The organism is Propionispira raffinosivorans DSM 20765 (assembly GCF_000381065.1).
Taxonomy (GTDB): domain Bacteria; phylum Bacillota; class Negativicutes; order Selenomonadales; family Selenomonadaceae; genus Propionispira; species Propionispira raffinosivorans.
In genome coordinates, this window is record NZ_KB905851.1 from 1 (window position 1) to 57,671 (window position 57,671).

The following is a 57,671-nucleotide window of genomic DNA, read 5'->3' on the forward strand; positions in this document are numbered from 1 at the left end:
AATGTACTGCTCGACCAAAACTACTTTTTGTAGATGCTTTCTTTGTATGAAGGTATGACAAAAACTCGTCAAGCACTGGTTTTGCCAGTTCCTGCCGTTTTTTATAACGTTCTTCTGTTGTACAATCGGCAAGCTGCCGCTCAATCGCAAATAGTTGGGTGCAATACTGTTTACACCGTTGTGCACCAGACCCTTCACGGTCTTTTTCAGGAAGGCATTTCAGTGCTTCATCAAATTTTCTTCGGGCATGCGCCCAACAGCCAACAACGACAATTTTGTCTGGTAGGCTGTGATATCCAGCATAACCATCCGTATTATTCCGATATCGGAATAATACAGACGCCTATGCGGGCTACAATAAAGTAGCCGATGTCACGAGATGTTTATGCTGGTCACATGTACGTAGAGATTTTGTTGATGCTTTGCCACAAGGCTTGAATGATGAAGAAACGACTCTAACAAAAGCAGGTATTGAACAAATCAATCAACTCTTTTATATGGAAAAAGAATTCGCATCTCTCGAAGCCGAAGAACGGAAAAAACAGCGTCTTTTACAGGAAAAGCCTGCATTAGAGGCTTTTTGGTTATGGATTGAAACGAATAAAGGCAAGATCATGCCAAAATCGAAATTGTGCAAAGCCATGAACTATGCCGAAAACAATAAAAAGGGTCTAGAAGCTTTTCTAGAAGATGGGAATTGCAACCTTTCAAATAATTGGGCAGAAAACAGTATCCGACCTTTTACAATTGGACGCAAAAATTGGCTGTTTAGTGGCAGTCCAAAAGGCGCCGCAGCAAGTGCAGCCATCTATAGCCTTATAGAAACGTGCAAGGCTAATAAAATAAACGAGTACAAATATTTGAAGTATCTGTTTGAAATGCTTCCGAATATCCTGTTTCTAAGAGAGCCACAACTTTTAGAAGATCATCTTCCATGGAGTGAAAAAATACAGCAAATTTGCAAATAAGCATAGCAGTCGTTCGATATATATTCATATTCTGAGTATACATCGACGGCTGCTATTTTTATATACACTGTTTTGTTGTACGCTTACAAAATACTGTTACCAAATGAGATTCTGTCATAAGGCAATGGTATTTTTGCTATTTACTGTTAAGGCGCAAATAAGGCGCATTTCCTTATTTTTAGACAACAAAAAAGCCTCCGAAAACCTCGGAGGCATTGATAACACTGGAGCTGATGATAGGAATTGAACCTACGACCTGCTCATTACGAATGAGCTGCTCTACCAACTGAGCTACATCAGCGCGATCACACAACATATTTTAACGTAGTATTGAAAAAATGTCAAGAAATTGTAAAAAATAATACAGAAAATCAGTTTCATTTCAGTTTAAGAGTTTTGGTATGTATTATTAGCAGTGGCGAAACAATCTTTGCCGCTGCTTTTTATTTGATATAAAGCATGATCGGCAGCGTCGAGCAGTTCTTTGTACGTAGCTCCGTTTTGCGGAGAAATGGCGATACCGATGCTGGCGGATACCATGCAGTCTTTATTTCCAGCATATTGATTTTGGCGGAGTGTGTGTGAAATAGCGTTGGCTTTACGAAATACCGTTTTTGTGGAGCGGATATCATGCATAAAAGCAACAAACTCATCACCGCCGATTCGACCGATGACATCATTGGGACCGAAAAGGGATTGGAGCTGCAGGGAAAATGTTTTGAGCACTTCATCACCAATCAAATGACCGAACGTGTCATTGATATCTTTGAAATCATCAATATCAATAATCATCAAGGCATGGATTGCTTTCGATTTTGGTGTTTTTTTTAGGAAACTATTGATCATAGTTTCTGTGACGGCTTTGTTATATAAATCAGTTAAAGGGTCTTTACAGGCTTTTTTTTCGAGCGATAATAAGGTTTTTTTCTGTGTATCGATATTGACGATTTTACCAATGACTTTAATCGGTTCATGTCGTATATTATAGATTGTTTGACTGTTGATATGAAACCATGCATAGGATCCTTCAATGTTACGAAGTTTGAGCTCAGTGGAAAATTTAGGTTCACCTGAACGAAATGAATTGATTAATTTTTTGATGGTATCGATATCTTTACGATAGACAAAATTGTCTTTATATATGTTTTTCGAAAAATTTATACAGCGAGCCTGACGGCCGAATAATTCAGTATATTTGGCACTGTGTTCAATTATATCAGTCTCAATATCATATTCGAATATGACATCATTTGTCATTTCTGTAGCAATATGATAACGTTCTTTTTCTAATAATAGTTTTTGTTGATACATTTTTGATTTTGTAATATCTAGCAATAAGTAAGATACCGTATCGTATCGATTGTTGGATCGATGGTAGCGGTAACAGTTTGCTCGCAACCATACGAATGTGCCATCCGTTCTTTTTAGCGTGAAATCAAATGTCAAATTATCAATATTAGGTGTAATTGTATCGGAAACAATAATTTTGCTGAGAAGTTTTTCTGCACCGATAAAATTACGACCGCTATTGTTGAATTTTTGTTTGACTTGTGCAGGGGAATAACCGATTAATTTATAATAACCTGCATTTGCATATAAAATCGTTAAGTTATCATCCAAAGCATATGTAACGATACCACAAGATACGGTGTCCATTAGTGAATCAAATTCAAGATTTTGTTGATCGTATGCTCGAACATTTTCTTGCAATTTTAAACAATAATAAAGTGCAGTGAAAAGTAGGATGACTATAAGTGCTTTTCCGGCAATATAATCTTGGATAAAAGGCATTTCAACACAAATCGTTAAAACAATAGAAAAAGATAATAACACAGAAATATGTTTCAAATAATGCTTTTTCATTTTTGTTCGGTTCATAGGAATCACGACCTTATCTTATCGAATGAAATGATCATGTAAATAAGAAAACAATTATCCTATTGTGCATTCATAAATCCAAGTTAAATTTTCTAAAAAAACCATTAATGCTAAGTTCCAGCAATGAAAAATAATCGCCAACACATGGTTACAATTAATAATTGTAACATAGTTTGGTGAACATTTAAACAGATTATTATACTATCATTAATGGTTATTATAGTAGTATGAATAGACAAATTATTCATACTAAATAAGTAAGGATTTGTTAGTGATCATCTTGAAAAATGCGGATTTTATTGTGGCGATAACTGCCTTAATTTATTTATGTATGAAATAATTTTAAACTCAATCCGTTGCTTGAAATGATTGCAAAAATAAACTTTTTTCATCGTACCATCTACTCCATATAATATAGGACAATTATACTATTTAAATGGGAAATAATCAATTGCACCTATATTGCAAGATGTGGCGGGTTTATTTGAATTTAAAGGAGTTATGCGGGATGAGATATTTGATTTTTCTATGAGAAAAGGATTCATTTTCATTTGTTTTGTGGTAAAATGAGAGGGTATTCAATGCATATGCTTAACTTTTGTTAAGAGGAAAGGATGTGTTTTTATGCATGAAGTTGTTATTAAGGCTCGACTTAGTCTCGAGGAAATTTTAAATGCGGTGACGCATGGTGTTGGTACAGCTATGGCGGTTGTTGCACTTGTTGGAATGCTGGTGCTCTATTATGATGAAGGCACGTGGCATGTTACGAGTTGTATAATTTATGGGATTTCGCTTATCTTATTGTATCTTGCGTCTACGTTATACCATAGTTTTACGAATGAGAAGCTCAAGTCAATTTTTAAATTTATTGATCATGCTGCAATTTATGTTTTGATTGCAGGCAACTATACGCCCTTTACATTAATTCCTTTACATGGTGAAGTTGGGTGGACAATCTTTGGAATTGTTTGGTCACTAGCTGCAGCGGGGATTGTTTTCCAGATATTTTGTGTTGAAAAATTTAAGGTTTTGGGTACACTATGTTATTTGGCGATGGGCTGGTTTGCGGTGGTGATGATTCGTCCGCTTTTGGGTCTGCTGCCAATTGAAGCGATTTATTGGATGATTGCCGGGGGTGTTTTTTATACGGTAGGTGCAGTTTTTTATCTTGTAAAAAAAATTCCTTATAATCATGCGATTTGGCATTTGTTTGTGTTAGCTGGAAGTATTGCTCATTTTGTAGCGATTTTTAAATTCGTTTTACCTCTGCCAGAAGTAGTCATTCATATGACTTCATTAGGAATTATGTAAAATGGAATTTTATTGACACTTGTAAAGTTGTTATGTTAGAATTAATCATTGATTTATGACGTTAAAATTTCATATTACTCTTATCAAGAGTGGTCGAGGGACTGGCCCGATGACACCCGGCAACCGGCGCATGCGCAAGGTGCTAAATCCAGCAGGAAAATTCCTGGAAGATGAGAGGGAACACGCTTAAAAAGGTCCCTTTCATTTGAATGGGATCTTTTTCTTGCTTAGAGTAAGAGAAATCTTTCGTTTTTAAAGGGAGGATAAACGAATATGCCAATCAAAATACCAAATAATTTACCAGCAACCAATATTTTAGAAAGTGAAAATATTTTTGTCATGGATACCGATCGGGCTTATAAACAGGATATTAGACCGCTTAAGATCTTGATTGTGAATCTCATGCCGGTGAAATCAATTACGGAGACGCAGCTGCTGCGGCTGTTAGGCAATTCACCAATTCAGGTTGAAGTCGATTTTATTTATACGGAATCCTATGTGCCGCAACATACATCACAAGATTATTTGACGGAATTTTATGGTACATTTGCCGAGGTACGGCATAAAAAATATGATGGACTGATTATTACAGGTGCTCCAGTTGAACAGATGGATTTTGAAGATGTTGCGTATTGGGATGAAATCTGTGAAATTATGGAATGGAGTAAATCACATGCATATTCAACATTCCATATTTGTTGGGGAGCACAAGCCGGTCTTTATTATCATTATGGAATCAAAAAGCATGCAGTTTCACCGAAAATTTTCGGTGTATATAAACATCATTTGAGTGTGGAACATGAAAAATTATTTCGCGGCTTTGATGATGAATTTTATGTTCCACATTCACGTCATACGGAAGTCCGCAAAGAGGATATTGAAAAAGTGGAAGCGCTGACTATTTTATCAGAAGCTGAAGGAGCGGCAGGCGTTTATGCCATCGCGAATCTAGCGAAACGACAATTTTTTATTACGGGACATGCTGAATATGATCCACTTACATTAAAAGGTGAATATGATCGCGATGTAAAAGCGGGGATGAAAATAGAAATTCCACAAAACTATTATCCAAATGATGATCCGACGAAGCAGCCAGTTATGAAATGGCGAAGTGTTGCCAACTTACTTTTTGCTAATTGGCTCAATTATTATGTATACCAGGAAACGCCATATAATTTAGATGAACTTTATGCAGCGAATGACTATATGTATTATATTTAAGCGTATGGCAAGGTTTGTGGCTGGACTTTAGACTCATTTTAGCGAAATCGTGAAAAATCTAAGAGAAATCAAAGAATAGCTGTATAAAATTAACAATATAAAGTATAGATATCAGTAAAATACAGCTATGAATAGGGGATTTATAATGAAAAAACAGGTTATTCTTTTAATGAGTACGATTTTAGTTCTTTTGGTGATGATGCCAGCAGCTTTGGCGCAGGAGCAGTCCAATGGAATAAAAGGCTACCAGTGGGCATTTTCTTCCGATCAGACCAATTATTATTTTGGTAGTGATAAAATGTCGTATGCTGTTGATAAACATGGCAAAATTGATAAAAGCAGGTTGTTGTTTTCGTCTATTATGACATATGAAGAACCGAAACCACAGGCGGTTATTACGCAGCGTGAAGCGCGTGGTCAAAAATTGACGGGTTATGAAAATTTCCATGGAATTATTGAAGTCAGAGAAATTGATTTAGATAAAAAAACGGTTTGGATACGAAGTCATCAAGATATTGATACGGCATTTAAAGTATTGACTGCCGAAAGTTCGGATCAGCTTTATGATCTCAAAGTTTTACCAAAAGATCAGCCGGAATATATTTTTGCTCAGCAGGTCATTGATTATGCGGCAAAACATGCAGATGATCTCAATCATAATACAAAAACGATGCAGCGCGAGTTGAAAAAAGCTCAAAAGACAGCAGAAAAACAAAATAATAAAGAATGACAACCAAATTGGTTTGATAAAAAAGTTTGAATTAAAATTTTAATTTTAATTCAAACTTTTTTAGTAGCAGAGAATTGACAGACGTACTAAAATAATATTATGATTAATAGGGAGTAGTAATCATTTGAAAATGTTTGGATGGTTTAGGCTGCTGTTTTGCGATGGAAAGCGGAAAATACCAGCCTAAGTTATTCAGATGTGAGCAGGTTTAAGTTTAATCGATAGGAGAATGCTGATGCGGAAAAATTTTTTTTTGTATTTTGTAGTACTAGTGTGTATAGGGTTGATTTTACCTCGGACAGCTTTCGCAGAATTGGCCATTTCGGACAGTTCTTATAAATGGGTACAGTCCTCAGCACGAATTAACTATTATTTTAACACCAGCGAAATACGTTTTTTTGTAGACGATACGGGACGTGTCGATCGTAATATTTTGCTGGTGAAAACGGTTAAAAGTTTTGACTGGCTTCAAATCCAGGATATTGTAGAAAAACGTAACTGGAAAGGGTTAGATACAGTGGGGTATGAGAACCTGGCTGGATCAGCGGAAGATCTGATTATTGATTTACAGCATCAAACTGTATTCGTGAAAACATATACAGAGCTGGATACAAACTGGAATGCGCTGGATAGCAGCGAACCAAATCGTCTATGCGATTTGACTAAATTATCCACTAAAAGTTTCGATCATATTTTTTATGAGGAAATCATAAAGTATGCTGCTTTGCATCAGGCAGAATTACAGGATCGTAGTATAGCGTATGCTGCCAAATTGTATACAAAGTAGTCTAAAAAACGTGGATGAGGCCTTGGCTTTAGTCCACGTTTTTGTGTAAATGTTTTGTTTGCGAAGTTCTCGCTAAATGATATATACTAATATGGATTATTATAACGAAAAGGTGTTACTTATGGATTATCATAAATTGATTAACAAAGCGGAACAGACACATAAATTAACAGGCAGTGAGATTGTTGCATTATTAAAAAACGAAGAATATCAAGAAGAGCTTGCTCAGGCAGCGGATCGAGTTCGCCATATTTTTGTGGGGGATGAAGTTCACTTGCGTGGATTGATTGAATTTTCTAATATATGTAAACAAAATTGCCTCTATTGCGGCCTGCGGCGCGATAATGAAAAGGTTGAACGGTATCGACTTTCTGAAGATGAAATTCTTGATTTTGCGGCAAAGGCGAAATCGTATGGCTATAAAACTGTCGTGATGCAATCGGGTGAAGATATGCATTTTAGCGTTGACATTCTTAGCCGTGTTTTACGGAAAATAAAAAAAATGGACCTTGCGATTACACTCAGTATTGGTGAGAAAACATATGAAGAATATAAGGCTTATAAGGAAGCTGGTGCCGATCGTTATTTGATTCGTATTGAAACAACCGATAGGGAGTTATATGAAGCTTTAAATCCAGGCATGAGCTTTGAAAATCGTCTTCGCTGCCTGTCTGATCTTAAGCAGTTGGGCTATGAAGTTGGTACAGGGTCTCTAGTTGGACTACCAAATCAGACCATTGAATCATTGGCCCAGGATCTTTTATTTTTTCAGGAAATCGATGCTGATATGGTTGGTATAGGTCCTTTTATTCCCAATGGTGATACGCCTTTACATAATGCAAAAGGCGGTTCGTTTCTACTGGCGAGATCTTTTGTTGCGTTATTGAGGCTTTTGCTGCCAGAGGCTAATATTCCTGCAACGACTGCGATGGAAACACTGGATCGTAATGCGAGAATCATTGCTCTGCAGTCGGGAGCCAATGTTGTGATGCCAAATGTAACCGAGGGAGATTATCGGCGCAAATATGCATTGTATCCGGGGAAAATATGTATTTCTGATACACCTGCGCATTGTCGTGGCTGTATTGGCGGGAAAATTATGGCAATTGGACGGAAAATTTCAGAACATAAGGGATTTCGTTGTCATGCAAATAGTCATAAAGTGTAGATTGTTAAACGGGGCTGGCAACAGCTCTTTTTTGGGAAAAGTGGGATAGAAATCCTATAAAATCATTTCCAAATGAATTGATATAATGTATAATTAAATCTAAGTAAGAATAGTTCTAGAAATTTATGGGGTGATTAAAATAAAAGGGACAGTTGTAGCAACGTGGATTAGTACAGCAAAAAAGCTCTGGGGCGAAGCTGTAGTCGCTGAAATCATGGGGAATCTTGGTTGGGAGTCGACAAGAATTTTTTTGCCAACCGAAGATGTAGAAGATAATAAACCAAAACAGATGGTAGAAATGCTGTCAAAAAAAACAGGGCAATCAGTCAAACAAATTTGGCATGCCATCGGGAAAGATAACGTTACCGCATTTTTTAACGTTTATCCCGCATTTTTTCAAAATAAGACATTATATTCTTTTTTAGCATCACTGTATGATATACATGTGGAAGTGGTGAAACGTATCGCTGGTGCAAAACCGCCGGAGGTTATCATGACTCCGATCAGTGAATATGAAGCAATTTTCTCTTACCGTTCAGAACGAGCCATGTTCGATTATTTTCTTGGCTTATTGGATGGGTCCGCTGAACATTACCATGAAGCATTGGGAATAGAAGTGTTGGAACAAACTTCAAATTCTTTAAAATTGAAGCTGAAATTTGCTCAATCGATTACCCATACGCAAACTTTTGGTCTTAATAAATGGCTGGGGTTTGTCGGCGGTCTTGCAGCTAAAATCGGCTTACTGGTAACGGTTGCTGTGTTCGTAGCACTGCTTATTGTTCGAACCTTTACGGAAGTATCCTTGTGGACTTCATTGGTAGCGGGTTTTGTATCCTATATTTCCGCAGCGGTTCTATTGCGTCCAATGCAGTCTATAAAATTGCAGATGGATCGACTTTTAGAACATCGCTATATTGAGACCTTTACTTTACATACAAAAGATGAATTTGAGCGCCTCAACTGTAAGATTGAAGAATATAAGAAACGGATCAAAGCAGATTTTACTGGCTTTAAAGGAACGACAGATGAATTGAACCGCTATGGTGGAACCTTTAATACGCTCGCGGGCAATATGGGTTCGGCTTCCGATCATATTACAAATATTATGGATGAAGTAGCCGTGTCAGTACTTCATGAAGCAACTTCGACTACGGATGCAGTCGGAATTTTAAACGGTAATATTGTAACGCTCAAAACGGTTGTGGATCAACAAATTGAAAATAACCAGCATTTGCAAAATGCTGTTGATAAAATTGATCGCGGCTTTGGGGATGTTCACAGTTCAAGCGATAAGATCCATGATAGTATGGTTAATTTTGCTAAGGTCAAAAAAGATGTAGGGAAATTAAGTGTGCAGACACAGAAAATTACCGAAATCACGGGTATGGTGGCAGCGATTGCTGGACAGACGAATATGCTTGCGCTTAATGCAGCGATTGAAGCAGCCAGAGCAGGTGAACAAGGTCGTGGCTTTGCAGTTGTAGCGCAGGAAGTTGGACGACTCGCCGAAGAGTCGCAGCAGCATTCCGAAATTATTTCGGCAGATGTTTTGGTCATTACCCATACAATTCAGGATGTTGTGAAATCTGTTGATGAAGAATACGCTCTTTTGTCAACGGAAAGCAAACAGCTTATCGGTGTCGTAAATGAGAATGCGGAACATGTTGCTAATATTAGAGCTGTTTCAGCAGGAATTGTGGATATGATATCTAAGCTGGAACATGAAATGGAAGATATCAATTCCGTCTATGGAAATATTGAATCGATTGCGGCAATTTCTGAAGAAAATTCAGCGGCAACACAGGAAGTTAATTCAGCAGTTCGTATTTATAATGATAAATTGCAAGATATGATTGGTAAGATTGGTGAATTTAAGAAGATGACGCAGAATTTTGCGGTGGATATCAATCAGTATAAAATTTAATAAGATAATAAAAAAAACAGACGATTTCAAATCGTCTGTTTTTTTTATTATTTATTTGTTTTGTTCTGTGACCAGCCATTTTACTAAAATATGAGCACTGCGACGGTTGGTAGCCAAAGGGATATTATGTACATCGCAAATTCGCAGCAAGGCTGTAATGTCTGGCTCGTGAGGTTGTGATGTCAGCGGATCACGCAGGAAAATAACAAGATCAACTTTTTCTGTTGCGACGAGTGCGCCAATTTGCTGATCGCCGCCAAGCGGACCGGACATCAGAGTTTTTACATTTAAATGAAATTTTTCATTGATCAGTGTCCCGGTTGTTCTGGTAGCAATGAGGTCGTATTGCGAAAGTACGTCTTTATGATGGTCGACAAATTCTAACATTTCAGTTTTTTTCTTGTCATGGGCAATTAAAGCGATTGTTTTCATGAATACACCTGCTTTGATAGATTTTATTTAGTATGAATTACTATTTCAGTATAGCGTATTTGTGAAAACAGGTAAATAGCAGAATTCTGAGAAAAAAATTTGATTTCACTAGGATTTTGTTTCGGTAATTTTTATCGTTGTTCTTATTGTGCAACAATTGTGAAAATCGATAACTTTAGGGACAGATATTGCATCACGCATAGGACTTATGATAAAATATCTCCGAATGGAGTGAATGTAAGTGGCAAGAAAAGCAAGAGTGAAAAGTAGTACCGGAATTTATCATATTATTATACGCGGTCTGGATATGCAAACAGTATTTGAAGAGGACGAGGACAAAACAGCTTTTTTAAAGTTGGTGCATGATTATAAAGCAATCTGCGGCTACGCTGTGTTTGGCTATGTGGTGATGGATCATCATGTCCATCTTGTGATTCGTGAAGGGCAGAATACCGTCAGTAATATTATGAAGCGTATCGGGGTTAAGTATGTTGCACGCTATAACGCAAAATATGCGCGTGAAGGGCAGTTGTTTCATGATCGTTTTAAAAGTGAGCCAATTGAGTCGGACGATTATTTAAAAACAGTTTTACGTTATATTCATCAAGAACCTGTTCGTACTGGTGCGGTAACTGAAATTAGCAGATATCCCTGGAGCAGTTTTAAAGAATACATAGATGCGGATTCGCTTGTTGATACACAAAAAGTTTTAGCTATTTTTGGTAAAGAAGAAGCAGCGCAGCGCATTGCTTTTCGCAAGTATATGAATGAACCTTCCGAGGATAAATGTTTAGAAGCTTGTCGGGAAAAGATTGCTGATGCAGATTTGCTGGCCCTTTTACTTCGTTTAGCCCGAGTAAAAACGGTGGAGGAATTAAAACGTTTATCGAAACCAGACCGCAATGAAATGTTGAGAGAAGTGAAATCACTGGATACAACGTCTACATGGCAAATTGCTAAAGTGAGTGGTTTTAGCCAAAGTGTTGTCGCAAAAATATAAAAAACAATAAAATTTAAAGAGCTCCTATAGTTAATCGGCTGAAAAAGCTTGTTATATACAGGGGCTCTTCTTGTTTGAAAAATTTTTTTAATAAAACGTGTAACTCCATTCTTGACGATTGCCGTATAGGATATTTAATGTACCTTATAATAGCATTTATATATTTTTTTTATCTTTTGTGCAGCAATCGCTTGTGTATTTAATTGATATGTAGTATATTCAAATAATCAGATATTCAGTAGTATAGATATTGGAGGTAGTATGTTTTTGTTAACACAGGATTTATTTAACAATTTATTTGAGCTGGGTGTGCTCTTTTTTATTTTGGGCGGTATATTTCCGTTGCTTTTGCATAAATGGCAGCACTTTGCGACTGCTTTTGCCAATGGTTGTTCTTTTGCCGGCGGTGTTTTGATGACAATTGTGGCGGGGCGGTTGCTTTTGTTTCAGGAAACCTTAAACTTGATGGCGTGGACGATTATGGACCCAATCATATTGAAAGTTCATTTTGATATGCTATCGTCCTTCTTTTTATTGATTATTGGCAGTATGGTTTTAATTTGTGCTATTTACGCACAGGGAGATGTTGGTTCTAATAAACAACTGGATGGTAGAAACTATCTCGGGGCTATTATGAATTTTTTTATCCTTTCCCTTATTGGCGTTGTTGGTGTTGATACTTCCGTGACCTTTTTGATCTTTTGGGAGTTCATGGCGTTGACGTCTTTTGCGCTGGTGATGTTTGAACATGAAAAAAAGAAAGTTCGTTCCGCGGGCTATATTTATTTGACGATGACACATGTAATCGGCGTTTGTTTGAGTATCGCTTTTTTATTGTTGTATTGGTATACGGGCAGTTTAGAGTTTGCTGCTTACAAGAATGTTGGGTCACAGGTATCAGAATTAGCAGGATCCATAATCTTTTTTTTGTTTTTTATTGGTTTTGCTGCAAAAATGGGATTGTTTCCAATTAATGTATGGCTGCCACGGGCTTATCCGGCGGCACCATCGAGCGCAACGACGCTGATGGCTTCAGCAATGATCAAAATGCCTGTGTATGCATTACTACGTGTATCTTTTGATTTTTTTGGCACAGGCCCGCTCTGGTGGGGGCTGTGCGTTATTGGAATAGGAACGGTTTCTATGTTTGCGGGCAGTTTGTTAGGTGCTTTGCAAAATGATACGAAACGGTTTCTTGCTTATAGTAGTGTGGAGAACATGGGACTTATTTGTGTGGGAATTGGTGCAAGTTTGTATTTTAATGCAGTGGGCGCATTTACGTTGGCGGCACTGGCTTTTTCGGGTACATTGTACCATGTTTTCAGTCACTGCATCTTTAAATCTCTACTGTTTATGGGAGCTGGAGTTATGCTGAGGGCAACGGGAACATGCAATATAAGTCGTCTCGGCGGTCTTATTCATCGGATGCCTTGGATGGCGGGCGCTTTTTTGATTGGCGGGATGACCTTGGCTTCTTTACCGCCATTTACTGGATTTATGAGTGAGTGGCTTTTGCTGCAATCGATGCTGCATATGGCTTTTGAACCATCAACGCCATTTATTAAACTTTTTGCTGCCATGGTTGTGGCGGCCATGGGACTGTCTGGAGCGCTGGCGGCGGCAGCTGTGGTTAAACACTTTGGCATCGCTTTTTTAGGCAAGGCACGCACTCCAGAGGCGGCTGAGATGCAAGATGTTAATGGAAGTATGCGCGTTGGAATGATGGTGCTTTGTTTTTTGTCGCTCGTATTGGGAATATATCCTGGCGGAGCATTCTTGTTTATTAATGCGGTGACGAGTGGGTATTTTTCCGTGGTGTTTAAGAGTGATTTTATTGTCCTTGTTCCGTTTGTTGGAGCTGCCGAAAAACTGACAATCTCCACGGGCATTGTGACAGGTTTGATTTTTGTCATTTTACTGTTTACGTATCTTTTGATTCGCCGTCTGTATGGACGGAGTCGTTATGAACTAGAATCTGTCTGGACTTGCGGAGGGGAACATCTTCCTATTATGGAATATACAGCAGCATCCTATTCACAGCCGTTGCTGCGTATTTTCAAGAGAATTCTTGGAGCACATAACAAGATTGTGACACAAGCTGAATATCAATATTATCCAAAGCGAATCGAGCATCGTATCAATATCGATGCTCGTGTTGGTGATAATGTTTATAAACCTTGTATTGGACTTATGGTAAAACTATTTAAGCAAGTTAAAATCATTCAAAATGGTAATTTGCAAGCTTATGTGGCTTATATGGTTGCAGCTTTAATTATTACTTTGTTATGGATTAGGTAGGTGGAATGGATGATAGAAAAAATAGTATATATGGTCTGTCAGGTTTTGTTGGTTTTATTTGCAGCACCATTGGTAGAGGGGATCATAAAAAAAGTGAAGGCTCGGCTGCAAAATCGTATTGGTGCTGATCTTATACAGCCATATCGTGATTTATTTAAATATCTGCGTAAAGATGCAGTGCTTGCTAAAGAGGCTTCTTGGCTCACGCGGACAACACCTTATCTTGTTTTTGCCATTGTCCTGGGTTCAGTAAGTTTGCTGCCCATGGCGGCATTGTATTCATCGCTGACCTTTACCGGTGATATCATTTTACTGGTTTATCTTTTTGCCGTCGTGCGTTTTTTTCTAGCGATTACGGCTTTGGATTCCGGCAGTGCTTTTGGCGGGATGGGATCGAGCCGGGAGATGATCATGTCTGCTATTTGTGAAGCGGCGCTGCTGCTTGCGGTGATTGCTGTACTTATGCAGGTTGGCACAACCAATCTGAGGGTGATTGTCGAATCTTTGCTTACGGGGGGCCGGGATTTATTTAATTACGCGTATTGGCTCTCCTTTGTGGCATTTTTGCTTGTGGTCATTGTTGAAACAGGGCGGATACCTTATGATAACCCGGATACACATCTGGAACTTACCATGATTCATGAAGCTATGCTGCTTGAATATTCGGGCCGTTATTGGGGCCTTTTGCATTGGGCTCTTTTGGTGAAGCAAATTCTTGTTTTTACTTTATTTATCGATCTTTTTATCCCATGGGGGATTGCCAAAGAATTTACCGGTTTGGCAATTTTTGAGGGCAGTATTTTTTATTTGCTTAAAGTTATTCTGCTTGGTATATTGCTGGCGGTGATTGAAACGGTTTATGCAAAAATGAGGTTGTTTAAAGTACCAAAATTGTTGGCAGTTTCAATGGCGTTATCGGTTTTGGCGATTGTTTTGCAAATTGCTGTATAAAGGGGGAAGAAAAATACAAATGGATAGTTTTATTACGGTGATTTTACTCGTAAGTACGCTGCTTTTATTTAGGACGAAAAAGACGATGGATGCTGTATTTATTATAACAATCCAATCAGCTGGTCTGGCTGTAATCGGATTTATTATGTGGTATCGCACGGGACTGGTGCATCTTTTAATTGGGGCCATTTTAACCCTGGTGGTTAAAACGTTTCTGATACCCTATATATTGTATTATACGGTGCGTAAAACGAAAGAACACCGAAACATTGTACGGAGCATGGGGCAGTTTTCTACGATGCTGATAGCCCTTTTGCTAACGGTGTTGGGGCAGTATGTAGCATCTCATTTGATGCTTCCGGGAGCGGAACATGGGATGCGTTATCTGTCAGCAGCGATAAGTTTAGTGTTTTTAGGAACATTTACGATTATCAATAATAAGCAAGTTTTGATGGAAGGAATTGGTGTCATTGTGATTGAAAACGGTTTATTTTTGATTACACAGTCGTTAAGCTATGGAATGCCTCTAGCCGTTGAACTAGGGATTTTCTTTGATTTATTTGTAGCGGTTGTAATTATTGCGAGTTTGACATTTAAGATTCATTCTGTTTTCCATAGTTTGAATACAGAAAAAATGCAGGATTTAAGGGGATAAGTTATGTTGGCAATAGGATTATTTGTAGTTACGCTTTTGAGTGGTGTTTTGGGCGGGCTGTTTAGCAGACATAAATTTGCCGATTTCTTGCAGGCCACAGGGTCCTTTGTTTCATTGCTGCTGGCAGGCTGGATTGCAAAAATTGTAATTTTTGATGGGAACATACTTATCTATTCAGATCATTTGATTTATATTGATGCCCTAGGTGCTTTTAATATTATGTTGATCGCGATGGTCGGGTTTGCGGCAGCGGTTTATTCGGTTGGTTATATGCGTTATGAAGTGGCAGAAGGATTCATAACACGAGTGCAGTTAGGTAGATATTATTTCTTTTTTCATTGTTTTATTTTATCGATGCTGTGGGTGAGTTCAGTTGATAATTTGGGCATGTTATGGGTTGGAATAGAGCTTACTACATTGATTTCAGCCTTATTAGTATCCTTTTATGGAACACAACATGCATTGGAGGCAGCTTGGAAATACCTTATTATGGGGGTGGTAGGGATTGGTTTTGCCCTTTTAGGTATTGTATTTCTCTATATGTCAGGGCTCAACACCATGAATCCGGCAGCGGCACTGCAGTGGTCTTCACTTATGGTGGTGGCGGATCAACTGAATCCACAATGGGTTGAAATCGGTTTTATTTTTATTTTGATTGGTTTTGGCACAAAGGCAGGGCTGGCACCTATGCATTTTTGGCTGCCGGATGCACACAGTCAGGCTCCAGCACCGGTTAGTGCGGTTTTATCCGGGGTACTTTTGAATACCGCCCTTTATGGTATTTTTCGCATTTTTGCGATTGCAAATCTTACGCTGCATGGACAGGCCGCTAAATATTTAATTGGGTTTGGACTGTTTTCAATTGCGGTGACAGTACCATTTATCATGGTGCAGAAGGATTTAAAGCGTATGCTGGCATTTTCGAGTGTTGAGCATATGGGGATTATTACATTAGCTGTTGGTTTTGGTGGACCGTTGGGGTTATATGGAGCGTTTTTGCATATGTTTAATCATTCCATGACCAAATCTTTACTGTTTTTTGCTGCGGGTGATGTGGCGCAAAAGTACCATACGAAATTTATGGATCGTATTTTTGGGGTACTTAAGGCGCTTCCTTTTACCGGAATTGTCATGCTTATTGCAGCTTTTGGTGTTGCCGGGGCACCACCGTTTAGCATCTTTTTGAGTGAGTTTACAATCATGTTAGCGGGTGCAGCTTCTGGTCATATTTTTGCCGCAGGTATTTTTGCTTTGTTGATTGTACTGATTTTTGCGGGAATGTCTTATTATGTGTTGAAGATGATTTTTGGGAAAATGCCGGTTCGAACCGTGCATCAAACGGATTTTTGGATGAAAACTGCCATGAGTATGCTGCTTGTGTTTGTTATAGTCGGGGGTCTATATGTACCAGAGCCCCTTGTTTATGCAATCCATGCAGCAGTCGCCATATTCCAAGGGGGGATTAAATAATGGAGCGAAGAAGACGGATTTTAAAAGAAATAGAACAACATATTCAGCCGTTATTGCTTGCTAAGATAGAAAAAAAACAGGAAGTCCTGTTTGAGGTGCATAAAGAACATTTGCTGCCAGCTTGTCAATACATTCATGGTGAACGCAAAGCGCGCCTTTTCACAATGGTTGGTAATGATGAACGGCAGATTAATGGAAGCTTTAGCTTGTATTATGTATTTGCGATTGATGAAATACATTTTTTTGTTACCATTAAAATTGCCCTGTCACAGGTCGATCCGACATTTCCTTCGCTGGCCGCGTATATACCGACACTGGATTGGTATGAACGAGAAGTCAATGACTTATTGGGGCTTCGGGCGATTGGTCATCCCAATCGTGTACCGTTAATTTTACATGGAGACTCTCTGGGGATACATCCGCTTTGTAAAGATTATGTTGATACAGGTTTAGTCGCGCAGACACCGGATATGACGGATACGGTAGAGTATATGGGAGAAGACGTGACGCAGATTCCCGTCGGCCCGATTCATGCCGGTATTATAGAACCTGGACATTTTCGTTTTGGTGCGGTTGGTGATACGATTTTACATCTGGATGCTAAACTTTTTTATACACATCGTGGGATTGAAAAAACACTGGAAGGCAAGACCGTGCAAGAAGCCAGATTTTTAATTGAACGTATTTGCTGTGTTTGCAATGTTTCTCATTCAGCTTCTTTTGCGCAAGCGGTGGAATCGGCAGCTGGAATTGAAATTTCGCAGCGAGCTAAATTTTTGCGGTGTCTATATTTAGAATTAGAGCGGCTTTACAATCATGTGGGAGATGTTGGGAATGTTTGTTCGGGTTATGGTTTTGCAGTTGGAAGCAGTCAAGGTGCCAGGCTTAAAGAGGCGCTTTTGCAACTGAATGAACGGCTTACAGGGCATCGCTATTTGCGCGGAATCATCGTGCCGGGTGGGGTGAACTGTGATCTGGATGAAGCGGAACTTGTCTTACTGATGGAATCTATTAATGAAATTGATGTTGATTTTCAGGAATTTGTTGATATTTTATTGGGTCATGAAATTGCTATGGATCGTATGGAGACAACGGGGAAACTGTCGCTTCAGCAGGTTGATGATTTTGAGGCAGTTGGTATAGCCGCCAGAGCATCGGGGCGTGATGTTGACTGCCGACGTGATTTTCCCTATGCTGCCTATGAACAACTTGATTTTGCGGTTGTTTTGCAAACAGAAGGCGATGTTTTAGCACGGATAAAGGTACGCATCGTTGAAGCTTTTAATTCGATGCTTTTGATCCGGCAAATTTTAAGCCGTTTGCCGAAGGGGGCTATCCAAACCGACATTCCTTTGATTGAACCTTATACAAGTTCTTTGGGGTGGTCGGAATCAGCGCGCGGTGAAAATGTCCATTGGATTATGTTCGATAAAAACAATACGATTTACCGTTATCGGGTACGATCCGCGGCTTATAGCAATTGGCCGGTTGTACCTCTCGCGGTAGCAGGAAATATCATTCCAGATTTTCCGCTTATAAATAAGAGTTTTGAATTATGTTATGCGTGTTGTGATCGGTAATATTTGGAAGGGGAAATAGGTATGTTTGATATGATTCGCAAGATATGGAAGGTTGGTACGGTGACTCGAAGGCAGCCATTTTCTGCGGCACCATTAAAATATAAAGGTAAAATTAAAATAAAATTTGTGCCGAAGACCAATTGGGCCGAATGTGCGGCGGCTTGTCCAAGTAGAGCGCTGATCATAGATGCTGGGCAGGTACGGTTATTCTATGGCAATTGTATTATGTGTGGAAATTGTGTACGAATATGCAATACGGATGCAATTATACAAACGAATGATTGCTATTTAGCAGCTATGGATAAAAACAAACTTTGGGCGGCTGTGACGATATAATGGCAAAAAAGGAGAAATTCTGATGAATGAAGAACTAGGAAAAGACATGAAAGCACGAATTACGAAAGTCTTAGGCGGCTCTTTACATATTCGTCATGTAGATACGGGGTCTTGTAATGGCTGTGATTTTGAAATGGGAGCTTTGTCTAATCCCATTTATGATATTTCTCGTTTTGGTGTGAGTTTTTCAGCATCGCCTCGTCAGGCGGATATGCTGATGGTAACGGGCGGTGTGACGAGAGCCTTACAAAAAGCACTGCTTAGAACATATGCTGCGGTGCCCAATCCTAAAATTGTTTTGGCAGTGGGAGCTTGTGCGATCGGTGGGGGGGTTTTTGGCGAAACGTATGCCAATGCGGGCGGCATTGATCAATTTGTGCCGGTTTATGTCTATATACCAGGCTGTCCGCCAAGACCGGAAGCTTTGATGCAGGGGATCTTGAGCGCAATTGATAAATATGAAGAAGTTTTAAAGCGGGGGAACTAATATGGATTTAACAGTGCAACAATTTAAAGCAGATTTTTTCAAAGCTCTGGCGCATCCACTGCGTATTCGAATTTTAGAAGTATTGAGTCAGGGAGATAAAAATGTCAATGAACTGCAAAGTATTATCGGTAGTGAAGGGTCGGCCGTATCACAGCAACTATCTGTTTTACGCAGTCGAAATATCGTTAAGGGGACAAAAGACGGTAATAAGGTAACCTATTCACTTTGTGATCCAGCTATTCCGGAACTTTTGAATGTAGCAAAACAAATTTTTAATCATCATTTGATCGATACGATTTCCATGCTGGACAAAGTGAATGATGATAATATGAAGGCTATGTCCTGATAAAAATTTAGAAAGCAGCTAGTGGTGTTCTGGTTTTTAGAAATTTTCCGCCTCGCAGGCAGGACAAATTGCTCGTTTACAACTCTTATGGTTTATTTGAAAGTGACTTTGTGTTAAGCTAAGAATAGAGTAATAATGGTTTTATTATAGGAGGGACATCATGGCAGTTGGTAATATTTATACAGCAAAGAAAATTTGCCCAGTATGCGGCGAAGAAATTTCAGTAACGAAAGTGAGATCAAGACTCATCTCGGTAAAGACAGATGATGATTTTTGTGTACATTATAAAGATTTTAATCCTTATTATTATGCGATTTGGGTTTGTGAAAAATGCGGCTATGCAGCAGATGAAAATCATTTTACGGGACATATGCATCCCAAACATCAAGAACTGATCCGAAAATTTTTAAATGAACGAAAAATAGGTTTGGAACATCATGAAGTGAGAACGCTTGCTGAAACGGTTACATCCTACAAATTAGCGATTTTTTTCGCAGAACTTATTAGTGCATCTGCAGGTCATATTGCAGGGCTGTATTTAAAGTTGGCTTGGATCTATCGGGATGCCAAAGACAAAGAAAAAGAAGATGAAGCTTTGGCAAAAGCAGTTGAATATTATGATAAGTCTTTGGCGACAGAACGTTATCCAATGGGAACGATGACCGATAATGCGGTTATTTATCTGATCGGGGCTATCCATAAACGTATGGGCAATTATGAATCAGCTACACAATATTTGAGTCGTGTCATTGGTGATCAGCGGGCTCGCTCGGAAACGACGATTTTTAATAAAGCCCGTGATCTTTGGCAGGATATCCGTTCCGATAAAGAAACACCAGAACACACCTGATATTTTGTTTTATAATGACTGACAGGCGATTTTTTTATGACATACCAGGTGAATTGCTGTATAATAAAAATGCTATTGCAGGCACTTTTGCCGGTGTATGCAATAACATAAATTTTATGATGAAGCAGGGATTGTTATGGATATGCCTACAGTTATTTCAGCTCAGGCACTGAACTCAATTAATTTTAATGACATAAGCAGTACAATAGAAAACTATAGTCCGGTTATTGATGTGGTAAAAAAGACTTGGACAAAAGAATCTCTGCTGGATATTTTAGCCGGGAAAATTTCGATACCGGATGATGTGATCAATGCATCCATTGCCGATCAAATTGATGAGACCTCTAAAGTGAAGTCTCTTATTGTTACTTCTCAAGCGAATGGAAAACTGAAAATTAACGCCGATACCAAAGCAATGGGACGTTTGGAGCTTACGGGAACAATTGATGAATTTGTTCACAGGGGGGATACGTCCTATGTGAAATTTACAGTTAAAGAACGAGAACTTCCAGATCATCAAGTCATGTCTTGGATTTTTTCCCGGATTTCGTTGTCGATGGCGCAAAAAATAGTGGGGAAGATTGACCTTGCTGATGATTTGAAAACGGATATCAACCATAATACAATTACCGTGGATTATCAAGACATGTTATTGAAATCAGATTTTGGACAAGTTTCATTTCAAGGTTATAATCTTCTGGATGCACTTGTGATTGAGAAGGCCGAGCCCAAAGATGGCTATATTGAATTTACAACAGGATTAAATCTTCCTGAGCCTGTCAAAACGATGTTATTGAATATACTTTTATAGAGGGGGTTGTATTTTTGAAAAAAATAGTTTGCTTGCTGCTTATGTGTTTTTGTATTGTGGTGCTAACACTGCCAGTTTTGGCATCACCGCTTAAACCAAAAATTTTATTTGTACCTCATGATGATCGACCTGTTTCGTTTGCACAGACAGCCGATACCGTGCGTAATTTAGACTATGACCTAGTATTGCCACCGCAAAATCTCTTGGGGAATCGTACGGATCTTGGCCATCCTGATGAACTTTGGCAATGGGTATTTGCTCAGGCAAAGAATGCAGATGCACTGGTGTTATCTTCGGATTCTCTACTCTACGGAAGTCTGGTAGGGTCTAGAAAACATGCCTATACACAAGCAGATATCATCAAACGTGTTGAACAGTTTGCGCAGCTTAAAGCTCAAAATCCCCGTTTGAAAATCTATGTTTTTGGTTCGATTATGCGTACCCCTCGCGATGGTGCAGCTTCAGGGACGGAAGAACCAAGTTATTATGCTAAATATGGTGCTTCGATATTTCGCTTAACAGAACTGCAAGATAAAGGCGAAACGGAAGGGTTATCAGGCAGTGAAAAAAAAGAACAGGCTAAATTAGAAACGGTGATTCCAACAAAGGCAATCGGCGATTGGATGAAACGCCGCCAGACTAATTTTGCTGCGAGCAGTCGTCTAATTGAATTATCTCGGGCGGGAACTTTTAATTATCTTGCTTTAGGACGCGATGATAATGCACCATATTCGCAGACGCACAAAGAAAGCAGGCTGCTGTCAAAACAGGGTGAGGATTTAGGCGTTACGAAATTTCAAGCTTTAGCGGGAATTGATGAAATCGGTATGGTCTTGATGACGCGGGCCGTAAATGATTTGAGTTCTTATATTCCCTTTGTGACAGTTCGCTATGCAGATGGGATAGGCGCTGCTACGGTACCGTCTTATTCCGATGAAGCAATTAGTCAATCGATTCGTTCTCATCTTCTGGCTGCCGGGGCAATTCAGATTCCGGGCCTTAAACGAGCGGATCTGGTACTTTTGGTGAATACGAATAAAGATGGGAAAACCTTAGAGGCAAATTGGCCGCAAAATACGATAGTGCCAAGAGATAATACGCTTTCATTTGCCAAAATGGTGGACTTATATGTGTCACAAGGTTATCATGTTGGTGTCGGTGATATTGCTTTTTCCAATGGGGCTGACAATGCATTGATGGCTGAGTTGGCAAAACGTAATCTTTTGCCGAAACTCACAGCTTATTCGGGATGGAATACGGCGACAAATAGTACAGGCTTTGTGTTAGGACAGGGGATTATGGCTCCCAAAATGACGCTGCAAGCAAAAAACAATTTATTGGCAGTTCGGTATTTGGATGATTGGGCTTATCAAGCTAATATTCGGCAGAGTGTTGCTGGAGAGCTATCAAAAATACCCGGAACTGGCAGTTATGGACAGTTGGATCAAAAAAAAGCGGCTGTTATAAAAGCTACAGTCGAAAAAATGAATATATTTGTCAAGCATAACTTGTCAGATATGGAGATTGATAAAATTTTGATTGATTTTCCTTGGAATAGAATGTTTGAAACTGCGGTTACAATACAATCTCGATAAATATAAAACCTGCTAATTTTTTAGCAGGTTTTTTTATTGAAAGCACGAATACTAAATGAGTAGTGTTTCCCTCGAAATAAAGCAAAATCTGAAGGAAGTTCACGTGCAGTACCGGAGTTTGGCAGTTTGCATAGCTTAAGATTGTATAAATTGAAAATGGAAGAGGGCGGAAATTTTGTTTGACTTTTTTAAGAAAAAAACAGATCGGCCGTTTCAAAATGAAGATTTATCGAACAGACAGCAGAACGTAACAGAACAGATGGATTCCGTAAGTCAAAAAGATCATGCCGCGGAATTGCACTGCAAGGTAAACTACTTTTCAGAACAGGATATAAATGCACAGAGTTTAACGGAATTTTTGGCTGTGGCGGGCGGTCCGGCACTTGTTTTGGGGTATGTTTCCCCGGATGCTTCAATGAAAGATATTTCCAGTAAACTCAGGAGTTTACTGCCGCAAACGGCAAAATTGCTCTTGATTTCAACAGCGGGGGAGCTTTGCAATGTAAATGTACAAGCTCCTTTATACCAGAACGATGATGCTGGTCGAAAAAAAGTTTTATTACAAGTTTTTTCCAATCAAATGATTCGGAATTGTCAGATCATATCGATTCCATTGCCAAATGATGATATTTTGGCGGGGAAAGATGTATTTTCAATGAAAAAACGGATTGATACGATTAAAGCGGAGCTGGCGCAGCAACCAATTAAATTTAAGATATCTTCGCCCGATACGATAGTGCTTACCTATATCGATGGTGTTTCAAATTGTGAGACATTTTTTATGGAGGCAGTTTATGCGAGCCATAAGTATCCTTGTACTTTTATTGGCGGTTCGGCTGGCGGGAAATTTGATTTTGTAAGCACGGATATTTTTGATGGCACGAAAGTACTGCATCATCATGCGGTCATGTGTTTTGTTCAGGTAAATAAAGATTTCCGTTTTGGAATTTTGAAAACGCAGGGGTTCAGTAAAACGGATACGAAATATATTGTCAGCAGTTCAAATTCAGCTTTGCGTTATGTAAGTGAAGTCCTCGATGAAACTGGTAATAGTATCAGCTTGATTGATATACTGAAACGTAAATTTAGCTGCCAGAGTATCGAGCAGCTGGAGAAGGTTTTAAATGGCTATAGTTTTGCGATTGAGATCAATGATGAGATCTTTATTCGCAGCATTGCCAAGATAGCAGCGGCTGAAAATCGGATTTATTTTTTCTGCGATTTAGCACCAGGTGAATATCTGCATTTGGTCAAGCGGGAAGGTTTTGTGAAGAATATGCGCGACGATTGGCAGAAATTTTGCTTGAATAAACCAAAACCTTTTGGAGGCATCTTAAATGATTGCGTGATTCGACGTTTAATGAATCCGCAAGAATTGAAAGATGTTCCTAAATTTGAAGGAATTCCAGTCGCGGGCTTTTCGAGCTTTGGTGAGATTCTTGGCATTCATATGAATGAAACATTGACGGCATTGTTTTTTTACTACGTACCAAACAATGAAGATTTTTATGATGAATACTATAATAATCTTCCGATCCAATATGGTTTATTTCAAAGCTTTTTTATGCAAAGACGTTTAGCGCGACTGCAAGTATTGAGTGAACTAAATGGCAAGGCTTTGGATTTGTTTGATCATTATCGCAGTGCAATTCCTGAAATTATTGCATCGGTAAGTAATATCCATGAACGGACCGCGAATATTGATGAATCAGCTAAAGCACTAACAGAAGTTATGGGGACAAATAAAGATAATATTAAGCAGCTAATGGATCATAATACAAAGATTATTCCTAAAATAGAACAGCTTACAGAAAATACGAAAGAAATCCAAAATGTTATGGCAATGATTTTGGAGATTGCTTCACAAACAAATTTACTTTCACTAAATGCAGCGATCGAAGCGGCACGAGCTGGCGAAGCGGGGCGTGGTTTTGCCGTGGTTGCAGAAGAAGTACGCAAACTTTCACAAAATACGGAAACAAGCCTTGATACAAGCAATCGAGCAATCAATAAACTGTTGGTGAGTGTAAATGAAATCAATGACATTCTCCAGAGGAATAAGGCTTTTGAAGGTAATATTGAAGGGCATATGAATATGTTCCAGCAGCGACTGGAGACAGTTACACATGATATTTTTAATTCGATTGATTCAATTTCTACTTCAATGCAGGGTGTACAACGTTTAGAATTGCTCAATGAATCCACGCAGCGTGAACTTGAAATAATTCAGCAGATTACCCAGCATATGGAATTTTGAAAAATAAAAATTTTCAAAAAAAAGAAGCGACTCCGGTTGGTAGGAGAGTCGCTTTTTTCATGCTCAGGGGGAGCATGAAATTGGGGAGGGACAGGAGAATAGCCCCTCTGCCCGCATTTTTTAGAAGATTATATATAGTATTTGATAAAAACATGCTTTCTTTACCAAATATTATAATTCAGTTCAAGTAAAAGAATATGTTATTACATCATGTCTAATATAATAACATATTGTATTAGTATAACTCAAGTAATTTGTGTAAACTTTACAAACAAAATTTTAAAATACTAAAAGCTTTATAAATTTTGTTCCGTTCGGTCAATAATATCATCTTGTGTTTGTTTCGAAAGAATATTGAAAAAAGCACTATATCCGGCAACTCGAACAATGAGGTCGCGGTGTTTGTCTGGATTTTTTTGTGCTTCGACCAGTGTGGCACGTGAGACAACATTGTATTGAACGTGAAACCCTTGAAGTCGATTGAAAAAAGTACGCAGCAGTGCAATCAATTTGACTTGATTTTCTTCTTTATCCAGAATTTGCGGAGTTGTCTTTTGATTTAATAAGACACCACCGGTAATTTTTGTTGTAGGTAGTTTCGCAACGCTTTTAAATACAGCGGTAGGACCGTTTTTGTCCATGCCATGTGATGGTGAACAACCTTCGGCTAATGGGCTTGAGGCATTGCGCCCATCTGGTGTTGCCATGGTACAAGCACCTTGTGGAACGTTGGCAGAAATTGAAGATGTACCGGCATAATATGTGCCGCCTATAGGACCACGTCCGTGGCGTGTATTATGATAGTGAGACAGCTCATCAATATATATATCATAAGCTTGGCGAATGAGTAAATCGACATAGTCTTCGTCGTTACCATATTTGGGTGGAATATTGATCAGCTGCTGTTGGATTTTTTGGTTTTTTGTTCCTGTAAAATCATGAATTAAGGCATCCCACAGCTCAGCGGGGGTAAATAATTTATCTTCAAATACACATTTTCTTATGGCAGCTAAGGAGTCCCCAAGGTTGGCGATTCCAACTTGCAGATCACTGATGAAATCATAAATAGCACCACCTTCTTTGATGGTTAGACCGCGTTCAATGCAGTCATCAGTAAGAGCGGAACAAAGAATATCAGCGGTATCTTCCTCAAGAACCATATCGCAGCAGGTGTCGATGATAACACAGTGACGGGTGAACTGCCGGATTATTTTATCCCAGGCAGCCATGACTTCATCAAAGGATACCATATGGGAAAAGTGTCCGTTCCCTTCACAAAGTTTGCAGCCGGAGTCGGTATCGACGCCATTATTTAGAGCAATCATAAGTGATTTCGGAAAGTTCAAAAAGCTCATACCAGTACAGCGATAACCCCATTTTCCCGGAACGGCCACTTCCACGCAGCCGATGGCACTGTAATTATAAGCATCTTTTTCAAGGACACCTTTTTCGATAAAAGACGGGATAATGACTTCATCATTGTTAAAAGCTGGCATGCCAGTGCCGAGACGAACTACTTCGATACATTCTTTCATAAAAGCATCATCCAGTCCTTTGTGATAGCGAACGGTCAGATTGGGCTGTGGCAGCTTTGTTTGCGCAACACTGCGTAAAATAAGATAAGACAGGGGATTGACAGCATCTTTTTTTTCAGTTGTTTGCCCGCCTATTGTGACATTTTGATATAGTGGACTACCGGCACTGAATTTTGTATGGGACCAGCTGCGAATTTTATTTATAGTGAAGGTTTTTAGCCAAAGATTGGTGAGCAGCTCGCAAGCACTTTTGTCGGTAATGCTGCCCAATTCAAGATCTTTTTTATAATATGGGTAAAGAAATTGATCCAGCCGTCCATAAGAAAGTGAGTGTCCGTTGGATTCGATTTGGAGAACAAGATGAACCAGCCATATGGATTGAACTGCCTCATGAAATGTCTCAGCCGGAGCATAAGGGACTTTTTTCAAAATACGGCTCATTTGGGTCAGTTCTGCTTGCCGCTGCGGATTTTTTTCTGCTTTTGCCAGTGTTTGAGCTAAAATGGCATAACGTTCGGCGAAGGCTTGGACAGCTTCAATTGTGATAAGAATTGCACGATAAAAATAAGATTTTTTAAGATTCTGATAATTTGTGAGGTCGAGCGCGGCTAATTTTTCTGCAGATCGTTGTTTGACATCACGGAGACCTTTCTGCAATAATCGTTCATAATTCACTGCGATATGAGCATCACCAGAGGTGATGTTGCCTTCGGCTTTAATAATACCAAGATCATAAAAAAGTTTACTATCTGCTGGCATGGCGGCAAGTCCGCGATCTTTTAATGTATTGTTATGCCAAAATGGAGCAATTTTTCGTAATTTATTTTTTGTTTCTTCCGTGATAAAAAATACGTCTCCATCGCGCTTTTCAAAGTCATCGAGTTCATCGATGACCCAGTCCATTGCATATTCGGGGAAAATTGGTGCGGAGCGATTGGAACTAGCCTGGTTGCCAGCGAGTATGGATTCAGGTTCAATAAATATCGTCATATGCTTAAGGCTGTTTTGCAGCATGTAGGCACGGCGCAAGGTTAGTGGATCCTGAAAATGCTCTTGATAAGATTGTGTCGTTAACAAAGCTCTTTCGGCACAAACTTGCGGTTTAGCAGTAATGAGTTTTTCTCGAAAAACTTGCATCCTGTTTGTCAGTTGACCAAAATGATTCATAATCAAATACCTCCACAATAGAAAATTTTATTCGAAAGGAACCGTGTAGATTATTGTATTTAGTTTTTGTAAAAATTGTTTTTTTTCTTCAGGAATATGGTCATCCGTGAAAATAGCAGCGATTTCTTCGGACTTGAATTGTGTAACGACACCTTGTTGGGAGAATTTTATAGATTCTGTTAAAATGATAATTTTATTGGCTCTTTCTGCCATCGCGCGAATCGCCTCGGTTCGTAGAAGATTATTGCCAGTAAAACCATGCTTTTCCGTAAATCCATCGGTACCAATAAAAACTTTATCAACAAAAAAATCTTGAACACATTTTTTGAGCATCGGTCCAACCATAACCTGTGATTCATTTTGATAATCACCACCAAGCAAGACAATTCGCGCTGCTGGTGATTTGCGGATGAAGGCAGCTATGAAGGCTGAGTTGGTAATGATGGTGATGCCACGTCGTTTGGTGGCAAGCTCTTCCGCAAGCAGCGCACAGCAAGAACCGGATTCAATCATAACGGTTTCTCCGTTTTTGACACTGGCAGCAGCTTTTTGAGCTATGCGCCGTTTGTTGTCATAATTAAAAGACAGGTGGTGTCCGATGTCATCACTGGCAATCATTACGGCAAATCCATGTTCTCGCCGTAACAAGCCTCTCTTTTCCAAAATATCCAAATCTTTGCGAATTGTGACTTCTGAAACTTGAAGCTTTTGTGCCAGCAGCGCTACACTGATGCGATTTTCATTATTTACAAAATCCAATAATTGGGTGTGCCGAGTATGCATGTTTTTTTCATTCCTTTATTAAAAATTAAGTCTTTATTCTAAATTAGCTAAAATATATAGTTTCAAATGAAACAATAATTGTTTCATTTGATTTTAATTATACTATAGAAAATCCATAAGTCAATTCGATATGTGCTTCATTTGAAACTAATATTGGTTGCGTTTATTTTGTGATATGATATTATAAAAATATGGATATGCTGCATGAATGATATCAGGAGGGTTTTTATGGAAAAAAATACAGCCTGCATTTTTAATATACAAAAATTTAGTTTACAGGATGGACCCGGAATTCGAACGGTTGTGTTTTTTAAAGGTTGTCCGCTGCGGTGTGGGTGGTGTTCCAATCCTGAATCACAATATAGTAAACAGGAAATTATGTTTGATGATACAAAATGTGTTAGCTGTTTAGCCTGTGCTGCTGAATGTCCCACTGGAGCTATTACTGTTCAGAACAATAAGCCGGTTTTTCATCATGATGTTTGCCAGGTTTGCCTGGGCTGCATTGAGATTTGTCCAGCTGGAGCTTTGAGCATGCAGGGGCAAAACATGAGCTTGCAAAAAGTTAAACTGGAAGTTATGAAAGATTTGCCTTTTTATGAAGAATCAGGTGGTGGGGTAACGCTTTCGGGCGGCGAGGTTTTGCAACAGGCAAAATTTGCTACAGTGCTATTAAAAGAACTCAAGCAAGCGGGGATTCATACAGCCTGTGAGACAAGTGGTTATGCTGAGAAACATGTTTTTAGCGATTTTATTGAAACAGTGGATTTACTTTTGTTTGATCTCAAACACTATGATCGTGTAAAACATTTACAGGCAACGCATGTCGATCCGGATCAGATTTGGTCTAATTTGCAGATTGCGATTGCAGCGGAAAAGGAAATTTTGCTGCGGATACCAGTCATTCCTGGTATCAATGATGCAATTGCCGATGCACAAGGTTTTTGTGATTTAATAAAAACATTTGGTTTGAAAAAAGTGCAATTGCTGCCGTTTCATCAATTTGGACAAAATAAATATTCTTTGTTGCAGCGAATGTATACGTTTGAACATAAGCACGGGCTGTACGAAGACGATCTTTTACCATATTGTGATGTATTTTTAAAAAATGGACTTTCTTGTACGTTTTAAACAAAAAAGATCCCGATTCAATACGAACCGGGATTTTTTGCTAGCGATATTTATTTTTCAACGTAAGCACTTACGATTTCACCGTAATAGAGTACATGCCAGTCCTGATCGCCATACCATTTATCACAAAGTTCTTGACTGAATTTATCGGCACTAAGTGTTTGTTGATAACGTACTTTGCACTCGATATGCAGACCAGCTCCTTTGATTACAGGTGGTGTTACTTTTTGTCCAGCCAAAATTTCAAGATTGGCTTCTTGGAATTTATCGAGGCTGCGACCGGATTTTGAACCGCAGACACCGAGGGCTTTTTTAAAATCATCGTGGATTGGGATGCTGACGGTAAATTCAGGGTTTTTCTCGATCAGCTCATAACTATAACGGGATTTTCGAATCATGACCGTGAGGACCGGTTTACCCCACATAAAACCAATGCTACCCCAGCCAATTGTCATTGTATTATTTTTTCCATCGGCACAGGTACTTAAAAAGACTCCACCGTGGCTTTCTTTTTCGATAAATAAATCGGCATAATCGGCATATGGTATTTCTGTAATTGCCATAAACTTAAACAACTCCTTCATAGAACTAAATAAGATCTTTCACTTAAGTATACCTTATTTTGTGTTGTCTGGAAAATGATATGTAAAAAAGCCGAGCATAAACTCGGCTTTTTTACATATATTAAGCATTGTTTTTTTTGAATTTTTCCATGAAATCGGCTAGGGCTTCGCAGCCGGCCAATGGCATAGCGTTATAAAGAGAGGTGCGTAATCCGCCGACAGATCGATGCCCTTTAACGCCGCTCAAGTTATGTTCAAGGGCTTCTTTGACGAATTTCGCTTCAAGATCTTCGGTTGGCAGACGAAAGGTGACATTCATATAAGAACGACTGTCTGGCTCGGCATGACCGCGGTAGAATCCAGTGCTGGCATCTATGATGTCATAAATAAGTTTCGCTTTATGGATATTGCGCTTTTCCATGGCTGCTAAGCCGCCTTGTCTTTTGATCCAGGCTGCAACTTTACCAACCATATAGATTCCGAAAGCAGGTGGGGTATTGTAAAGTGAATTGTTTTTTGCATACGTATCATAGCGCAGCATTGTTGGTACCGATTTTGGACTATTTTCGATGAAAGATTTCTTAGCAACAACCAAACAGACACCAGCTGGCCCCAGGTTTTTTTGGACTCCGGCATAGATTAAATCAAATTTAGAAAAATCTAATGGACGAGACAGCATATCAGATGACATATCGGCAACGAGCGGGATACCGTTGGTTTCAGGTATATAGTTGTATTCCGTGCCAAAGATGGTATTGTTATAACAAACATGAAGATACGCTGCATCCTTGCTTAACTTGATTTCGTTTTGTTTCGGAATATATTTAAAGTTCGAGTCTTTGCTGGACGCGGCAATGTGAGCATCGCCAAGCAAAGCTGCCTCTTGGTAGGCTTTTGTAGCAAAACTGCCTGAGAGTATGTAATTGCCAATTTTACCATCGCGAGCGAAATTTTGTGGAACCATTGTAAACTGCATACTGGCACCACCTTGTATGAAGAGAACTTCATAGTCATCACCAAGCCCCATAAGTTCTTTGATGTCGAATTTTGCTTGATTGTGAACGGCTTCGTATGGTTTCGAACGGTGGCTGATTTCCATGACTGACATACCACTACTTTTGAAATTGAGCATTTCACTTTGTGCTTCTTTCAAAACTTCCAAAGGGAGTACGGCTGGACCTGGGTTAAAGTTATAAATACGATTTTCCAAGATGATGACCTCCTAAATTTTGCGTGTTTATGTTTTGCAGTAGTCGATATCTGCGAGAATATTAAGTGATTGTGTTATATTCTAACGCTGATTTTCAGTAAACGTCAAGATAAAATTTTAAAATGTTTTTTTGTGAAATACACTTGACGTTTGAAGGGAGATAAAATATAATTGCATATAAGCATATAGACAAATGTATAGAAAACGCGATGATGAGAAATCAAAGGTGATTGTTCTTTTAGAGAGTCGACGGATGGTGCAAGTCGGTAGATAATCAATTTTGTTCCAGCTCGAAGCGGCTAATGATGAATTATGACGGGAACGCCCGATACAGCGAACTAGAGTTGGCGCGATAAGCGCATAAACTTGGGTGGTACCGTGGAGATAAAAGCTTCGCCCCAAATATTGTATTGGGGTGAGGCTTTTTTTATTTAAAAATGTTTTGCGTGTGAATTTAAGTTAGGCTATATGCGTCGGGCAAAGATTATTTTAGGGTATATATTTTAAATGCAAAATAAAGGGAGCGAATGAATTGATGAGAGTTTTAATTGCGGATGGAGTTTCACCTAAAGGCATTGATATTTTAGCAAAAGATTATGAAGTGGTGGTAAAAGACAAGTTGCCAGCAGAAGAATTACTGGAGATCATTCCACAGTTTGATGGTTTGATTGTTCGCAGTGCTTCTAAAGTTACGCAAGCCGTTATTGCAGCAGCGACGAACCTTAAAGTTATTGGTCGGGCAGGGGTCGGCGTGGATAATATCGATATTCCAGCGGCTACGGCTCGTGGGATTATTGTTCTCAATGCTCCAGAGGGAAATACCATTGCGGCTACTGAACATACGATGGCTATGATGCTTTCTATGGCGAGAAATATTCCTGTTGCCAATGAAACAATGCAAAAAGGTGAATGGAATCGTAAGAAATATGTAGGTGTAGAACTTAGAGGCAAGACACTTGGCGTCATTGGGATGGGGCGTATCGGTAGTGGCGTTGCGAAACGCGCGTTGGCTTTTGATATGGATGTGATTGGTTATGATCCATATATCAATGAAGAGCGGGCGCAGGCTTTGGGGATTGAGATTGGCTCATTAGATGATGTTATTGCTAAATCAGATTTTATTACCGTACATATGCCATTAACGGCGCAAACCAAAGGTATGCTGAATAAAGATAATATGAAAAATATGAAAAAAGGTGTACGTTTAGTTAATTGTGCCCGTGGCGGGATTATTAATGAAGCCGATCTTGCTGCAGCGGTGAAAACGGGAATTGTAGCTGGTGCGGCCATTGATGTGTTTGAAAGCGAACCTGTTCCGGTTGATCATCCGTTGGTTGGTTTGCCTGGGGTTGTACTTACGCCGCATCTTGGTGCATCAACCGTAGAAGCTCAAGTGGGTGTTTCGATTGATGTTGCTCGTGGTGTCGGGGCGGCACTGCGCGGTGAACCTGTTTCAACGGCTGTGAATATGGCACCAGTATCGGCGCAGGTTATGAAGGTGATCAAACCGTATTTCGATTTAGCAGAGCGTTTAGGCTGCACGGCTTGTTCATTGGCAGAGGGGCCAATTGAAAAAATTGAAGTGGAATATAATGGTGAAATTACCGAAGTTGACACAAAAATGATTACAACGGCTGTTATTAAAGGTGTACTTAATCCAATCCTTGAATTTGCTGTGAATTATGTGAATGCACCGAGTATGGCTAAGCAGCGCAATATTAAAGTGAAAGAAATGAAAAATAAAGAGGCTGAGAATTTTGCAAATCTTATTACAGTCCGTGTAACAACAGCAGCTTCTAAAATAAGAGTACAAGGTACATTGTTTGGTGATGAAGGTCGTATTGTTATGATCAATGACTATCGAGTTGATGTCGATCCACATGCAAGAATACTTATTTGTCCGCATATTAATCGCCCGGGAATTATTGGTAAAGTAGGGTCTGTTATGGGGGGCGCCGATATCAATATTTCAGGAATGCAGGTTGGTAAAACAGATGTTTCTGGTACGAATATTATGGTTGTTACGGTTGATAACGATATACCGCCGCATATCCTTAAGTCGGTCATTGGAATTGATGGAATTTTCGGAGCGAAACTTGTAAATTTCTATGTTGTATAAATAAAATGAAGTAAGTTTCTTCTATAATATAATAAATAAGAAATATATAAGCAAAAAAGGCATCCTTGATAGGAGCCTTTTTTGTGTTTTACGTGATAAAATAAATTTATAGAAATTTTTCTTAAGGAGTGACTGCTGCGTGGATGCACGAATTTTATTGGTAGCCCCGTTTCAGGATTTGTATGAAGTCGCAGGAAAAGTTGTGATGGAGCAGTTTGCTGACGCACATGCTTGTGTTAAAGTTATCCAAGGCAACCTGCAAGAATGCATGGAGGCAGTTAAACAGGAAATTGAATCTGGTACTGAAGTTATTATTAGTCGTGGCGGTACGGCGACGCTTATTGAACAAAATGTAGATATACCAGTATTGCCGATTGAGGTTGGCGTACTTGATATTTTACGTGCCATGATGACAAACGGAAAATATCCTGACAAGGTTGGAATTGCTGGTTTTGAGAATGTTATTTATGGTTGCGAAGAGATGGAGTCATTACTGGGAATTCATTTTTATGAGATTTATTTGCATGAAGAAGCTGAGGCAGAAACTAAGATTAAGGAAGCGCTGGCGCATGGTGTTGAGCTTATTGTTGGTGATGCAATATCAGTCAAGCTGGCAGCTAAACTTGGTGTGCCGGCAATTATGATCCACTCAGGACGCGAAGCTGTTTATAAGGTTATTCGAGAAGCACAAATTATAGGTAATATTCGACGGCAGGAAAAAGAAAAATCTGTACTGGTGAGAACGATGATCGATCAGTCAGCAGAGGCTATTATTGCTACTGATACAGACAATCGGATTACGTTATTTAATTCTATGGCCGAAAAACTATTTTGTATTTCTCATTTTGAGGCTTTAGGAAAATCCTTGTTTGAAGTGATACCGGCTTTACAACTGTGCGAAACCGATACGATTCATGATGTAATTGAAGATATACAGCAGTTTGGTGATAAAACAATTGCCGTGAAAAAAGCTATTTTACAACTTGCCGATGAAACAATCGGTCGAATTTATACATTGCAAAATGTTTCACAAATTCAAAAACTAGAGCAAAATGTACGGAAAAAATTACATAAAAAAGGGCTGGTTGCTAAAATGCAGATGCAAGATATTATAGGTACATCTTCCATCTGCATAGCGATGAAAAAGAAGGCTGTCAAATATGCTTTAACGCAATCGACAATATTGGTTACAGGTGACTCGGGAACGGGTAAAGAAGTGTTGGTTCAGAGCATACATAATCTTAGCACTCGCGCGAATGGTCCTTTTGTGGCGATTAATTGTGCCGCGCTGCCGGAACATTTATTGGAATCGGAGTTGTTTGGTTATGAGGAAGGTTCTTTTACTGGTGCAAAACGTGGTGGACGGCAAGGGCTTTTTGAGTTAGCACATGGTGGAACGCTTTTTCTTGATGAGATAGGGGAAATGCCAATATCCCTACAATCACGGCTATTGCGAGTTTTACAGGAGAAAGAAATTATGCATATTGGCGGTGATAGTGTTATTCCAGTTGATGTTAGAATCATAGCAGCAACGAATCAAAATTTGGCTCAAATGATAGAAGAAAAGGTGTTTCGTGCAGATCTTTATTATCGGCTGAATATATTGCGTATTCATATACCGACATTGCAAGAGCGTAGGGAGGATATACCTTTGCTTGCTAAAGAATTGGTAAAAAAGCTGGGCAAGGTAAATTTGAATGTTCAAAGACTTGATTCAGGGGCAATGGAATATCTTAAACAATGCAGCTGGCAGGGAAATATTCGTCAGCTTGCTAATATAATAGAACGGGTTATGCTGCTGAGTGATGGACCTGTGATTACGAAACAAGATATTATGGAAGCGCGAGATGAAGTCAATACTGATATAGAGCAGGGGATAGATGAGGAAAGAGATTTTTCAACCGATAATCTTGGGCGGATGGAAAAAGACACTTTGCTGCGAGTTTTAAGCGAAGAAAAATTTAATTATAGTCGGGCTGCGATTCGTCTGGGTATACATCGAACGACTTTGTGGCGCAAACTTAATAAAAAATAATGATATAGTTGCTATATTCATCAAATACGTTGCATTTTGCAACGTATTTTTTTATGGAGATAAAAAAAGTCGTTATTTATATTGCTTTGAATGTTGGCATGCCATTTGCATTATAGTATAGATGAGAAACAACACGAAGAGGGTGATGGAACATGACTCAACTGGCTGTGATTGCCGATGATTTGACCGGCGCAAATGATACGGCTGTACAATTTGCCAAACGTAATATTAGCAGCTGTGTAAGAATCAATTTTGATCAGCCACAATTAGCTCATGAAATGGCGGATGTTGTTGTTATTGATACAAATAGTCGTGATATAAACGCGATCGAAGCCTATCAGAAAGTGAAACAAACCTGTAAAAAACTGCAAGATAGTGGAATTGTGCATATTTATAAAAAAATAGATTCAACACTTCGCGGCAATCTTGGCGCGGAGATTGAAGCAGCAGCAAGCGTGTTTTTGCCAACGGTCGTGATTATTGCACCGGCTTTTCCGGGGAATCAGCGGATTACGATCGGTGGCTGTCATTTTTTAGATGGCGTACCGATTGCTTTAACGGAGATGGCACATGCCCCGAAGTCACCAATCAATGAATCGCAAATTATAGACGTACTTAGAGAGCAGACGGATGTTTTAATAGGGTTAATATCGCTGGAAACAGTAAAACAAGGTGCTGCTCAAATTTCGGCAGCGATTCGTCAATGTCTCAAGCGTGACGAAAAATGGATTGTGTTTGATGCTGCAGAAGATAAACATCTTGGGTATATTGTTGAGGCTGCTAAAGCATATAAGCAGTTGCTTTGGGTTGGATCGGCTGGACTTGCTGAATATTTGCCGAGTATTTATCAGTGGAAACCGAGCAAAAGAGTTGTGGGCATTAAAACAAGTGGTCCGATATTGATTGTAGCGGGAAGTGTGAGTAAGACAACACAAACACAAATTCAAGAGGTATTAACGCATACAAAAATCAATTTGATAAAATTGAATGCAGCTGGTTTATTAGAAAATCAATCTGAGGAAATTAAGCGTTGTGTAAAATCTGTCAATAGTCTGCTGGAAAAAGGCAGTGATGTTTTACTGGCAAGTGCAACATTGGATGCAGATGTTAAACAAGCCATTGAAGCAGGCATAAAATATAAGCTGGTAGGCAGTGAAGTAAGTGAATATACGGCTCGTGCACTGGGGGAAGTTGCTAAAACTGTAGTAGGCAGCCATTTAGCGGGAGTTATTCTTACGGGTGGTGATACGGCAATTCACGTTTGCAAGGCTTTAGGTGCAGAAGGTATCGAAATTTTAGAGGAAGTTGCCATGGGAATTCCCTTGGGAAGATTGGTTGGAGGACCATGCAGTGGTCTGCAAGTTATTACTAAGGCCGGGGCTTTTGGCGGGAGCAATTCTTTTATTCAAGCAATGGACGCGATTCGAAAAGTAAAAGAACACGAAGACATAAAGGAGTCGATGTAAGATGAAACCAATTTTGGGAATTACAATGGGAGATGCTGCAGGTGTCGGACCGGAAATCATTATAAAGGCACTTACAGATACACATATTTATGATATTGCCAGACCAATTGTTTTTGGCGATAAAAAAATTATGGAACGTGCTATTGGTCTTTTGCACAGTAAATTAACCTGCAATTCGGTGCAGAATCCGCAACAGGGCTATTTTCGGTATGGCACAATTGATATTGTAGATCTTGATAATCTGCCAGCTGATCTGCCATTTGCTAAAGTGGATGCCAGAGCCGGTAAAGCAGCTTATGAATATATAGAAAAAGCGATGCAGTTTGCCCTGAAGCAAGATATTCATGCCATTGTAACGGCACCACTTAATAAAGAAGCATTGAATTTAAGTGGCTGCAATTATCCAGGTCATACAGAAATATTAGGAGCCCTTTCGGGAGAAAAGGACTATTCAATGATGCTTGTGAGTGGTTCGCTTAAAGTAATTCATGTGACGACGCATGTAGCACTTAGAGAGGCCTGTGATCTTGTCAAAAAAGAACGGGTTCTTAAGGTTATTAAACTTGCTGATGAAACATTAAAACTTATGGGAATTGAGAAACCACGTATTGCAGTAGCAGGACTCAACCCTCATTGTGGTGAACATGGTCTTTTTGGTACAGAGGATGAGCTGGAAATTGTACCAGCGATTAAGCTGGCACAGCAAGCTGGAATCAATGCAATAGGACCGATGCCGCCAGACAGCGTATTTCATCGCGCCGCCAATTTAGGGGAATTTGATATTGTCGTTGTTATGTATCATGATCAAGGGCATATACCAATAAAGGTTCTTGGTTTTGAATCAGGTGTTAATGTTACGGTTGGTCTGCCAATTATTCGTACATCCGTTGACCACGGAACAGCATTTCCGGTTGCCGGAGAAGGTATTGCAGATAGTAAAAGTATGACAGAATCTTTGATTTTGGGTGCCAAGATGGCAAATGTAAAGTTTGCTGATTTTTTAAATAAAGAATGAAATGCTATAAATTGAAGGGATGATTTTTATGTTACAGCCAAAAGGTATTATTACACCAATTCTCACACCATTAACGGATGATGAAAAATTTAATGAAAAAGAATATCGCAGCCAAATTAATCGTTTGATAAAAGCTGGTGTCAGCGGTATTTTTCCGTTAGGAACAAATGGTGAATTCTATGCTTTTTCTAAAGAAGAAAAAATAGAAATCATGAAAGTTGCAGTCGATGAAGTCAAAGCTAGAGTTCCTGTATATGCAGGTACTGGCTGCACGACTACGAAGGAGACCATTGAGTTATCTAAAATTGCCAAAGACTTAGGTGTAGATGTAGTATCTATTATTTCACCGTATTTTGTTGGTATTTCACAAGATGATCTTTATCGTCACTATAGTGCTATTGCGGAAAGTCTTGATTTACCAATTTTGCTTTATAACATTCCTGCGAGAACTGGGAATAATATAGACTATAAAACAGTGGAAAAATTAGCAAAATATGAAAATATTATTGGTATTAAAGACAGCAGCGGAAATTTTGATAACACATTGAAATATATAGAAAATACCAATGAAAGATTAGCGGTGCTGGCTGGCAGTGATTCTTTAATTTTATGGACGTTGATGGCAGGTGGAGCGGGAGCAATCAGTGGTTGTTCTAATGTATTTCCTGAACTTATGGTTAGTATTTATAAATTATGGTCAGAAGGTAAAATTGCTGAAGCAAATGAAGCGCAGAAGAAGATCCGACCTTTCCGCAATGTCATGCAGATGGGCAATCCTAACTCTGTTGTTAAACGTGCCGTGAATTTACTTGGTTATCCCGTTGGTCCGGCTCGCGAACCATCTAACTGCATAGATCCAAAAATTGATCAGGCACTAAAAGCCGTGTTTGAACTATACAAATAAAAGAATCATAAATGATGAGTTAAGATAGTTTTATAAAATAACAAAGAAACGTTTTAGATATTTTTAGAAGTTAGAAAGAGGGTCACAGCATGAGAAAGGTAGTTATTTCACATAGGCTGCATGAAGCTGGCATGGCTGTTTTGGCGAAGGGGAATGTAAAAATTTCAATTACTGATAGTGGAAATCCCAAGACTATGCTGCCAGAACTTATTGATGCCGAAGGCTTGATTATTCGCATTGGGTCAATTGACCGGGAAACAATGCTTCAAGCAAAAAATTTAAAAGTAATTGGGCGTCCCGGTGTCGGTGTAGATGATGTCGATGTAGAAACAGCAACGGAACTTGGCATTCCCGTCGTAATTGCCCCAGGAGCAAATACTCGTTCTGTGGCGGAGCATGCTTTTGCTTTGATGCTTAGCTGTGCAAAAGATATTGTTCATAGTGACAAAGAACTTCGTAAGGGGAATTTTGCAGTAAGAAGCAATTATAAAGCATATGAAATTTTTGGCAAAACACTAGGTCTGGTTGGGTATGGTCATATTGGCAGTATTTTAGCGGAAATGGCTGCAGGAATTGGCATGAAAGTAAATGTATATGATCCTTTTGTAAAACCGGAGGTTATTGCTGCTAAAGGATATACGTATGAGGCTGACTTAAATCACATTATGCAAGTTGCAGATGTAATTTCCTTGCATGTTCCTTTAACGCTTAAAACAAAAAATCTTATTGGTACAGCAGAGCTTAAATTAATGAAAGCTACGGGGATTATTATTAATTGTTCACGTGGTGGCATTATTGATGAAAAAGCACTAGCGGCTGCTTTGAAACAAAATGAAATCCACAGCGCAGCAACGGATGTATTTACGAATGAACCGGTAACAATGGACGAAGCTTTATTTCAGTATGACAATATAATCGTGACACCCCACATGGCTGGGCAAACACAAGAAGCAGCAGCAGGTGTGGCAACAATGGCCGCTGAGGGCGTTTTAGCTGTTATGGATGGAGAGCGCTGGCCATATGTCTGCAATCCTAAAGCCTATGAACACCCACGGTGGAATAAATAAAACATTTAAGCCAATATAAAAACAGATTGGAGCAATCAAAAATGAGTGAAATATATTCATTATTAAATATAGGAAAAATTATTGCGGGACCAGGTAGTATAAAACAAATTAAAGATGTTGTAAGTGATTTTGGAGCGGAAAATATTGTTATTATTACGGACCAAGGCGTATGGAAAACAGGTTTGGTAGATAAACCAAAACAAATTCTGGAGTCAGCAGGAATTCATGTACATGTAATCAATGACACGCCGCCGGAGCCCTCGGTGGAACAAGTCAATGCAATTTTTACACAGGCGAATAAACTTGCTTGCCAAATGATTATCGGGATTGGCGGCGGAAGTTCGATGGACACAGCGAAATTAGTTTCTTTGCTATTGACAAATAAAATTAACTTAGATGATTTAGTAAAAGGAAAAGCAAAAATAACATATCGCGGTGTACCGACTTTAATGATTCCTACGACAGCTGGAACCGGCTCTGAAGCGACGCCAAATGCAATTGTTTTGGTACCGGAAGACGACTTAAAAGTTGGTATTGTAAGTGATAAAATGGTTTCTGATTGTGTTATTTTAGATCCTGAAATGACGACTGGTCTGCCGAAACATATTACTGCCAATACAGGAATGGATGCACTTTGTCATGCAATTGAATGTTATATTTCAAAAAAAGCAAATCCGTTCAGTGATACTTTTGCACTAAAAGCCGTAAGTTTGATTTCACGCAGCATTCGTACGGCATATAATGATGGGGGGGATTTAGCAGCACGTGAAGATATGCTCTTGGGGGCAACTTTTGGTGGAATTTCGATTGCAACATCCAGCACTACAGCGGTACATGCACTTTCTTATCCACTTGGCGGTAAGTATCATATTCCTCATGGTTTATCGAATGCTATTTTGCTGCCAAGTGTCATGGAGTTTAATTTGGATGTCTGTGAGGATAAATTTAAAGATATTGCTGTTGCTATGGGGATTGATGTGACGAATTGTACAACTCGTCAGGCGGCAGAGAAGATGATTGCTAATTTATATTCTATGATAAAAGATATGAATGTGACATGTGATTTAAGAGAAAAGGGCATTAATGAAAAAGTACTTGATGAACTTATTGATGCTGCATCTAAAGTAACGCGTCTTTTAGATAACAATCCTAAAATTGTAACGAAAGATGATATGCGGAAGATTTATAAGAAGTTATTGTAAAGAGGACAATAACGATGTTGTGTATATAAGTTAAATACAATCTGCAAGTTTTCTTCTTTTGACCTGCAGATTGTATATCATATCGGAAAAATGGATGAATGGTATATATGATTATTCAAAGTTGTGTAAATATTGAGTAAACTCTATTGATTTACGTAAACATAGAGAGGAGAATAGTATGATGAGTGAATTAAATGTTGAAACGAAAGTAAATGCTACTATGCTTACGATGCAAGAAAAGACTGGATTTCGTTGGAAAGTTGCAATTATGATGTGGGGAGCCATTGCGATTAATTATTTTGATCGCACAAATTTATCAGCAGCAGCGCCGATGATTATGAAAGAATTTGATTTTACAGCTACGGAAATGGGTTTTATTATGTCGGCTTTCTTTTTTAGCTATACCTTATGCCAAATCCCATCAGGGTGGCTTGCAGATAAATTTGGACAAAAAACGTTGCTTGGAGGATCAGTTGCATCGTGGTCTTGTGCAACGATGTTAATGGCAGCTGGACAAGGATTGATATCATTTATTGCAATCCGTATTCTGCTTGGAATCGGTGAAGCTGGTGCATACCCTTGTAATGCAGGAATTGTTTCAAAGTGGTTTCCAGATCGTGAACGGGCAAGGGCAACAGTCATTTTTGATAGCGGGAATAAATGTGGGACAGCTTTTGCTATGCCGATTATTGTTTGGATGATGATTACATTTGGCTGGAAAGTACCATTTATTATTTCGGGCGCACTAGGAATAGTTTGGGTGTTAATTTGGCTAAAATATTATACAGATCCAGAAAAAAGTCAGTATGCAAATCAAGCGGAAATCGAGTATATTCGTGACGGGCAAGCAGTTAAAGATGGGTTAGATAATAAAATGCCTTTAAAATGGTATCAATTATTACGGTATAGAAATATTCGGGCCATGTGTATAGGCTTTTTTATGTCAAATTATGCTATTTATTTCTATATTACTTGGTTCCCAACTTATTTAGTGCAATCACGCGGCATGAGTCTGATGAAAATGGGATTTGTAGCCATGATACCACCACTTGTCGGTTTGTTAGTGGGGTTTATTACAGCTTTTTTAGCAGATTATTTATACAGTAAAGGATATTCTAAAACGAAAGTAAGAAAAAACAATTTAGTGTGTGGGATGCTTTTGGCATCATCAATTGTTTTTGTGAACTTTATTCAAAGTGATGTGGCGGCTGTGGCATTATTGACGTTATCGTATTGCGGAATTGCCTGTGCAGGCCCTGCGTTGTGGACCTTACCAGGAGATGTTGCTCCTAAAAATATGACGTCAACGGTAGGTGCATTGCAAAATTGTGTTTCAAATGTTGGTGGAATATTAGGACCGATTATCACAGGCTGGATTGTTACAACAACAGGATCCTTTGAGATGGCGATGGTGGTAACAGCTGGAGCTACGCTAATTGGTGCTATAAATTATGCTTTTTACTTAGGTGAGGTAAAACGTATCGAAGTTTAGTCAGGATATGAATTGTATTCATTTGAATAGTAAATTTTAAATCAATTTTGTAAAAACGCGCTTTCCTATAGGAAGGGCGTTTTTATGAAGTTGAATATAGTTTAGGAGAAGTTGTAAAATGAGTGTAAAAAAGAAATTATTAATCATTATGACGTTGATGAGTTTTATACCATTAATTGTGCTATCTGTTGTTTCGGTACGGTATTTGAGTACGAAGCTGGAGGAGGAAACGATTAATCAGTGTGAAGATTTAGCCGAGAACATTAATTTACAAATTAATGGATACCTTGATAAATCTTTTATTGCTATTAAATCAATTGCGGCAAATCCAACGGTGCAAGCTTTTGATTTACCAAACGTAAAAACTTATCTCCTGCAAGTGCAAAAAGTTTATACAGAAAATTCATTTTCTTTGGATGATACAAAGGGCAATCAGGTTGTAAGAGGTGATGCTATTCCTCTTGCGAATATTTGGGAACGTCCTTTTTACCAAACAGCACTTAATGGGCAGGATGAGGTGATATCTGGTGTTGTTTTTAGTAAAAATTCCAATCGTTTTGTTGTAAACATTGTCACACCGGTTCGTAATCCCGATAATAACAGCGTGATTGGTATTATGCAAGGTTCAATTACGCTTACGAAAATTAGTGAGTTTGTAACAAATTTATCTAAAAATGGAACAGTGGCTTATGTTATTGATAGTGAAGGTAAAATATTAGCTCACCCTGACCAGACGATGGTGAAAGATCGAACGGATATGAATGATGTAGATTTTGTAAAACAAGCATTAGCGGATAAAAAAAGTGGATTTGTTAAATTAGAAGACAACAATTCAGGTGCAAAACTAGTTACGTATGTTTATGATGATAGGACTGGCTGGCTGATCTGCTTAGAAACGCCTTATAGTATTATTACGGCAAAAACACAATCTTTATTGCTTATAATAGGTTTAGTCACTATAGGCGCTTTGCTCTGCACGGGAGTATTGGCATTTTTCATTGCCAACAGCTTTTCAAAGCCAATTTTGAAAATGCAGCAGATCGCAAGTAAAATAGCAGAAGGTGACCTTAAGCAAACAATAGATATCCAATCAAACGATGAAATTGGTTTATTAGCAAGTGCTTTTACGGCTATGGTAACGAATTTGAAAAAACTAATTGGGCAAGTGCAGGAAAATTCGCAACAGTTAGCAGCTTCATCTGAGGAATTGACAGCAACTACTGAACAATCAGCAACGGCAGTTAATCAAGTTGCAACATCTATTGCCAAAGTGGTGCAAGATACAGAGAAGCAGTCTACCATAGTAAATGCGACAACGAATACTGTAAAAAAAATGTCGCAGGACATTCATCATGCTGCGGACAATGCTGAGCAGGTTAATGCAAATTCTATGAATGCCGTTAATGCAGCTCAGGATGGCGGGGCATTTGTTGAATCCGCGATAAAAAAAATGGTGGATATTGAACAAACCGTAGGGAGTTCTGCTGCGGCTATTGAAAAGCTTGGTGATCGGTCAAAAGAAATCGGACAGATTATAGATACTATTTCTGGGATTGCGGGACAAACCAATCTGTTGGCATTAAATGCAGCAATTGAAGCTGCACGAGCCGGAGAACAAGGTCGTGGCTTTGCTGTTGTGGCTGAAGAAGTGCGCAAATTGGCGGAGCAGTCTCAAGATGCTGCAAAGCAAATTGCTGTTTTGATTGAAAAAATTCAATCTGAAACAAATCTGGCAGTAGCGTCAATGCAAAATGGTACAGAGGCAGTACAGTCTGGCACAGGGGTTATTAATATGGTCGGACAAAGTTTTACAACCATTATTCAAGCGATAAGAGACTTGGCAGAGCAAGTTGGCGATACGTCTAAGGTTATTGGAGAGTTAGATAAGGATAGTCAAAATGTTGTTATCTCAATGAAGCAGATCAATGAATTGACTCAGCATACAACGAATGAAATGCAAACGGTTTCAGCCGCAACCGAAGAACAGTCTGCATCTATGGAGGAAATTGCTTCCGCCAGTGAGAGCTTGTCACAAATGGCTCAAAAATTACAAGAGGCAGTTAGTAAATTTCATATTTAAATCCATATAGGAAATAAAAGGTGATAGCTGTAATGCATCCTTATAGTTAGATGAAAATCCATCTGTAGGGGTGCATTTTATTATGAAAATAGAATAAGTTTACGTTATAGGGACATTTTGTTATAATTGTATTACGATGAATAAACTATAGCCTTTTTCCATGTTGTGAAATTGTATGGAGTGATTCTTAGTTTAAGCAAATAATACAAATAGGACAGGTGAATAATGGGAATTAAACAGAAATTTTTTCTTTTGACAGGTATCGTTGGTGTAGTATTAGCCATTGTGTCAGGAATTGGGTATTATACGGCCCAGCGACATTTGACAGCAAGTATTGAACAAGGAATGGCAGCAACGGTCGACTTTAAAGCAGCGGAAATCGATGGATGGCTCAATTCAAAAGCTCAGGTAGCCGTTGCATCGGCTAAAATTTTACATAATCTTGATGATACCATCGGCTCGATGCGTGAAATAATGAGTTCAATGGATGGTGATAGTGAAATCGATGAACTTACGAACGGGAACGAGAACGGGCTTTTTATGACGTGGAAGAGTGGGAATGTTACGACAGTCGATCCACGTGCCAGAGGGTGGTATAAAGATGCAAAGACAGCGGGAAAACTCATCTTTACAGACGCATATCAAGGGGCAAGCAATAATAAAGTTGTTGTTTCCGCCGCCGTTCCTTATAATGATAAAACAGGTGTTTTTCGTGGGGCGATTTGCGAAGATATATCTTTGGAAGTTTTGACGCAGCAAGTTGCGACGATTCAATATAAAGGTGAAGGCAGTGGAATCATCCTTGAAAAGACAGGTAAAATCCTTGCTTCGTCGGATGCGAATGAAACATTTAAAGATATTCAAAGCAATGCAACGTTGAAAGATCATTTTCAAGAAATGTTAAAAAATAATACAGGCAGTTTTAAAGTTGAACAAAATGGTGTTCCGGCAGTTTTTGCTTATTCTAAAGTAAAAAGTACTGGCTGGATCGTGGGAATGACAATTCCGGAGAGTGTTATTTATAGCGAATTAAATTCCTTGAAAATCACGTATACTGTTTTAACGATTATTGGTATTATTTTAATGGTATTCTTAAGTTTGAAGTTTTCAGGGACTATTACAAAATCGATTATTAATTTAACGAAACATGCCGATGAACTGGCAAAAGGAAATCTGCGTGTTAAAGATTTGACAATTGATTCGAATGATGAAATTGGTCATTTGATGAATGCTTTCAACGTAATGAGTAAAAATGTGCGGAATCTTATTGCGAAAATGGCGACGACGTCCGAGCAGGTTGCAGCTGCTTCTGAGGAACTTACAGCGGGCGCAGGTCAATCGGCAGAAGCGGCAAATCACGTGGCAGCTACGATTGAACATGTTTCTGATGGCATGAATAGTCAAATGCAAACAATCGAGCAGGCAACGGTTCATATTGAATCGATGGTGATGGAGATTGCCGAAGCGGCTGATAAGACTGAGTCGGTAAATCAAATTTCTGTTCAGACAGCGGATGCGGCGCAGAATGGGGAAAATCTTTTGAATGAAGCGATTACCCAAATGGATCAGATTGAAACATCGGTGACGCAGTCAGCTGTGGTTGTTGAGAATTTAGGCGAAAATTCACAGCAGATTGGAAAAATTGTTGAGGTTATTTCAAGCATTGCCGCCCAGACTAATTTGCTGGCATTAAATGCAGCAATTGAAGCAGCTCGAGCTGGAGAAGCCGGACGTGGCTTTTCTGTGGTAGCTGAAGAGGTTCGAAAACTCGCGGAACAATCACAAAAAGCAACAGAAGAAATTAAAAATTTAATCCTCAAAATTCAAGGTGATACAAGACAAGCGGTCTCAACGATGGGGATTGGAACGAGCAACGTGAAAACGGGGGCCGCAGCAATTCGTAATGTTGGTACACAGTTTGCCAATATTTTTTCAATGGTTAATGATATTCGTGATCGCATGACAGAAATTGCCGGTTCGGTGCAAGGGGTGTCTATCGGCAGCCAGAAAATTGTTGAAGCTATTATGAATGTAGATAGTGTGAGTCGTGATACGGCAGGGCAGACGCAGTCTATTTCTGCGGCGACACAAGAGCAATCCGCTTCAATGGAAGAAATTGCATCGTCATCGCAGGCATTGGCACAAATGGCAGAAGCAATGCAGGAAACAATTCATAAATTTAAAATATAAAAATAAAAAAGCAGCATTTATGCTGCTTTTTTGTTTTCATAACCTGGTTTTGCTGGACTTCGTGAAAGAAAAGTTACAGTTATACAATGGATTGTGGTAATATAATAAAGTGTAATTGAAATAGAGAAATGAGGGAGATCTTATAGATGGAACAAGAGATTAGGCAAATGAAACGAGGTTTGAAAAATCGCCATATGCAAATGATCGCCTTGGGTGGAGCAATTGGTACGGGTCTTTTTTATGGATCGGCACCAACGATTGCCATGGCAGGGCCGGCTATTACATTATCCTATCTTATCGGTGGGGTAATTATATTTTTTATTATGCGGATGCTTGGTGAAATGGCAGTGGAAGAACCTGTATCTGGTTCTTTTAGTTATTATGCAACGAAATATTGGGGTGAGTTTCCTGGATTTTTATCGGGTTGGAATTATTGGTTTAATTATGTGATTGTAAGCATGGCGGAACTTACGGCTGTTGGTATTTATATGAATTATTGGTTTCCTGATTTGCCGCAATGGACTTCGGCATTGACATGTCTTATTGTGATTACAATTGTCAATTTGATCAATGTTCGTATGTATGGTGAATTTGAATTCTGGGCAGCCATTGTTAAAGTGGTGGCCATTGTTTGTATGATTATTTTTGGACTTTATATTATTTTTACACAAATGGGGCCTTTCCCTAATAATTTGAGTAATTTATGGCAATATGGCGGATACATGCCACATGGTATCGGGGGTATTGCCATGTCATTGGTTATTGTCATGTTTTCTTTTGGTGGGATTGAACTGATTGGTATCACGGCTGGTGAAGCAGCGGAACCGACAAAGACGATTCCAAAGGCCATCAATCAGGTAATTTGGCGTATTCTGATTTTTTATATTGGTACACTTGCAGTACTTATGACACTGTATCCATGGAATAAAATCGGCATGGAAGCCAGTCCCTTTGTTCAGATTTTTTCTAATATTGGCATTCCGGCAGCGGCTAATCTTTTAAATATTGTTGTCCTCACCGCCGCTGTGTCAGTATACAATAGTGCAATTTACAGCAACTCACGCATGTTGTTTGGTTTGGCATCACAGTCCAATGCCCCAGAATCATTCAAATCCTTATCGAAAAATGGTGTTCCGGTGCGGGGAATTTTTGTTTCTTCAGGGGTTACCTTGGTTGTAGTCGTGATGAATTATTTCTTTCCTGGTAAAGTTTTTATGTATTTGATTTCCATTGCGGTTGCTGCGGTTGTGGTCAGTTGGTTTGTCATTGTTGTAACGCATATGAAATATCGTAGGCTTCGGGAAAAACAAAATACGGTCAAGCAGATTCGTTTTAAATCATTAGGCTATCCTTTCATCAATTATCTTTGCCTGGCTTTTTTAGCAATGATCGTTGTACTTATGACCCAGGTTGAGGATATGCAGCTTGCAGTTGGCTTACTTCCTGTATGGATCTTATTATTATGGGGCGGTTTTAAACTGAAACATCGCAATAAATAAAAACAAAAATAAAACGAGATATACTCATTTGAGTTTTTCTCGTTTTATTTTTGTTATTTTTTTTTCGCTAAGATGAAAACAGTGCTTAAAATACATAAACCGCCAATATAATCCATAAACCCAAACGGAATATTCAGCAATATAATCGATAAAAAGACAGCGGAGAATGGTTCTAAGGAGGCAATGGTGCTAGTTTCTGTTGGCAGGATATATTTAATACTCTCTAAGTAAGCCCAGAAAGCAATGACTGTGCCAAAGATAATGACAAAAGCAAGTCCCAGGCCAGCACCCAGGTCAAATTGACCGACAAATTTCCAAGGCGGCGCGATTGGGCTCATGGCAACCCCCCCGATGAGCATGCCCCAGCCAATAACCAAGGGGGACCGCCAGCGACTGAGCAGGCCTTTTGGCTGAATGGTATAAAAAGCAGCACTGAAAGCGGAGGTGATACCCCAAAATAGCGCCAGTGGTGAGATCGCCAGTGAACGGAAATCTCCTTTTGTTACCAAAAGAAGTGTACCTAGCATTGCTAGAAAAATAGAAATAATTTCAAGAAATTGTGGACATCTTTTGTAGCGTATGGCGATATAACCTACGATGATTACCGGCATGAGGTATTGTAGAATCGTTGCTGTAGCAGCATTGCCGTGCTGAATTGCAGCATAATAGGTGTATTGTACGCTGAGCATGCCAGCGACACCAAATAAAAGCAGCTGATGTCGATCCAAACGATTTTGCCATATGGTAAAAATATCCCCAAAGTGCGTGACAGAATCGATGCTCAGCAAGATAAGCCCCGAGCAAAGCAGGCGCACTACGACTAACCATTCGGCACTGAACTGCTTATCATGGAGCAAATATTGACCGGCGACACCAGAAGCTCCCCAAAAAATAGCACCTAATGCTACTAAACAATATCCTTTTGTACGATCCGTCATAAAAAAAAGCCCTTTCATTCTAAAACATAAAAATAATTCGTTGATCTGTTGAGTGGAAGCAATACTAAAAGCATTTTATTCGTTAATCATCACAGCAAAACTGCAAGTGAATTTGTTGTTTGGTGGAAGCACCAAGATGCCTTCTTTCGTTTTTAAATCACCAGTGAAGTCATCATAATCAGCATGTCCATGCCAAGGTTCTAAGCAAAGAAATGGTGCACCGTTTTTGGGAGCCCAAATGCCGAAAAACGGAAATTCATGAAAGTCCATTGTTAAAGATTTTTTAGAGTGTTTGGATTTTAATGAAACAGTTGCTGATTTTAAGGTATCAAAAATCAAAGCATCTTTTTCAAACAAGTCTTTGTGCAGCGGGAGTTTTTTTGCATCTATTAAATAAGGTGTATGTTGATGTGTCAAAAAGCCTTTATCGCTTAAAGGAATGATAGAAGCAGTTTCTTTTTCACTAAATTCTAGAAAGCAATCATCCAGATCATCTGCCGGATCAATGGGGCACATAAAAGCGGGATGTGCTCCTACAGAAAAGAGCAGTTTCTCAGAAGCTGGATTTTGGACATTTAATGTCGTTTTGAGACCATGCTCTAGCAGCGTATATGTAATTTGAAAGATGAATTCAAAGGGATATACCGTGAGTGACTGGGGGGATGATTTTAACTCAAAGGTTAGCATTTGTGGTCCTTGTTTAATTAAGTTGAATTCAGATGTTCTTGCCAGTCCGTGTTGCGGCAGTTCATATATTTTTTCATTGACACGGTATTTGTTATTGATGCAGCGTCCCACAATTGGAAAAAGAAGCGGCGCATGATATTTCCAATAGTTTGGATTGCCTTGCCAAAGATATTCGGTACCCGTTTTTTTGCTGTATAAAGAATGGAGCTCACCACCATGTTCAGAGGCGGTTAATTGGAAGGTATCATTTTCCAAAGTATAAAGCATGAATCATCATCTCCATTAAAATTTAGTGAAATCAATTTGAGTGAGTGTAGGGACAACAATATCGGCAGCACTTAAATCCTGATCTCCGCTGTTTAGGTTTTTGAAGCCAATACAAGTCATTCCGGCGGCTTTTGCTGATAATGTGCCATTTTTGGAATCTTCGATAACGACACAGTCTTTTGGCTGTACTTGCAGTGTTTTTGCAGCTGCCAAATAAATTTCTGGATCAGGTTTACCATGCTGAACTTCTTCGCCGCTTAGTAAAAACTCGAAAGAATCCGTGATGTTCAGTCGGTCGACTACGGTTTTTACTAAATTTTTTGGTGAGGAGGATGCGACTGCCGCTGGAATTTTATGTTGTTCTAAATAGGCTAATATTTCACGAATTCCAGCGATGGGGGTTTGTGGATCTTCAAGCGTGTGTTTTAACATCCCTGATTCTTGGCGGGCTAAAATATTTTCAATGAGATCTGGAATATTATTTTCAATTTTTAATGTTGAAAATATCGAATGCATTGTCATACCGGCAAACCGGTCCATATCCTTTTCATCTATGGTTACTCCATAATAGGCCATTGTTTCAATACTAACTGCTGTGTGCATTGGTTCACTGTCGACGAGGACACCATCCATATCAAAAATAACTGCTTTCATATCAATACCTCATTTTTCATAAAATCAAATTTAATCATAGCGTAGATAGGCGAGTTTTGCAATATCGACAAATGTGATGATGGAATTTTAGTGCCGGGAAAACTTCAATAGTTTATCGAGATTTGCAATTAATATAGCGGATAAAATCATGGTACCGCCCAGCAGTTGAATGGGTAATATTCGTTCGTCAAGGACAAGATATCCAGTAATGATACCTGTTATAGGTACTAGATTGAGATAAATCGTGGTCAAAGTTACATCTAAAATCTTCAGTGCATAGATATAAAGAAAATAGCAGGCAGCTGAACAGACAACGGCAAGATAAATAATTTGCAGCAAAGCGGAAAATGAAAATAGGTGCCACTGTTGATATTCGGTTACGGCAAAAGGAAACAAAAATAAAGTACCGAAGAGTGTCTGATAGGTGACGATTGCCAAATCAGAATTATTAGATTGTTGTTTTTTACTGAAAATTGTATAAAAAGACCAAGAAATCATGGATCCGATAACAAATATATTTCCCAGGAAATGGTCTGAAGCTGTATCGAGAGCGCCGTTGGCTGTGATAGTCAAATAAGATCCGCCGATACCTAATAAAACCCCTAGTAGTTCACACAGCGAAAGCCTTGCTTTAAAAAATAGCATATTCAGCGTAATGGAAAGTATTGGTGTAACTGAGGTTATGAGTGATGCATTAGAGGCTGTGGTAAGTTTAATGCCAATGTTTTCGAAGCAAAAATAAATAGTTATACCCAGCAGGCCCGTTATGGCGAAACGACGTGTTCCTGCTTTATCAAGATGGGTTGTTGGTTCATATTTTCGGAAAATCGGCCATAAAATACAGGATGTAATTGCCAAACGAATGAAGGCAATTGTAAAAGGTGGAACTTCGGCGATGACAATTTTTGTACTAATAAAGGATGTGCCCCAGGCAATCATTGTAAAAAAAATTAGGATATTCGCAATGAGTGTAGGAGAGTACTTGGCTTGCATGTTTTGTAAAATTTTTGTCATGGGAAATCTCCTTATTTTAAAAAGAAAAGGCATAAAGTTCTTTATTTATAAATGTATTATCTTATGCAGGCTAAATAAGAATACCCCGTACAACAGATGCTGTACGGGGTATTGTTTATTTACTTTCTTTTACAGACTTTTCTTTTGCTTTCGCTTTGTCTTTAATTTTTTTCTCTTGTTGATGTTTGGCATAATCAATCCCCATACTCTTGAGTTTATGCTTTATGGTCATGATCGGATGCTTAAAGAACATTTTTCGCTGGGTGCTTTTCATGATTTCGCGAAATTCTTTGGTTTGCTTGTCGCCAAAACAAGGACGTTCGCAGCGTTCACAAATTGGTTTTGTAATTCCATAAGGACAGCGATTGATTTTTAGCATAGCTGTTGCGAGCAGGGCAGTACATTTTGGACATAACGTTTTATCACCATTTGTTTTATGATGGCTATGACAATAAACACCAAATGTTTTTTTGATATTTTCTTTTTCTTTAGGAACCGTGTTTTTTATTTCTATTGGTTTTTTCTTTGGTAAAAATCTTGATAAAATCCCCATAATAAAATCACCCTTAATTATTAAATTTATATCAGTCCAACTTAAATTGTAAATTGAAATGCGGATAAAAGCAAGTTTTTCGCATAAATTAATCTAAATAACGTTTTTGCTCGATCATGAGTAGCAGTTTGCAGCTTAACAATGTTATAATTGAAAACGTTATAAGTAGTTGAGGCTTGAATTTTGCAGGTATTGGTTTTTGCCATAGTTTAAAGACATATTGACAGGATATGTTTTCTATGTTAACATTCTAAACATAGTTGAAAACGAGGACTTATTTTAGCGAAGAATGAGGTGTTTTATAGTGTCAAAAATATCAAATAAAGGACTTTTTGTCGTTTTAATGGTGTTTAGTATGCTTGTGTTCAGTGGTTGTGGTATTGATGCCAGCAAGAACAGTGACTCGGAAAAATCAGCGATCACGATAGGAGTTACACCAGGACCGCATGCCGAAATCATGGAAGAGGTGAAGAAAGTTGCGGCAAAAGAAGGATTAGATATAAAAATTGTTGAATTTAGCGATTATATCCAGCCTAATGTAGCGTTGAGCAATGGTGAAATTGATGCCAATAGTTATCAACATCAGCCGTTTCTTGATTCCCAGATAGCCGATCGTGGCTATAAGATCGAATCCATTGCAAAAACGGTTATTTTTCCCATGGCCGTGTATTCCAAAAAACTTAAATCGTTGAGTGAGATCCCCGATGGTGCTATTGTATCCATTCCAAATGATCCGACAAATGGTGGGCGGGCTCTATTGATTTTAGAAAAAGCGGGTCTGCTAAAACTGAAGGAGAATGTTGGACTTAGTGCAACCGTTGCTGATATTATGGAAAATCCGCAGCATTTACAGATTAAAGAATTGGAAGCGGCACAGGTAGCTCTTTCTTTAATGGATGTTGATTTTGCTGTAATTAATACGAACTATGCTGCGCAAGCAGGGCTTGTACCCAATCGGGATGCTTTATTTATTGAAGATGGAAAATCACCTTATGCAAATGTTCTTGTAGTGCGCAGTGAAGACAAGGATAAAGCTGTCTTTAAAAAATTAATTAAAGCATATCAATCGGATGAAGTGAAACAATTCATTACGGATCATTTTCAAGGTTCGGGAACGGCTGCATGGTAAAAATATGAAGGAGAGGCAAAGCCCGTGATTAAACTTTCACATATCGAAAAAACGTACGAAGGGTCATCCGGTCCGGTTATGGCACTAAAAGGAATTGACCTTGAAATTAAACGTGGTGAGATCTATGGTATTATTGGACTCAGTGGTGCTGGGAAAAGTACATTGATTCGTTGCATTAATATGCTTGAAAAACCTACGGCAGGTAAGGTTATTGTCGATGGTCAAGATCTGACAGCTATGAATGATAGTCAGCTTCGTGCGGCAAGAAAAAATATTGGAATGATTTTTCAGCATTTTAACTTGCTGTCATCAGCAACTGTATATGAAAATATTGCTTTCCCTCTTAAGCTTGGCGGCTGTAGTAAGGAAGCAATTGAAAAGAAGGTTCAGCCACTCTTGCAGCTGGTTGGTCTTAATGATAAACAACATCAATATCCAGCGCAGCTTTCCGGCGGACAAAAACAACGTGTTGGTATTGCCAGAGCATTGGCAAGCGATCCCAAAGTATTGCTTTGCGATGAGGCGACTTCAGCACTTGACCCGCAGACAACGAAAGCAATTCTGGAGCTTATTAAGGATATTAACCAAAAATTGCAGCTTACGGTTGTGGTCATTACGCATGAAATGCAGGTGATTAAAGAAATTTGTGATAAGGTAGCGGTTATTGAGCATGGTGTAATTGCGGAAAAGGGTACGGTACTTGAGGTATTTACGAATCCGCAGCAACCGATTACCAAGGAATTTATCAGTGTGCTGATTAGCAATGAGCTGCCTAGTGCTTTTCGTGGGGCTGAAATTTATCCGACCGCAGTGCCGGGGAGTCATCTTTTGGTACGGCTTACCTTTATTGGTGATTCAGCAGATGATCCCGTGATTGCTGGTCTTATTCGTGGCTTTGACATAGAAGTCAGTATTTTGTTTGGCAATCTCGACCATATCAAATTGACGCCGTATGGGCGTATGATTATTGGTATTAGCGGTGAACAGCCGGAAATTGATAAAGCTCTCGAGTATTTAAAATCAAAGGATCTAAGAATTGAGGTGATCGGTTATGTCACAAGACATGGTCACATTGCTGATTAAGTCATTAGGTGAAACCATCTATATGGTAACGGTTTCAATGGTCATTGCCAGTGTAATAGGCATTCCACTGGGGGTGCTGCTTGTGACAACGGCCAAAAATCAAATACTGGAATGTATAGGCTTTAATCGTGTATTAGCATCTGTTGTAAATGCAGTTCGTTCAGTGCCGTTTATTATTTTAATGGTGGCAATTATTCCTGTTACGCGTCTTATCGTAGGTACTTCGATTGGAACAATGGCAGCGATGGTTCCACTTACGATAGCAGCTATTCCATTTATTGGACGCCAGGTTGAAACGTCATTAAAAGAGGTGGATGCTGGGGTTGTAGAGGCTGCAATGGCGATGGGGGCTACACCAATGCAGATTATCTGGAATGTTTTACTGCCAGAAGCAATCTCAGGGATTATTGCCCAGCTGACAACGGTCGTTATCGGTTTAGTTGGCTCTTCCGCTATGGCTGGCGCAATTGGCGGCGGCGGTCTGGGCGATCTCGCGATTCGTTATGGTTATCAGCGCTTTCGTGCGGATGTGATGCTGGCAACGGTCATCGTTTTGATTATTCTCGTGCAGGTGGTTCAATTTGCCGGGAATTATGTTGCGAAGCGGTTGAATAAAAAATAAATTTTAGGAGGGTAATTCATGAAAAAAATTGCATTAATTTTAACATCTTTACTTATTGCTGTGTTTGCCTTAACTGGTTGTGGCAGCGATGCTAAGCCGGAAGCTAATCAGGCTAAGACTGTTTTGAAGGTCGGAGCAACGGCAGTGCCGCATGCTGAAATCTTACAAGTTGTAAAACCTATTTTAGAAAAAGAGGGTATTGATTTACAAATCGTTGAATTCAGTGATTATGTTCAACCAAATCTTGCTTTAAATGATAAAGAATTGGACGCAAATTATTTTCAACATACGCCTTATATGGAAAATTTTGCTGCAGAACATAATTTGAAATTAACCAATGCCGGTGGAATTCATATCGAACCTATGGGCGTTTATTCCAAAAAAGTTAAGAAGTTGGATGAATTAAAAGATGGTGCAGCGATTGCAATTCCAAATGATCCAACAAATGGTGGACGTTCTTTGCTTTTATTAGAAAAAGCTGGTTTGCTTAAATTAAAAGATGGTATTGGTGTTAAAGCTACTGTACAAGATATTGTAAGCAATCCTAAAAATCTTCAATTTAAAGAAGTTGAGGCAGCTCAAGTGCCGCGTGCTCTTGATGATGTTGATGCAGCAGTAATCAATACAAACTATGCAATGGAAGCAAGTCTTGTTCCTTCGAAAGATGCATTGATTATGGAAGATAACACATCACCATATGTAAATATTATTACAGTACGTACTGGGGATGAAAATCGTCCGGAAATTCAAAAACTCGTTCAAGCTTTGCAATCGCCAGAAGTAAAGAAATTTATTGAAGAAAAATATAAAGGTGCTGTAGTACCTGCATTTTAAGGTATTATGATGAATACTGAGCCCTGCCGCTTGCGGCAGGGCTGTTTTTTTATGAGCAAGAATAAAAAAATAATAAAAAAATTTTTATTATTGCAGGAATTTGACTATAAAAAAACAAATATAATCTATCGTTGCATAAAAAGAAGGTGTAGCAACGTATTTTCCACACAGGACGGGAGAGTGTTATGAAAACTTTTAAATTGACAAAAGAGGAAACACAGGATTTAGCAGAGAGGTTTCAGACGCCGCTAGTGGCGATCTCTTTGGAACAAGTAGAGTATAATTACCAATTTTTACGAACGCACATGCCAAGGCTTAGGGTGTTCTATGCAATGAAATCAAATCCGGCAGCGCCGATTGTTGGCAAGGTGGCGGAACTGGGAGCAAGCTTTGATGTTGCCTCGGATGGTGAAATGCGCCAACTGACAGCAATGGGGGTCGCCGCGGATCGTATGATTTATGCAAATCCTTTTAAAACGCCACAGGGAATGACGCTAGCGGCAAAAATTGGTGTGAATAAATTTACGTTTGACAGTGAGAGTGAAATATACAAAATGGCGAAGTATGTACCGGGTGGTACGGTTTTACTTCGTTTAAGGGTAGACAATCCGAAAGCGCTTATTGATTTGAATAAAAAATTCGGGGCAGCACAAGAGGATGCACTGCATCTTTTGCGTATTGCCAGACAGCAAGGGCTTGATGTTGCTGGATTATGTTTTCATGTTGGAAGCCAGTCGCTTTCAATGGATGCACATAAAGAAGCATTTCGAATTTGTCGTGAGGTTTTTGATCAGGCCAAGGCAGAAGGTTTTGCGCTTCATATTCTTGATATTGGGGGCGGACTGCCAGTTCCAGCACCGGATATGAATTTTGATTTGCTGGAAATGGCACAGGAAATCAATGAACAGATTGAAACATTGTTTCCGGATACAGAGATTTGGGCAGAGCCGGGACGTTATATTTGTGGAACGGCGATGAACCTAATAACGAGCGTTATGGGATTGCAAGATCGTAATCACCAGCCGTGGTATTTTCTTGATGAAGGTCTTTATGGTACCTTTTCCGGGGTTATCTTTGATCACTGGGAGTATGAGTTGGAAACATTCAAACAAGGTGAACTAACACCTGCGACTTTTGCCGGGCCAAGTTGTGATTCAATTGATATTTTATATCGAGACCGTATGAGTGTGCCTCTGGCCATTGGTGATCTTATTTTAGTGCCAAACTGTGGTGCATATACGTCGGCTTCAGCAACGGAATTCAATGGGTTTGCTTTAGCAAAGATGGTTGTTTGGGAAGAAGTAAAACACATAGAGAAAGCCGTTGAAGCTGTAGGCTAGACTTTGAGAAAAAGGTGATCTTATTAAAAATTTA

The 57,671-nt window shown here is 39.1% G+C and carries 47 protein-coding genes, 1 tRNA gene, 2 pseudogenes and 1 riboswitch; of the genes and pseudogenes, 37 read left to right on the plus strand and 13 right to left on the minus strand.

The window, feature by feature from the left end; all coding sequences use genetic code 11:
- Positions 1 to 301, minus strand: a pseudogene (locus tag F606_RS23960) (IS66 family transposase); the annotation flags it as partial.
- A gap of 46 nt (positions 302 to 347) precedes the next feature.
- Here F606_RS23960 and tnpC point away from each other — a divergent pair.
- Positions 348 to 968 (plus strand): annotated as a pseudogene (gene tnpC / locus F606_RS21015) (IS66 family transposase); the annotation flags it as partial.
- Positions 969 to 1,193: 225 nt separating this feature from the next.
- Here the strand turns inward: tnpC and F606_RS0110955 are convergent.
- Both F606_RS0110955 and F606_RS0110960 read right to left on the minus strand, forming a co-directional pair.
- Positions 1,194 to 1,269: transfer RNA gene (locus F606_RS0110955), tRNA-Thr, on the minus strand.
- Positions 1,270 to 1,355: 86 nt separating this feature from the next.
- The gene (locus F606_RS0110960; protein WP_211210064.1) at positions 1,356 to 2,831 is read right to left on the minus strand and encodes a sensor domain-containing diguanylate cyclase; all 1,476 of its coding nucleotides are present in this window, start codon (positions 2,829 to 2,831) and stop codon (positions 1,356 to 1,358) included.
- Positions 2,832 to 3,470: 639 nt separating this feature from the next.
- On the opposite strand from F606_RS0110960, the gene trhA reads away from it, so the two are divergent.
- The 6 genes from trhA to F606_RS0110990 all read left to right on the plus strand — a co-directional run bounded on the left by trhA (position 3,471) and on the right by F606_RS0110990 (position 9,990).
- The gene (trhA, locus tag F606_RS0110965) at positions 3,471 to 4,157 is read left to right on the plus strand and encodes a PAQR family membrane homeostasis protein TrhA (RefSeq protein ID WP_019553933.1); all 687 of its coding nucleotides are present in this window, start codon (positions 3,471 to 3,473) and stop codon (positions 4,155 to 4,157) included.
- A 77-nt stretch (positions 4,158 to 4,234) separates the two neighbouring features.
- Positions 4,235 to 4,334: riboswitch (SAM riboswitch) on the plus strand.
- Between the two features lie 96 nt (positions 4,335 to 4,430).
- Positions 4,431 to 5,378 carry a homoserine O-acetyltransferase MetA gene (gene metA / locus F606_RS0110970; RefSeq protein WP_019553934.1) on the plus strand — a complete coding sequence of 316 codons (948 nt, stop codon included), beginning with the start codon at positions 4,431 to 4,433 and terminating at the stop codon, positions 5,376 to 5,378.
- 145 nt (positions 5,379 to 5,523) lie between these two features.
- Positions 5,524 to 6,108 carry a hypothetical protein gene (locus F606_RS0110975; RefSeq protein ID WP_019553935.1) on the plus strand — a complete coding sequence of 195 codons (585 nt, stop codon included), beginning with the start codon at positions 5,524 to 5,526 and terminating at the stop codon, positions 6,106 to 6,108.
- Between the two features lie 235 nt (positions 6,109 to 6,343).
- On the plus strand, positions 6,344 to 6,895 hold the full coding sequence (locus F606_RS21020) for a hypothetical protein (RefSeq protein ID WP_019553936.1): 552 nt from the start codon (positions 6,344 to 6,346) through the stop codon (positions 6,893 to 6,895).
- Between the two features lie 121 nt (positions 6,896 to 7,016).
- Complete coding sequence (hydE, locus tag F606_RS0110985) at positions 7,017 to 8,063, plus strand: [FeFe] hydrogenase H-cluster radical SAM maturase HydE (RefSeq protein ID WP_019553937.1); 1,047 nt, start codon at positions 7,017 to 7,019, stop codon at positions 8,061 to 8,063.
- Positions 8,064 to 8,193: 130 nt separating this feature from the next.
- Complete coding sequence (locus tag F606_RS0110990; protein ID WP_019553938.1) at positions 8,194 to 9,990, plus strand: heme NO-binding domain-containing protein; 1,797 nt, start codon at positions 8,194 to 8,196, stop codon at positions 9,988 to 9,990.
- Positions 9,991 to 10,041: 51 nt separating this feature from the next.
- On the opposite strand, the gene F606_RS0110995 is transcribed toward F606_RS0110990, so the two are convergent.
- On the minus strand, positions 10,042 to 10,422 hold the full coding sequence (locus F606_RS0110995) for a methylglyoxal synthase (protein ID WP_019553939.1): 381 nt from the start codon (positions 10,420 to 10,422) through the stop codon (positions 10,042 to 10,044).
- Between the two features lie 241 nt (positions 10,423 to 10,663).
- Between F606_RS0110995 and F606_RS0111000 the strand changes: the two genes are divergently transcribed.
- The 13 genes from F606_RS0111000 to F606_RS21025 all read left to right on the plus strand — a co-directional run bounded on the left by F606_RS0111000 (position 10,664) and on the right by F606_RS21025 (position 25,058).
- Complete coding sequence (locus F606_RS0111000) at positions 10,664 to 11,422, plus strand: transposase (protein WP_019553940.1); 759 nt, start codon at positions 10,664 to 10,666, stop codon at positions 11,420 to 11,422.
- Between the two features lie 261 nt (positions 11,423 to 11,683).
- On the plus strand, positions 11,684 to 13,720 hold the full coding sequence (locus F606_RS0111005; protein WP_019553941.1) for a proton-conducting transporter transmembrane domain-containing protein: 2,037 nt from the start codon (positions 11,684 to 11,686) through the stop codon (positions 13,718 to 13,720).
- Between the two features lie 9 nt (positions 13,721 to 13,729).
- Positions 13,730 to 14,671: a respiratory chain complex I subunit 1 family protein gene (locus F606_RS0111010; protein WP_019553942.1), complete on the plus strand. Its 942-nt coding sequence runs from the start codon at positions 13,730 to 13,732 to the stop codon at positions 14,669 to 14,671.
- Between the two features lie 19 nt (positions 14,672 to 14,690).
- Positions 14,691 to 15,326 carry a hypothetical protein gene (locus F606_RS0111015; protein WP_019553943.1) on the plus strand — a complete coding sequence of 212 codons (636 nt, stop codon included), beginning with the start codon at positions 14,691 to 14,693 and terminating at the stop codon, positions 15,324 to 15,326.
- 3 nt (positions 15,327 to 15,329) lie between these two features.
- Positions 15,330 to 16,796 (plus strand): hydrogenase 4 subunit F, encoded by a 1,467-nt coding sequence (locus tag F606_RS0111020; protein WP_019553944.1) that lies wholly within the window; start codon positions 15,330 to 15,332, stop codon positions 16,794 to 16,796.
- Positions 16,796 to 18,376: a hydrogenase large subunit gene (locus F606_RS0111025; protein WP_019553945.1), complete on the plus strand. Its 1,581-nt coding sequence runs from the start codon at positions 16,796 to 16,798 to the stop codon at positions 18,374 to 18,376. Before F606_RS0111020 ends, F606_RS0111025 begins: the two co-directional genes overlap by 1 nt.
- A gap of 21 nt (positions 18,377 to 18,397) precedes the next feature.
- Positions 18,398 to 18,712, plus strand: a complete 315-nt coding sequence (locus F606_RS0111030; RefSeq protein ID WP_019553946.1) for a 4Fe-4S dicluster domain-containing protein — start codon at positions 18,398 to 18,400, stop codon at positions 18,710 to 18,712.
- Between the two features lie 22 nt (positions 18,713 to 18,734).
- Positions 18,735 to 19,199 (plus strand): NADH-quinone oxidoreductase subunit B family protein, encoded by a 465-nt coding sequence (locus tag F606_RS0111035; protein WP_019553947.1) that lies wholly within the window; start codon positions 18,735 to 18,737, stop codon positions 19,197 to 19,199.
- Between the two features lies 1 nt (position 19,200).
- The gene (locus tag F606_RS0111040) at positions 19,201 to 19,545 is read left to right on the plus strand and encodes an ArsR/SmtB family transcription factor (RefSeq protein ID WP_019553948.1); all 345 of its coding nucleotides are present in this window, start codon (positions 19,201 to 19,203) and stop codon (positions 19,543 to 19,545) included.
- Positions 19,546 to 19,705: 160 nt separating this feature from the next.
- Positions 19,706 to 20,395, plus strand: a complete 690-nt coding sequence (locus F606_RS0111045) for a DUF2225 domain-containing protein (protein ID WP_019553949.1) — start codon at positions 19,706 to 19,708, stop codon at positions 20,393 to 20,395.
- Between the two features lie 136 nt (positions 20,396 to 20,531).
- Positions 20,532 to 21,206, plus strand: a complete 675-nt coding sequence (locus tag F606_RS0111050; protein ID WP_019553950.1) for a hypothetical protein — start codon at positions 20,532 to 20,534, stop codon at positions 21,204 to 21,206.
- A 14-nt stretch (positions 21,207 to 21,220) separates the two neighbouring features.
- Positions 21,221 to 22,801, plus strand: coding sequence for a DUF4127 family protein (locus F606_RS0111055; protein ID WP_019553951.1), 1,581 nt, complete (start codon positions 21,221 to 21,223; stop codon positions 22,799 to 22,801).
- A 175-nt stretch (positions 22,802 to 22,976) separates the two neighbouring features.
- On the plus strand, positions 22,977 to 25,058 hold the full coding sequence (locus F606_RS21025) for a methyl-accepting chemotaxis protein (RefSeq protein WP_019553952.1): 2,082 nt from the start codon (positions 22,977 to 22,979) through the stop codon (positions 25,056 to 25,058).
- A gap of 296 nt (positions 25,059 to 25,354) precedes the next feature.
- Here F606_RS21025 and F606_RS0111065 read toward each other — a convergent pair whose 3' ends face one another.
- On the minus strand, positions 25,355 to 27,760 hold the full coding sequence (locus F606_RS0111065; protein WP_019553953.1) for a glycyl radical protein: 2,406 nt from the start codon (positions 27,758 to 27,760) through the stop codon (positions 25,355 to 25,357).
- 27 nt (positions 27,761 to 27,787) lie between these two features.
- On the minus strand, positions 27,788 to 28,543 hold the full coding sequence (locus F606_RS0111070; protein ID WP_019553954.1) for a DeoR/GlpR family DNA-binding transcription regulator: 756 nt from the start codon (positions 28,541 to 28,543) through the stop codon (positions 27,788 to 27,790).
- A gap of 228 nt (positions 28,544 to 28,771) precedes the next feature.
- Between F606_RS0111070 and F606_RS0111075 the strand changes: the two genes are divergently transcribed.
- Complete coding sequence (locus tag F606_RS0111075; protein WP_019553955.1) at positions 28,772 to 29,674, plus strand: glycyl-radical enzyme activating protein; 903 nt, start codon at positions 28,772 to 28,774, stop codon at positions 29,672 to 29,674.
- A gap of 50 nt (positions 29,675 to 29,724) precedes the next feature.
- Here F606_RS0111075 and F606_RS0111080 read toward each other — a convergent pair whose 3' ends face one another.
- Both F606_RS0111080 and serC read right to left on the minus strand, forming a co-directional pair.
- A complete protein-coding gene (locus F606_RS0111080) occupies positions 29,725 to 30,237 on the minus strand; it encodes a flavin reductase family protein (protein WP_019553956.1) in 513 nt (170 codons plus the stop codon).
- A gap of 121 nt (positions 30,238 to 30,358) precedes the next feature.
- Complete coding sequence (gene serC, locus F606_RS0111085; protein WP_019553957.1) at positions 30,359 to 31,447, minus strand: 3-phosphoserine/phosphohydroxythreonine transaminase; 1,089 nt, start codon at positions 31,445 to 31,447, stop codon at positions 30,359 to 30,361.
- A gap of 535 nt (positions 31,448 to 31,982) precedes the next feature.
- Between serC and serA the strand changes: the two genes are divergently transcribed.
- The 11 genes from serA (at position 31,983) to F606_RS0111140 (ending at position 48,516) form a co-directional block, all read left to right on the plus strand.
- Positions 31,983 to 33,566, plus strand: a complete 1,584-nt coding sequence (gene serA, locus F606_RS0111090; protein WP_019553958.1) for a phosphoglycerate dehydrogenase — start codon at positions 31,983 to 31,985, stop codon at positions 33,564 to 33,566.
- A gap of 139 nt (positions 33,567 to 33,705) precedes the next feature.
- Positions 33,706 to 35,601 (plus strand): sigma-54-dependent Fis family transcriptional regulator, encoded by a 1,896-nt coding sequence (locus tag F606_RS0111095; protein WP_019553959.1) that lies wholly within the window; start codon positions 33,706 to 33,708, stop codon positions 35,599 to 35,601.
- A 152-nt stretch (positions 35,602 to 35,753) separates the two neighbouring features.
- A complete protein-coding gene (locus tag F606_RS0111100) occupies positions 35,754 to 37,067 on the plus strand; it encodes a four-carbon acid sugar kinase family protein (RefSeq protein ID WP_019553960.1) in 1,314 nt (437 codons plus the stop codon).
- Between the two features lies 1 nt (position 37,068).
- Positions 37,069 to 38,082: a 4-hydroxythreonine-4-phosphate dehydrogenase PdxA gene (gene pdxA, locus F606_RS0111105; protein WP_019553961.1), complete on the plus strand. Its 1,014-nt coding sequence runs from the start codon at positions 37,069 to 37,071 to the stop codon at positions 38,080 to 38,082.
- Positions 38,083 to 38,110: 28 nt separating this feature from the next.
- Positions 38,111 to 38,986 (plus strand): 4-hydroxy-tetrahydrodipicolinate synthase, encoded by an 876-nt coding sequence (gene dapA, locus F606_RS0111110; protein WP_019553962.1) that lies wholly within the window; start codon positions 38,111 to 38,113, stop codon positions 38,984 to 38,986.
- A gap of 89 nt (positions 38,987 to 39,075) precedes the next feature.
- A complete protein-coding gene (locus tag F606_RS0111115; protein ID WP_019553963.1) occupies positions 39,076 to 40,053 on the plus strand; it encodes a hydroxyacid dehydrogenase in 978 nt (325 codons plus the stop codon).
- Between the two features lie 41 nt (positions 40,054 to 40,094).
- Positions 40,095 to 41,255, plus strand: a complete 1,161-nt coding sequence (locus F606_RS0111120; RefSeq protein ID WP_019553964.1) for an iron-containing alcohol dehydrogenase — start codon at positions 40,095 to 40,097, stop codon at positions 41,253 to 41,255.
- Positions 41,256 to 41,436: 181 nt separating this feature from the next.
- A complete protein-coding gene (locus tag F606_RS0111125; protein WP_019553965.1) occupies positions 41,437 to 42,747 on the plus strand; it encodes an MFS transporter in 1,311 nt (436 codons plus the stop codon).
- A gap of 118 nt (positions 42,748 to 42,865) precedes the next feature.
- Entirely contained in the window at positions 42,866 to 44,827 is a 1,962-nt protein-coding gene (locus tag F606_RS0111130; protein ID WP_019553966.1) for a methyl-accepting chemotaxis protein, read from the plus strand.
- Between the two features lie 225 nt (positions 44,828 to 45,052).
- Positions 45,053 to 47,017 (plus strand): methyl-accepting chemotaxis protein, encoded by a 1,965-nt coding sequence (locus F606_RS0111135; protein ID WP_019553967.1) that lies wholly within the window; start codon positions 45,053 to 45,055, stop codon positions 47,015 to 47,017.
- A 146-nt stretch (positions 47,018 to 47,163) separates the two neighbouring features.
- Complete coding sequence (locus F606_RS0111140) at positions 47,164 to 48,516, plus strand: amino acid permease (protein WP_019553968.1); 1,353 nt, start codon at positions 47,164 to 47,166, stop codon at positions 48,514 to 48,516.
- Between the two features lie 53 nt (positions 48,517 to 48,569).
- On the opposite strand, the gene F606_RS0111145 is transcribed toward F606_RS0111140, so the two are convergent.
- The 5 genes from F606_RS0111145 to F606_RS0111165 form a co-directional block, all read right to left on the minus strand.
- A complete protein-coding gene (locus F606_RS0111145; protein WP_019553969.1) occupies positions 48,570 to 49,454 on the minus strand; it encodes a DMT family transporter in 885 nt (294 codons plus the stop codon).
- Between the two features lie 75 nt (positions 49,455 to 49,529).
- On the minus strand, positions 49,530 to 50,396 hold the full coding sequence (locus F606_RS0111150) for an aldose 1-epimerase family protein (RefSeq protein WP_211210065.1): 867 nt from the start codon (positions 50,394 to 50,396) through the stop codon (positions 49,530 to 49,532).
- A 27-nt stretch (positions 50,397 to 50,423) separates the two neighbouring features.
- Positions 50,424 to 51,062, minus strand: a complete 639-nt coding sequence (locus F606_RS0111155) for an HAD family hydrolase (protein ID WP_019553971.1) — start codon at positions 51,060 to 51,062, stop codon at positions 50,424 to 50,426.
- A gap of 87 nt (positions 51,063 to 51,149) precedes the next feature.
- On the minus strand, positions 51,150 to 52,076 hold the full coding sequence (locus tag F606_RS0111160; protein WP_019553972.1) for a DMT family transporter: 927 nt from the start codon (positions 52,074 to 52,076) through the stop codon (positions 51,150 to 51,152).
- A 115-nt stretch (positions 52,077 to 52,191) separates the two neighbouring features.
- Entirely contained in the window at positions 52,192 to 52,629 is a 438-nt protein-coding gene (locus tag F606_RS0111165; protein WP_019553973.1) for a nitrous oxide-stimulated promoter family protein, read from the minus strand.
- Between the two features lie 289 nt (positions 52,630 to 52,918).
- On the opposite strand from F606_RS0111165, the gene F606_RS0111170 reads away from it, so the two are divergent.
- The 5 genes from F606_RS0111170 (at position 52,919) to F606_RS0111190 (ending at position 57,637) form a co-directional block, all read left to right on the plus strand.
- Positions 52,919 to 53,758, plus strand: coding sequence for a MetQ/NlpA family ABC transporter substrate-binding protein (locus tag F606_RS0111170; RefSeq protein WP_033368332.1), 840 nt, complete (start codon positions 52,919 to 52,921; stop codon positions 53,756 to 53,758).
- 24 nt (positions 53,759 to 53,782) lie between these two features.
- Positions 53,783 to 54,841: a methionine ABC transporter ATP-binding protein gene (locus F606_RS0111175; protein ID WP_019553975.1), complete on the plus strand. Its 1,059-nt coding sequence runs from the start codon at positions 53,783 to 53,785 to the stop codon at positions 54,839 to 54,841.
- On the plus strand, positions 54,810 to 55,463 hold the full coding sequence (locus F606_RS0111180) for a methionine ABC transporter permease (protein WP_019553976.1): 654 nt from the start codon (positions 54,810 to 54,812) through the stop codon (positions 55,461 to 55,463). The genes F606_RS0111175 and F606_RS0111180 overlap by 32 nt, the downstream gene beginning before the upstream one ends.
- Before the next feature lie 18 nt (positions 55,464 to 55,481).
- Positions 55,482 to 56,297 (plus strand): MetQ/NlpA family ABC transporter substrate-binding protein, encoded by an 816-nt coding sequence (locus F606_RS0111185; RefSeq protein WP_019553977.1) that lies wholly within the window; start codon positions 55,482 to 55,484, stop codon positions 56,295 to 56,297.
- A 185-nt stretch (positions 56,298 to 56,482) separates the two neighbouring features.
- A complete protein-coding gene (locus F606_RS0111190) occupies positions 56,483 to 57,637 on the plus strand; it encodes a type III PLP-dependent enzyme (protein ID WP_019553978.1) in 1,155 nt (384 codons plus the stop codon).
- Positions 57,638 to 57,671: the final 34 nt, after the last annotated feature.

Bases quoted from the DNA above. Each gene is read 5' to 3' on its own strand.
- pdxA (WP_019553961.1), top strand. From the start codon at position 37,069: ATGAAACCAATTTTGGGAATTACAATGGGAGATGCTGCAGGTGTCGGA.
- F606_RS0111115 (WP_019553963.1), top strand. From the start codon at position 39,076: ATGAGAAAGGTAGTTATTTCACATAGGCTGCATGAAGCTGGCATGGCT.
- F606_RS0111075 (WP_019553955.1), top strand. From the start codon at position 28,772: ATGGAAAAAAATACAGCCTGCATTTTTAATATACAAAAATTTAGTTTA.
- F606_RS0110960 (WP_211210064.1), bottom strand. From the start codon at position 2,831: ATGAAAAAGCATTATTTGAAACATATTTCTGTGTTATTATCTTTTTCT.
- dapA (WP_019553962.1), top strand. From the start codon at position 38,111: ATGTTACAGCCAAAAGGTATTATTACACCAATTCTCACACCATTAACG.
- F606_RS0111170 (WP_033368332.1), top strand. From the start codon at position 52,919: ATGAGGTGTTTTATAGTGTCAAAAATATCAAATAAAGGACTTTTTGTC.
- F606_RS0110975 (WP_019553935.1), top strand. From the start codon at position 5,524: ATGAAAAAACAGGTTATTCTTTTAATGAGTACGATTTTAGTTCTTTTG.
- F606_RS0111190 (WP_019553978.1), top strand. From the start codon at position 56,483: ATGAAAACTTTTAAATTGACAAAAGAGGAAACACAGGATTTAGCAGAG.
- F606_RS21020 (WP_019553936.1), top strand. From the start codon at position 6,344: ATGCGGAAAAATTTTTTTTTGTATTTTGTAGTACTAGTGTGTATAGGG.
- F606_RS0111165 (WP_019553973.1), bottom strand. From the start codon at position 52,629: ATGGGGATTTTATCAAGATTTTTACCAAAGAAAAAACCAATAGAAATA.
- F606_RS0111020 (WP_019553944.1), top strand. From the start codon at position 15,330: ATGTTGGCAATAGGATTATTTGTAGTTACGCTTTTGAGTGGTGTTTTG.
- F606_RS0111070 (WP_019553954.1), bottom strand. From the start codon at position 28,543: ATGCATACTCGGCACACCCAATTATTGGATTTTGTAAATAATGAAAAT.
- F606_RS0111080 (WP_019553956.1), bottom strand. From the start codon at position 30,237: ATGGCAATTACAGAAATACCATATGCCGATTATGCCGATTTATTTATC.
- F606_RS0111045 (WP_019553949.1), top strand. From the start codon at position 19,706: ATGGCAGTTGGTAATATTTATACAGCAAAGAAAATTTGCCCAGTATGC.
- trhA (WP_019553933.1), top strand. From the start codon at position 3,471: ATGCATGAAGTTGTTATTAAGGCTCGACTTAGTCTCGAGGAAATTTTA.
- F606_RS0111185 (WP_019553977.1), top strand. From the start codon at position 55,482: ATGAAAAAAATTGCATTAATTTTAACATCTTTACTTATTGCTGTGTTT.
- F606_RS0111160 (WP_019553972.1), bottom strand. From the start codon at position 52,076: ATGACAAAAATTTTACAAAACATGCAAGCCAAGTACTCTCCTACACTC.
- F606_RS0111140 (WP_019553968.1), top strand. From the start codon at position 47,164: ATGGAACAAGAGATTAGGCAAATGAAACGAGGTTTGAAAAATCGCCAT.
- F606_RS0111145 (WP_019553969.1), bottom strand. From the start codon at position 49,454: ATGACGGATCGTACAAAAGGATATTGTTTAGTAGCATTAGGTGCTATT.
- hydE (WP_019553937.1), top strand. From the start codon at position 7,017: ATGGATTATCATAAATTGATTAACAAAGCGGAACAGACACATAAATTA.
- F606_RS0111050 (WP_019553950.1), top strand. From the start codon at position 20,532: ATGGATATGCCTACAGTTATTTCAGCTCAGGCACTGAACTCAATTAAT.
- F606_RS0111180 (WP_019553976.1), top strand. From the start codon at position 54,810: ATGTCACAAGACATGGTCACATTGCTGATTAAGTCATTAGGTGAAACC.
- F606_RS0111025 (WP_019553945.1), top strand. From the start codon at position 16,796: ATGGAGCGAAGAAGACGGATTTTAAAAGAAATAGAACAACATATTCAG.
- metA (WP_019553934.1), top strand. From the start codon at position 4,431: ATGCCAATCAAAATACCAAATAATTTACCAGCAACCAATATTTTAGAA.
- F606_RS0111010 (WP_019553942.1), top strand. From the start codon at position 13,730: ATGATAGAAAAAATAGTATATATGGTCTGTCAGGTTTTGTTGGTTTTA.
- F606_RS0111120 (WP_019553964.1), top strand. From the start codon at position 40,095: ATGAGTGAAATATATTCATTATTAAATATAGGAAAAATTATTGCGGGA.
- F606_RS0111065 (WP_019553953.1), bottom strand. From the start codon at position 27,760: ATGAATCATTTTGGTCAACTGACAAACAGGATGCAAGTTTTTCGAGAA.
- F606_RS0110995 (WP_019553939.1), bottom strand. From the start codon at position 10,422: ATGAAAACAATCGCTTTAATTGCCCATGACAAGAAAAAAACTGAAATG.
- F606_RS0111155 (WP_019553971.1), bottom strand. From the start codon at position 51,062: ATGAAAGCAGTTATTTTTGATATGGATGGTGTCCTCGTCGACAGTGAA.
- F606_RS0111040 (WP_019553948.1), top strand. From the start codon at position 19,201: ATGGATTTAACAGTGCAACAATTTAAAGCAGATTTTTTCAAAGCTCTG.
- F606_RS0111100 (WP_019553960.1), top strand. From the start codon at position 35,754: ATGACTCAACTGGCTGTGATTGCCGATGATTTGACCGGCGCAAATGAT.
- F606_RS0111005 (WP_019553941.1), top strand. From the start codon at position 11,684: ATGTTTTTGTTAACACAGGATTTATTTAACAATTTATTTGAGCTGGGT.
- F606_RS0111035 (WP_019553947.1), top strand. From the start codon at position 18,735: ATGAATGAAGAACTAGGAAAAGACATGAAAGCACGAATTACGAAAGTC.
- F606_RS0111125 (WP_019553965.1), top strand. From the start codon at position 41,437: ATGAGTGAATTAAATGTTGAAACGAAAGTAAATGCTACTATGCTTACG.
- F606_RS0111135 (WP_019553967.1), top strand. From the start codon at position 45,053: ATGGGAATTAAACAGAAATTTTTTCTTTTGACAGGTATCGTTGGTGTA.
- serA (WP_019553958.1), top strand. From the start codon at position 31,983: ATGAGAGTTTTAATTGCGGATGGAGTTTCACCTAAAGGCATTGATATT.
- F606_RS0111030 (WP_019553946.1), top strand. From the start codon at position 18,398: ATGTTTGATATGATTCGCAAGATATGGAAGGTTGGTACGGTGACTCGA.
- F606_RS0111130 (WP_019553966.1), top strand. From the start codon at position 42,866: ATGAGTGTAAAAAAGAAATTATTAATCATTATGACGTTGATGAGTTTT.
- F606_RS0111015 (WP_019553943.1), top strand. From the start codon at position 14,691: ATGGATAGTTTTATTACGGTGATTTTACTCGTAAGTACGCTGCTTTTA.